This window comes from Pseudomonas sp. NPDC087639 (assembly GCF_044743385.1).
GTDB lineage: Bacteria > Pseudomonadota > Gammaproteobacteria > Pseudomonadales > Pseudomonadaceae > Aquipseudomonas.
Genome location: NZ_JBIUWI010000042.1, coordinates 1 through 50,418 on the forward strand (window position 1 = coordinate 1; position 50,418 = coordinate 50,418).

50 protein-coding genes, 1 pseudogene and 1 riboswitch are annotated in these 50,418 nt (G+C 59.5%); of the genes and pseudogenes, 16 read left to right on the forward strand and 35 right to left on the reverse strand.

Annotation, left to right across the window (positions count from 1 at the left end):
• The 3 genes from rdgC to sugE all read left to right on the forward strand — a co-directional run.
• A partial coding sequence (gene rdgC, locus ACIOVB_RS17725) for a recombination-associated protein RdgC (RefSeq protein WP_401269864.1) occupies positions 1 to 873 on the forward strand: 873 nt, incomplete at its 5' end.
• Positions 874 to 1,044: 171 nt separating this feature from the next.
• Positions 1,045 to 2,010, forward strand: a complete 966-nt coding sequence (locus ACIOVB_RS17730; RefSeq protein ID WP_187677479.1) for a bile acid:sodium symporter family protein — start codon at positions 1,045 to 1,047, stop codon at positions 2,008 to 2,010.
• Between the two features lie 120 nt (positions 2,011 to 2,130).
• Positions 2,131 to 2,445 (forward strand): quaternary ammonium compound efflux SMR transporter SugE, encoded by a 315-nt coding sequence (sugE, locus tag ACIOVB_RS17735; RefSeq protein WP_008077894.1) that lies wholly within the window; start codon positions 2,131 to 2,133, stop codon positions 2,443 to 2,445.
• Positions 2,446 to 2,542: 97 nt separating this feature from the next.
• On the opposite strand, the gene ACIOVB_RS17740 is transcribed toward sugE, so the two are convergent.
• The 4 genes from ACIOVB_RS17740 to ACIOVB_RS17755 all read right to left on the reverse strand — a co-directional run bounded on the left by ACIOVB_RS17740 (position 2,543) and on the right by ACIOVB_RS17755 (position 7,323).
• Complete coding sequence (locus ACIOVB_RS17740; protein WP_401269866.1) at positions 2,543 to 4,417, reverse strand: MFS transporter; 1,875 nt, start codon at positions 4,415 to 4,417, stop codon at positions 2,543 to 2,545.
• Positions 4,418 to 4,513: 96 nt separating this feature from the next.
• The gene (locus ACIOVB_RS17745; protein ID WP_187677477.1) at positions 4,514 to 5,665 is read right to left on the reverse strand and encodes a TDT family transporter; all 1,152 of its coding nucleotides are present in this window, start codon (positions 5,663 to 5,665) and stop codon (positions 4,514 to 4,516) included.
• Between the two features lie 105 nt (positions 5,666 to 5,770).
• Complete coding sequence (locus ACIOVB_RS17750; RefSeq protein ID WP_401269868.1) at positions 5,771 to 6,082, reverse strand: cupin domain-containing protein; 312 nt, start codon at positions 6,080 to 6,082, stop codon at positions 5,771 to 5,773.
• Positions 6,083 to 6,135: 53 nt separating this feature from the next.
• Positions 6,136 to 7,323: an MFS transporter gene (locus tag ACIOVB_RS17755; protein ID WP_401269870.1), complete on the reverse strand. Its 1,188-nt coding sequence runs from the start codon at positions 7,321 to 7,323 to the stop codon at positions 6,136 to 6,138.
• A gap of 90 nt (positions 7,324 to 7,413) precedes the next feature.
• Here ACIOVB_RS17755 and ACIOVB_RS17760 point away from each other — a divergent pair, with 90 nt between their 5' ends.
• A complete protein-coding gene (locus tag ACIOVB_RS17760; RefSeq protein ID WP_401269872.1) occupies positions 7,414 to 7,956 on the forward strand; it encodes a TetR/AcrR family transcriptional regulator in 543 nt (180 codons plus the stop codon).
• 222 nt (positions 7,957 to 8,178) lie between these two features.
• Entirely contained in the window at positions 8,179 to 11,649 is a 3,471-nt protein-coding gene (locus ACIOVB_RS17765) for a NahK/ErcS family hybrid sensor histidine kinase/response regulator (RefSeq protein ID WP_401269875.1), read from the forward strand.
• Between the two features lie 34 nt (positions 11,650 to 11,683).
• Here the strand turns inward: ACIOVB_RS17765 and rmuC are convergent, their stop codons facing one another.
• Positions 11,684 to 13,048 (reverse strand): DNA recombination protein RmuC, encoded by a 1,365-nt coding sequence (gene rmuC / locus ACIOVB_RS17770; protein ID WP_187677502.1) that lies wholly within the window; start codon positions 13,046 to 13,048, stop codon positions 11,684 to 11,686.
• Positions 13,049 to 13,223: 175 nt separating this feature from the next.
• Positions 13,224 to 13,547 carry a sel1 repeat family protein gene (locus tag ACIOVB_RS17775; protein WP_401269877.1) on the reverse strand — a complete coding sequence of 108 codons (324 nt, stop codon included), beginning with the start codon at positions 13,545 to 13,547 and terminating at the stop codon, positions 13,224 to 13,226.
• A gap of 964 nt (positions 13,548 to 14,511) precedes the next feature.
• On the opposite strand from ACIOVB_RS17775, the gene ACIOVB_RS17780 reads away from it, so the two are divergent.
• From ACIOVB_RS17780 to ACIOVB_RS17790, 3 genes are all read left to right on the forward strand, one after another.
• Positions 14,512 to 14,736, forward strand: coding sequence for a hypothetical protein (locus ACIOVB_RS17780; protein WP_003223079.1), 225 nt, complete (start codon positions 14,512 to 14,514; stop codon positions 14,734 to 14,736).
• Positions 14,737 to 15,011: 275 nt separating this feature from the next.
• On the forward strand, positions 15,012 to 15,494 hold the full coding sequence (locus tag ACIOVB_RS17785; RefSeq protein WP_401269879.1) for a hypothetical protein: 483 nt from the start codon (positions 15,012 to 15,014) through the stop codon (positions 15,492 to 15,494).
• Between the two features lie 146 nt (positions 15,495 to 15,640).
• Positions 15,641 to 16,912, forward strand: a complete 1,272-nt coding sequence (locus ACIOVB_RS17790) for an OmpP1/FadL family transporter (RefSeq protein ID WP_187677470.1) — start codon at positions 15,641 to 15,643, stop codon at positions 16,910 to 16,912.
• An 81-nt stretch (positions 16,913 to 16,993) separates the two neighbouring features.
• On the opposite strand, the gene ACIOVB_RS17795 is transcribed toward ACIOVB_RS17790, so the two are convergent.
• The 14 genes from ACIOVB_RS17795 to cobO form a co-directional block, all read right to left on the reverse strand.
• On the reverse strand, positions 16,994 to 17,554 hold the full coding sequence (locus ACIOVB_RS17795) for a glutathione peroxidase (protein ID WP_187677469.1): 561 nt from the start codon (positions 17,552 to 17,554) through the stop codon (positions 16,994 to 16,996).
• Positions 17,555 to 17,608: 54 nt separating this feature from the next.
• Positions 17,609 to 17,731, reverse strand: coding sequence for a hypothetical protein (locus ACIOVB_RS17800; protein ID WP_401269881.1), 123 nt, complete (start codon positions 17,729 to 17,731; stop codon positions 17,609 to 17,611).
• A complete protein-coding gene (locus tag ACIOVB_RS17805) occupies positions 17,728 to 18,930 on the reverse strand; it encodes an MFS transporter (protein WP_401269883.1) in 1,203 nt (400 codons plus the stop codon). The genes ACIOVB_RS17800 and ACIOVB_RS17805 overlap by 4 nt, the downstream gene beginning before the upstream one ends.
• A gap of 52 nt (positions 18,931 to 18,982) precedes the next feature.
• On the reverse strand, positions 18,983 to 19,387 hold the full coding sequence (locus ACIOVB_RS17810) for a MarR family winged helix-turn-helix transcriptional regulator (protein ID WP_187677467.1): 405 nt from the start codon (positions 19,385 to 19,387) through the stop codon (positions 18,983 to 18,985).
• Between the two features lie 118 nt (positions 19,388 to 19,505).
• Positions 19,506 to 20,237: an adenosylcobinamide-GDP ribazoletransferase gene (locus ACIOVB_RS17815; protein ID WP_401269886.1), complete on the reverse strand. Its 732-nt coding sequence runs from the start codon at positions 20,235 to 20,237 to the stop codon at positions 19,506 to 19,508.
• Between the two features lies 1 nt (position 20,238).
• Positions 20,239 to 20,814 carry an alpha-ribazole phosphatase family protein gene (cobC, locus tag ACIOVB_RS17820; protein ID WP_187677465.1) on the reverse strand — a complete coding sequence of 192 codons (576 nt, stop codon included), beginning with the start codon at positions 20,812 to 20,814 and terminating at the stop codon, positions 20,239 to 20,241.
• Positions 20,811 to 21,866 carry a nicotinate-nucleotide--dimethylbenzimidazole phosphoribosyltransferase gene (gene cobT / locus ACIOVB_RS17825; RefSeq protein WP_401269889.1) on the reverse strand — a complete coding sequence of 352 codons (1,056 nt, stop codon included), beginning with the start codon at positions 21,864 to 21,866 and terminating at the stop codon, positions 20,811 to 20,813. The genes cobC and cobT overlap by 4 nt, the downstream gene beginning before the upstream one ends.
• Positions 21,863 to 22,384 carry a bifunctional adenosylcobinamide kinase/adenosylcobinamide-phosphate guanylyltransferase gene (cobU, locus tag ACIOVB_RS17830; protein ID WP_401269891.1) on the reverse strand — a complete coding sequence of 174 codons (522 nt, stop codon included), beginning with the start codon at positions 22,382 to 22,384 and terminating at the stop codon, positions 21,863 to 21,865. The genes cobT and cobU overlap by 4 nt, the downstream gene beginning before the upstream one ends.
• Positions 22,385 to 22,534: 150 nt before the next feature.
• Positions 22,535 to 23,986 carry a cobyric acid synthase gene (locus ACIOVB_RS17835; RefSeq protein ID WP_401269893.1) on the reverse strand — a complete coding sequence of 484 codons (1,452 nt, stop codon included), beginning with the start codon at positions 23,984 to 23,986 and terminating at the stop codon, positions 22,535 to 22,537.
• The gene (cobD, locus tag ACIOVB_RS17840) at positions 23,983 to 24,975 is read right to left on the reverse strand and encodes a threonine-phosphate decarboxylase CobD (RefSeq protein ID WP_401269894.1); all 993 of its coding nucleotides are present in this window, start codon (positions 24,973 to 24,975) and stop codon (positions 23,983 to 23,985) included. The genes ACIOVB_RS17835 and cobD overlap by 4 nt, the downstream gene beginning before the upstream one ends.
• Entirely contained in the window at positions 24,968 to 25,876 is a 909-nt protein-coding gene (cbiB, locus tag ACIOVB_RS17845) for an adenosylcobinamide-phosphate synthase CbiB (protein WP_401269896.1), read from the reverse strand. Before cbiB ends, cobD begins: the two co-directional genes overlap by 8 nt.
• Positions 25,873 to 26,523: a 5,6-dimethylbenzimidazole synthase gene (bluB, locus tag ACIOVB_RS17850; RefSeq protein WP_401269898.1), complete on the reverse strand. Its 651-nt coding sequence runs from the start codon at positions 26,521 to 26,523 to the stop codon at positions 25,873 to 25,875. Before bluB ends, cbiB begins: the two co-directional genes overlap by 4 nt.
• Complete coding sequence (locus ACIOVB_RS17855; protein ID WP_401269901.1) at positions 26,520 to 27,920, reverse strand: cobyrinate a,c-diamide synthase; 1,401 nt, start codon at positions 27,918 to 27,920, stop codon at positions 26,520 to 26,522. Before ACIOVB_RS17855 ends, bluB begins: the two co-directional genes overlap by 4 nt.
• Complete coding sequence (gene cobO, locus ACIOVB_RS17860) at positions 27,917 to 28,528, reverse strand: cob(I)yrinic acid a,c-diamide adenosyltransferase (RefSeq protein WP_401269904.1); 612 nt, start codon at positions 28,526 to 28,528, stop codon at positions 27,917 to 27,919. Before cobO ends, ACIOVB_RS17855 begins: the two co-directional genes overlap by 4 nt.
• Before the next feature lie 80 nt (positions 28,529 to 28,608).
• Positions 28,609 to 28,835: riboswitch (cobalamin riboswitch) on the reverse strand.
• A gap of 153 nt (positions 28,836 to 28,988) precedes the next feature.
• Between cobO and ACIOVB_RS17865 the strand changes: the two genes are divergently transcribed.
• A complete protein-coding gene (locus ACIOVB_RS17865; protein WP_401269907.1) occupies positions 28,989 to 29,573 on the forward strand; it encodes a hypothetical protein in 585 nt (194 codons plus the stop codon).
• A gap of 68 nt (positions 29,574 to 29,641) precedes the next feature.
• Positions 29,642 to 30,955 carry a PQQ-dependent sugar dehydrogenase gene (locus ACIOVB_RS17870; protein ID WP_401269910.1) on the forward strand — a complete coding sequence of 438 codons (1,314 nt, stop codon included), beginning with the start codon at positions 29,642 to 29,644 and terminating at the stop codon, positions 30,953 to 30,955.
• A gap of 132 nt (positions 30,956 to 31,087) precedes the next feature.
• Here the strand turns inward: ACIOVB_RS17870 and ACIOVB_RS17875 are convergent, their stop codons facing one another.
• From ACIOVB_RS17875 to ACIOVB_RS17895, 5 genes are all read right to left on the reverse strand, one after another.
• Complete coding sequence (locus ACIOVB_RS17875) at positions 31,088 to 31,624, reverse strand: C40 family peptidase (RefSeq protein ID WP_401269912.1); 537 nt, start codon at positions 31,622 to 31,624, stop codon at positions 31,088 to 31,090.
• A gap of 221 nt (positions 31,625 to 31,845) precedes the next feature.
• A complete protein-coding gene (locus ACIOVB_RS17880; protein ID WP_187677453.1) occupies positions 31,846 to 32,460 on the reverse strand; it encodes a C40 family peptidase in 615 nt (204 codons plus the stop codon).
• Positions 32,461 to 32,674: 214 nt separating this feature from the next.
• Positions 32,675 to 33,379 (reverse strand): DnaA regulatory inactivator Hda, encoded by a 705-nt coding sequence (gene hda / locus ACIOVB_RS17885; RefSeq protein WP_007919828.1) that lies wholly within the window; start codon positions 33,377 to 33,379, stop codon positions 32,675 to 32,677.
• 219 nt (positions 33,380 to 33,598) lie between these two features.
• Positions 33,599 to 34,672: an AI-2E family transporter gene (locus ACIOVB_RS17890; RefSeq protein WP_187677451.1), complete on the reverse strand. Its 1,074-nt coding sequence runs from the start codon at positions 34,670 to 34,672 to the stop codon at positions 33,599 to 33,601.
• Positions 34,673 to 34,706: 34 nt separating this feature from the next.
• On the reverse strand, positions 34,707 to 35,765 hold the full coding sequence (locus ACIOVB_RS17895; protein WP_401269916.1) for a DUF2066 domain-containing protein: 1,059 nt from the start codon (positions 35,763 to 35,765) through the stop codon (positions 34,707 to 34,709).
• Between the two features lie 369 nt (positions 35,766 to 36,134).
• On the opposite strand from ACIOVB_RS17895, the gene purM reads away from it, so the two are divergent.
• From purM to ACIOVB_RS17910, 3 genes are read left to right on the forward strand one after another with little or no spacing between them, the layout of a single operon-like run.
• On the forward strand, positions 36,135 to 37,193 hold the full coding sequence (purM, locus tag ACIOVB_RS17900; RefSeq protein ID WP_401269917.1) for a phosphoribosylformylglycinamidine cyclo-ligase: 1,059 nt from the start codon (positions 36,135 to 36,137) through the stop codon (positions 37,191 to 37,193).
• Complete coding sequence (gene purN / locus ACIOVB_RS17905) at positions 37,193 to 37,843, forward strand: phosphoribosylglycinamide formyltransferase (protein WP_401269919.1); 651 nt, start codon at positions 37,193 to 37,195, stop codon at positions 37,841 to 37,843. Before purM ends, purN begins: the two co-directional genes overlap by 1 nt.
• Positions 37,844 to 37,851: 8 nt before the next feature.
• A complete protein-coding gene (locus ACIOVB_RS17910; protein WP_166220242.1) occupies positions 37,852 to 38,565 on the forward strand; it encodes a DUF3108 domain-containing protein in 714 nt (237 codons plus the stop codon).
• A 276-nt stretch (positions 38,566 to 38,841) separates the two neighbouring features.
• Here ACIOVB_RS17910 and ACIOVB_RS17915 read toward each other — a convergent pair whose 3' ends face one another.
• Together ACIOVB_RS17915 and ACIOVB_RS17920 are read right to left on the reverse strand one after the other, a co-directional pair.
• Positions 38,842 to 40,467 (reverse strand): methyl-accepting chemotaxis protein, encoded by a 1,626-nt coding sequence (locus tag ACIOVB_RS17915; RefSeq protein ID WP_401269922.1) that lies wholly within the window; start codon positions 40,465 to 40,467, stop codon positions 38,842 to 38,844.
• 130 nt (positions 40,468 to 40,597) lie between these two features.
• The gene (locus ACIOVB_RS17920; protein WP_401269924.1) at positions 40,598 to 41,653 is read right to left on the reverse strand and encodes an amidohydrolase family protein; all 1,056 of its coding nucleotides are present in this window, start codon (positions 41,651 to 41,653) and stop codon (positions 40,598 to 40,600) included.
• A 128-nt stretch (positions 41,654 to 41,781) separates the two neighbouring features.
• Here ACIOVB_RS17920 and ACIOVB_RS17925 point away from each other — a divergent pair, with 128 nt between their 5' ends.
• Both ACIOVB_RS17925 and ACIOVB_RS17930 read left to right on the forward strand, forming a co-directional pair.
• The gene (locus ACIOVB_RS17925; protein WP_401269927.1) at positions 41,782 to 42,198 is read left to right on the forward strand and encodes an OsmC family protein; all 417 of its coding nucleotides are present in this window, start codon (positions 41,782 to 41,784) and stop codon (positions 42,196 to 42,198) included.
• A gap of 61 nt (positions 42,199 to 42,259) precedes the next feature.
• Positions 42,260 to 43,126 carry a pirin family protein gene (locus tag ACIOVB_RS17930; RefSeq protein ID WP_401269930.1) on the forward strand — a complete coding sequence of 289 codons (867 nt, stop codon included), beginning with the start codon at positions 42,260 to 42,262 and terminating at the stop codon, positions 43,124 to 43,126.
• 60 nt (positions 43,127 to 43,186) lie between these two features.
• On the opposite strand, the gene ACIOVB_RS17935 is transcribed toward ACIOVB_RS17930, so the two are convergent.
• From ACIOVB_RS17935 to ACIOVB_RS17950, 4 genes are all read right to left on the reverse strand, one after another.
• Positions 43,187 to 43,915 carry a dienelactone hydrolase family protein gene (locus ACIOVB_RS17935; RefSeq protein ID WP_187677443.1) on the reverse strand — a complete coding sequence of 243 codons (729 nt, stop codon included), beginning with the start codon at positions 43,913 to 43,915 and terminating at the stop codon, positions 43,187 to 43,189.
• Positions 43,916 to 43,983: 68 nt separating this feature from the next.
• A complete protein-coding gene (gene htpG / locus ACIOVB_RS17940) occupies positions 43,984 to 45,888 on the reverse strand; it encodes a molecular chaperone HtpG (RefSeq protein ID WP_401269933.1) in 1,905 nt (634 codons plus the stop codon).
• 81 nt (positions 45,889 to 45,969) lie between these two features.
• Positions 45,970 to 46,422 (reverse strand): PaaI family thioesterase, encoded by a 453-nt coding sequence (locus ACIOVB_RS17945; protein ID WP_187677441.1) that lies wholly within the window; start codon positions 46,420 to 46,422, stop codon positions 45,970 to 45,972.
• Positions 46,419 to 46,895, reverse strand: coding sequence for a PaaI family thioesterase (locus ACIOVB_RS17950; protein WP_401269936.1), 477 nt, complete (start codon positions 46,893 to 46,895; stop codon positions 46,419 to 46,421). Before ACIOVB_RS17950 ends, ACIOVB_RS17945 begins: the two co-directional genes overlap by 4 nt.
• Positions 46,896 to 47,053: 158 nt before the next feature.
• On the opposite strand from ACIOVB_RS17950, the gene ACIOVB_RS17955 reads away from it, so the two are divergent.
• A complete protein-coding gene (locus tag ACIOVB_RS17955; protein WP_007962865.1) occupies positions 47,054 to 47,290 on the forward strand; it encodes a hypothetical protein in 237 nt (78 codons plus the stop codon).
• 77 nt (positions 47,291 to 47,367) lie between these two features.
• Here ACIOVB_RS17955 and ACIOVB_RS17960 read toward each other — a convergent pair whose 3' ends face one another.
• The 4 genes and pseudogenes from ACIOVB_RS17960 to ACIOVB_RS17975 form a co-directional block, all read right to left on the reverse strand.
• Entirely contained in the window at positions 47,368 to 47,769 is a 402-nt protein-coding gene (locus ACIOVB_RS17960; RefSeq protein ID WP_187677439.1) for an MAPEG family protein, read from the reverse strand.
• Complete coding sequence (locus ACIOVB_RS17965; protein WP_401269938.1) at positions 47,769 to 48,506, reverse strand: DUF599 domain-containing protein; 738 nt, start codon at positions 48,504 to 48,506, stop codon at positions 47,769 to 47,771. The genes ACIOVB_RS17960 and ACIOVB_RS17965 overlap by 1 nt, the downstream gene beginning before the upstream one ends.
• Before the next feature lie 159 nt (positions 48,507 to 48,665).
• Positions 48,666 to 49,979: a branched-chain amino acid transport system II carrier protein gene (brnQ, locus tag ACIOVB_RS17970; RefSeq protein WP_401269941.1), complete on the reverse strand. Its 1,314-nt coding sequence runs from the start codon at positions 49,977 to 49,979 to the stop codon at positions 48,666 to 48,668.
• 319 nt (positions 49,980 to 50,298) lie between these two features.
• Positions 50,299 to 50,418 (reverse strand): annotated as a pseudogene (locus ACIOVB_RS17975) (succinate--CoA ligase subunit alpha); the annotation flags it as partial.

The window sequence follows — 50,418 nt, forward strand, 5'->3', positions numbered from 1 at the left end:
GTCGATTCCGAGGCGCTGGAAACTGCACTGGCCACCAAACTGGCGCGTCCATGTGCAAGCCAGGAGTTGACCACCTACGGCTTCGTCGCGCCGTTCGGCAAAGGCGAAGATGCTCCACTGGTGCACATCAGCGGTGATTTCCTGCTGATTTCTGCGCGTAAAGAAGAACGCATTCTGCCGGGCAGCGTCGTGCGCGACGCGGTCAAGGAAAAGGTCGAAGAAATCGAAGCCGAGCAGATGCGCAAGGTCTATAAGAAAGAACGCGACCAGATCAAGGATGAAATCATCCAGGCGTTCCTGCCGCGCGCCTTTATCCGCCGCTCGTCGACCTTCGCTGCCATCGCGCCGAAGCAAGGGCTGATTCTGGTCAACTCGGCCAGCCCGAAACGCGCCGAAGACCTGCTGTCGACCTTGCGTGAAGTGATCGGCACCCTGCCCGTTCGCCCACTGACTGTGAAGATGGCGCCAACGGCGGTGATGACGGATTGGGTTACCACGCAGAAAGCCGCTGACGACTTCTACGTGCTGGACGAGTGCGAACTGCGCGACACCCACGAAGACGGCGGCATCGTCCGTTGCAAGCGTCAGGACCTGACCAGCGAAGAAATCCAGCTGCACCTGAGTACCGGCAAAGTGGTCACTCAACTGTCGTTGGCCTGGCAGGACAAATTGTCGTTCATGCTCGACGACAAGATGACCGTCAAGCGCCTGAAGTTCGAAGATCTGTTGCAGGATCAAGCGGAACAGGACGGCGGCGACGAAGCCCTGGGCCAACTGGATGCCAGCTTCACCCTGATGATGCTGACCTTCGGCGACTTCCTGCCGGCGCTGGTTGAAGCGTTGGGTGGTGAAGAGACTCCGCAAGGGATCTAAAGCCTCTCGCAAGCACCTTCTTCCATAGAGGGTGCCTGAAAAAAGATCGCAGCCTTCGGCAGCGCCTTCATTTGGAATGCATTTTCCTGTAGGCGCTGCCGAAGGCTGCGATCTTTTTGCAAGCACCGTATGCTTAGCTTCCTAACGCTTTCACATAACAAGGAACAAGCCATGCGCGCACTGGCTGCACTCAGCCGCTTCGTCGGCAATACCTTCGCTTACTGGGTTCTGATTTTCGCCGTCGTGGCCTTCCTGCAACCTTCGTGGTTCCTCGGCTTGAAAAGCGCGATCGTGCCGCTGCTCGGACTGGTGATGTTCGGCATGGGTCTGACGCTCAAACTCGACGACTTCGCCGCTGTCGCCCGCCATCCATGGCGTGTGGCGCTGGGCGTGGTTGCGCACTTCGTGATCATGCCCGGCGTGGCGTGGTTGCTTTGCCAGGTGTTTCACCTGCCCCCGGAAATCGCCGTCGGCGTGATTCTGGTCGGTTGCTGCCCAAGCGGCACCTCTTCCAACGTGATGACGTGGCTGGCTCGCGGTGATCTGGCACTGTCGGTGGCCATCGCCGCCGTCACCACCCTCCTCGCCCCGCTACTGACCCCGGCGCTGATCTGGCTGCTGGCTTCGGCGTGGCTGCCGGTATCGTTCATGGAGCTGTTCTGGTCGATCCTGCAAGTGGTGCTGCTGCCGATCATCCTAGGCGTGGTCGCGCAACGGTTGCTCGGTGACAAGGTGCGTCACGCGGTGGATGTATTGCCGCTGGTGTCGGTGGTCAGCATCGTGATCATCGTCACTGCGGTGGTCGCCGCCAGTCAGGCAAAAATCGCCGAATCCGGTTTGCTGATCATGGCCGTGGTGATGCTGCACAACAGCTTCGGCTACTTGCTGGGCTACTTCACCGGACGTCTATTCAAATTGCCGCTGGCTCAGCGCAAATCGCTGGCGCTGGAAGTCGGCATGCAGAATTCGGGGTTGGGTGCCGCACTGGCCAGCGCACACTTCTCGCCACTGGCAGCGGTGCCAAGCGCGTTATTCAGCGTCTGGCACAACATTTCCGGAGCGTTGCTCTCCACTTATTTCCGGCGGATGAGCGAGAAAGAAGATGAACAGGCGCTGGCTCAACGAGCTACGGACTGATCGGGAAACTTGATCCCCGGGTTAATGCGCGGCACTCTATTGCGCAACGCGGGGACGACCTCGCGGCTCGATCGAGTTTTTTAATCTGGGGACGACCCCGTCAATCGATGGAGGTCTCTCATGTCCTGGATCATTCTGTTTTTCGCCGGCCTGTTCGAAGTTGGCTGGGCTGTCGGCCTGAAATACACCGATGGCTTCAGCCGTCCACTTCCCACTGCACTGACCGTTGCGGCCATGGCCATCAGCCTTGGCCTGCTCGGCCTTGCGATGAAGGAATTGCCGCTGGGCACGGCCTACGCGATCTGGACCGGCGTGGGTGCCGTGGGTACGGTGATTGCCGGGATTATTCTGTTTGGTGAGTCAATGGCGTTGATTCGGCTGGCCAGTGTGGCGTTGATCATCACCGGGTTGATCGGGCTCAAGGTCAGCGCTTAGGCCTCTACAGCTATCGCGAGCAGGCTCACTCCTACAGGGGAACGCATTCCAACTGTGGGAGCGAGCTTGCTCGCGAAGAGGCCAGATCAGGCGACAACTATCTAACAGTGCCCCGCAACTCCCCCACCAACCCCTGCAACTTCAATGGCTCTGCCGCCTCCACCGTCACCGGCGTTCCCGCCACCAACGTCACCCGCGACCACAACCGGCGGAACACGCCCTTGTTCGGATCGCGACTGAAGAAACTCCCCCACAACCCCTGCAATGCCAGCGGAATCACCGGCACCGGCGTTTCCTCGAGAATCCGCGTCAACCCACCCTTGAACTCGTTGATCTCGCCATCGGCCGTCAACTTGCCCTCCGGAAAAATGCACACCAGCTCACCGTCCTTCAGATATTGGGCGATCCGGGTGAAGGCCTTTTCGTAGATCTGGATGTCTTCGTTGCGTCCGGCAATCGGAATAGTCCCCGCCGTGCGGAAGATAAAGTTCAGTACCGGCAAGTTGTAGATCTTGTAGTACATGACAAAGCGAATCGGCCGACGCACCGCGCCGCCAATCAACAGCGCATCAACAAACGACACGTGGTTACACACCAGCAACGCCGCGCCTTCATCCGGGATCGCTTCAAGGTTGCGATGCTCGACGCGGTACATGGAATGGCTGAGCAGCCAGATCATGAAACGCATGCTGAACTCGGGGACGATCTTGAAGATGTAGGCGTTGACGCCGATGTTCAGCAGCGACACCACGAGGAACAGTTGCGGGATCGACAGCTTGGCCAGGCTTAACAGCACGATTGAAACGATGGCGGACACCACCATAAACAGCGCGTTGAGAATGTTGTTGGCCGCGATCACCCGCGCCCGCTCGTTCTCGGCGGTGCGCGACTGGATCAATGCATACAGCGGCACAATGTAGAAACCGCCGAAAATACCGAGGCCGAGGATGTCGACCAGTACCGCCCAGGTGTGGCCAAAGCCAAGCACTTCGGTCCAGCTATGGCCGGTGACACTGTCGGGAATTCCACCGGAATGCCACCACAGCAGCAGGCCGAACACCGTCAGGCCGAACGAGCCGAACGGCACCAGACCGATCTCGACTTTGCGCCCGGAGAGCTTCTCGCAGAGCATCGAACCCAGCGCGATCCCCACCGAGAACACCGTTAGAATCAGGGTGACCACGGTTTCGTCGCCGTGCATCCACTCCTTGGCGTAGGCCGGGATCTGCGTCAGATAAATCGCCCCGACAAACCAGAACCACGAGTTGCCGACAATCGAACGCGACACCGCAGGCGTCTGGCCCAAACCTAGTTTCAATGTGGCCCAGGACTGACTGAAAATATTCCAGTTCAGGCGCATTTCGGGCGATGACGCCGCTGCGCGGGGAATGCTGCGGCTGGCCAGATAACCCAGCACGGCAATGCCGACGATGGCGATCGACACCAGCGGCGCGTAGTGGGTCGAGGACATGATGATCCCGGCGCCGATGGTCCCGGCGAGAATCGCCAGGAATGTGCCCATTTCCACCAGACCGTTGCCGCCGACCAACTCTTCCTCACGCAACGCCTGCGGCAAGATCGAATACTTCACCGGCCCGAACAGCGCCGAGTGGGTGCCCATGGCGAACAGCGCCACCAGCATCAGCGACAGATGATCGAACAGGAAGCCGACCGATCCTACCGCCATGATCGCGATTTCCGCGAGTTTGATCAGACGGATCAGCGCGTCCTTGGCGAACTTCTCGCCGAACTGCCCGGCCAGCGCCGAGAACAGAAAGAACGGCAGGATAAACAGCAACGCACACAAGTTGACCCAGATGGAGCGGTCACCCTCGATGGTCAGCCGATAGAGAATGGCAAGGATCAGCGACTGCTTAAACACATTGTCGTTGAACGCACCGAGCGACTGCGTGATGAAAAACGGCAAAAAACGCCGGGTGCGCAGCAGGTTGAACTGTGAGGGGTGACTCATCTTCCGTGTTTCCCTGATGTTGGGTAGTGAGGCCTGGGTTCTTGTATTGGAATCTCGAACCGCGATCCAGGCCACACCTTACCTAAACTTTTCAGGTTATTTCTTCAAACCTGCAATGCAGGGCGAGACAAACAGCTCGCCACGCCACGCACCTTGCACCGTCCGTTTGCCCACAATCAGCCACATCACCGCCAGCAACGCCACCAGCACACAGCCGACCACACTGAAAAAGCCGAGGTTCAAGGTGCTGGCAAGTTTCAGCGTTGCCAGCGAATAAACGCCCAACGGGAAGGTAAAGCCCCACCAACCCAGGTTGAACGGAATGCCGTCTCGCAGATAGCGCACGGTAATCAGCAGCGCCATCAGCATCCACCACAGACCGAAGCCCCACAGCGTGATCCCGGCCACCAAACCAAGGCCCGCAGCGATTTCACCAATGCCCGGCAAACCGTTGGCGGCGAAGATGGCCGGCGCATCAGCGCCAAGCAGGAGCATGCCCAGCGCACCGGTGCCGATCGGGCCCAGGGCCAGCCAGCTCGATGCGGCCATGTTTTCGTGGGGCAGTTTGTGCAGGGCCATGCGCAGCAACAGGATCGTCAGAATGCTGAACGCGACCGGTAGGGAAAATGCCCAGAGCACGTAGCTTGTGGTCAGCACCACCAGTTGCGAGTGGGCATCGCTCAGGTGCGGTGCGAGCAATCCACCGCTGGCCGCAGCCACCTCTGCGGCTACCACGGGCAACAGCCAAACGGCCGTCATCTGGTCGATGCTGTGTTCCTGACGGGTAAACATCATGTAGGGGATCAACACGCCACAGGCCAGCGACATCGCCACGTCAATCCACCACAGCACTTCGGCGAGATGGATGACGCCATTGCCCCAGCGCGGCAGGCCGAACAGCAGAAAGCCGTTAATGATTGTCGCCAGGCCCATGGGAATGGTGCCGAAGAACATCGACACAGTGGAGTGGCCAAAAATCCGCCGCGCTTCATCGAAGAACAGTATCCAGCGGGCGGCATAGGCAGCGGTAAACAACGTGAACAACAGAATGTTGAACAGCCATAGCCCTTCGGCCACGGCGTGTAAACCCGGAATCGCGACCGGTAAATTCGCCAACGCCAGAGCCAGCACGCCGGTGCCCATGGTGGCGGCAAACCAGTTCGGGGTGAATTGGCGGATCACTTCGCGCGGATGCTGAAGTTGGCTGAACGGCTTGATGCCGGGTTTAACGCTGTTAGGGCAAGTCATCATGAACTCCTGTCCTCTGTTGAGGTTGAGTCCATGGTAGATCTGAATCGAATATCTATATAACGGGTAATTTCTCTAACTGTTATCTGTTTTATAGATAAGCAGTCAGACGCTGCCTTCGCTCTCGATCACCAGAATCCGCGCCGCGCCCTGCGGATGGGCGACGTGTTCGGTGCCGACCGAGGCGTGGAAGATGTCTCCGACTCCGAGCAACGTCTGCTTTTCCTCACCGTTTTCGCGATAGCGCATCTGTACTTGCCCATCGAGCACCACGAACACTTCTTCGCCGTCATTGATGTGCCATTTATACGGTTGATCGGTCCAGTGCAGACGTGTGGTGATGCCGTTCATGTTGGCGATATCGAGTGCGCCCCAGGCTCGGTCGGCGGTGAAGGCCTTGCTGCGAATAATCTTCATGAGTGGATCCGAGAACAGAATGACTGGGGCAAGGCTAACCGAAAGCGCTGCGGTTATGGAGCGCCGCACACCTTGGCCGGTTGCGGACGCAGACTGAGCAACAAAGCACCGACGGCCAGTACGATGAGTACCCCGCCATACACATCGGTCATGGCAAGCAGTCCGAGGCTATGGGTGAAATGTCCAGCCAGCAGAGCCGGTAAGCAAAACGCCAGATAGCTCAACACGTAATACGCCGACATCAACCCGGCCCGTTCATGGGGCAATGCCAGCGGCACCAGGCTGCGTACCGCGCCGAGGAAGCCTGAACCAAAACCACAACCGGCGACCAGCGTACCGAGGAAAAACAGCGACAGACTGGCGCTGTGCACACCCAGCAGAATCAGCACCAGACCGCTCGGCAGCAAGCTTGCACCTATCTGCAAAGCCCGAGTGGCGGCACCATTACGCAAGGTGAAAATCATCAGCGCACCGGTCACTGTCAACGCCGCCACGGTCGCGCCACCGATCAGGTTGGAGGTGGAACCGGTGGCGGTGCGCACCAGCGATGGCGCCAGCGATGCGTAAAAACCGCCGAGCGCCCAGGTCGCGGTGTTCAGCGGCAGCACTCGCCACAACGTGGCACGGGCCTGAACCGGTACATGCAAAGTCGGCCGCAACGAGGCCCACGCCCCGACTTGCGGCGTAATGCTTTCCGGCAGGCGCCAGACGTACAACGCCTGCCCCACAAACAGCGCGAGCAGCAGCCAGTAAGTCAGTTGCAACGGCGCCGGGGCAAATTCGGCCAGCAAACCACAGCCCATTGCCCCCAATGCCATCCCGAGCAACGGGGCAACGCTATTAATCAATGGCCCGTGCTGGCGGTCAGTATCGAGCAGCGTCGCACTTAACACCGCAGTGGCCATGCCGGTGGCAAAACCTTGCAGTACCCGCGCTCCGATCAACCAACTGACGCTGTCGGCATAGATAAACAGCAACATCGCCAGCGCATTGAGCAGCACCGCGGTGAAGATCACCGGTTTGCGTCCCAAATGATCCGAGAGCGAACCGACGGTCAGTAGAGCCGCCAGCAGGCTCAACGCGTAGACACCGAAAATCAGGGTCAGCACCGCTGCCGAGAAGTGCAGTTGATCCTGATACAGGTGATACAACGGCGTCGGCGCGGTGGAAGCGGCGAGAAAACTGAGTAAGGTGATCGCCAGAAACCACAGGTTCGAGCGATGGGAAACGGGACTATTCATGTGCAACTCCGCAAAAGCTAATTTTTTGCTTTTGCGGAGTGTGCTACCGCCCAACGCTTAAAGCAAATTCTTTGTGTTAAGGTCTGCCGCATGGCTATTAAAGAAGGTTTACGCCCGGGCGGTCGCAGTGCCCGAGTGCAAGAGTCGATTCACTCGGCAGTCCGCGCGCTTCTGCAAGAACAGGAGCGTTCAACTGTGACCGTGCCGCAAATCGCGGCGCGCGCCGGGGTGACGCCGTCGACGATTTATCGGCGCTGGGGTGATCTGGCGGCGTTGCTGGCCGACGTCGCCCTCGCCCGCATGCGTCCCGACAGCGAGCCGGCGCAAACCGGTAGCCTGCGTAGCGATGTCCGCGCGTGGGCCGAGCAATACCTCGACGAGATGAGTTCGGAGCCGGGCCGCAACATGATGCGCGACGTGCAGGCGAGCGCGACGCCGGGGTATTGCGTGACGATTATCGGGGCGCAGTTGCAGACCATCATCGAACGGCACCCCGCTGAAACGGCGCCGAGTGTTGATCGGTTGATCAATCTGGTGGTGGCGCCGGTGGTGTTCCGGATTCTGTTTTCGGCTACGGCGCTGGAGATAGAGGAGCTGCACCGGTTGATCGATATTGCGTTGAAACAGGACTGACGCCTTCGCGAGCAAGCTCGCTCCCACAGGGGAATGCATTCCAAATGTGGGAGTGAGCTTGCTCGCGAAAAGGCCCGCCCAATCACCATCAAAACCACCCGATTCCCTGCCTGCGACACCCCGCCACGCCACGACCTTGGTCGACACTGACTAACCGCCGCACTCATGCGAGACTGTCCGCCCGGGCAGGAGTGCCGGGGAGTCTTCTGTCGGGAGTGTTGCATGCCGTTGTCCACCGGGCTGATCGCCGTCGTCGCCCTGGCCTATATGGCCATCATGTTCGCCATCGCCTTCTACGGCGACCGTCGCAGTGCGCCGCTGCCGCCGCGAGTGCGTGCCTGGGTGTACAGCCTGTCGCTGGCGGTTTATTGCACCAGTTGGACATTCTTCGGCGCGGTTGGTCAGGCCGCCGAACAGTTGTGGTCATTCCTGCCGATTTACCTCGGGCCGATTTTGCTGTTAGTCGGCGCGCCGTGGGTTCTGCAAAAAATGGTGATGATCAGTAAACAGGAGAACATCACCTCCATCGCCGACTTCATCGCCGCACGCTACGGCAAATCGCAATCGCTGGCGGTAGTCGTGGCGCTGATCTGCCTGGTCGGTGTCCTCCCCTATATCGCCCTGCAACTCAAAGGCATCGTCCTTGGTGTAAACCTGTTGATCGGCGCCGGTGCCGACGCGATGGGCACCCGCGCCCAGGACACCGCGCTGATCGTGTCGCTGGTGCTGGCGCTGTTCACCATCGTCTTCGGCACACGCAACCTCGACGCCACGGAACACCACCGTGGCATGGTGCTGGCGATTGCCTTTGAGTCTTTGGTCAAGCTGTTCGCGTTTCTCGCCGTCGGCGCCTTCGTCACTTATGGCCTGTATGACGGCTTCGACGATTTGTTCAATCAGGCGATGCTCGCCCCGCGCCTTGAGGAATACTGGAAGGAAACGATTAATTGGCCGTCGATGGTGGTACAGACTGGCGTAGCGATGATGGCGATCATTTGTTTGCCACGACAGTTTCACGTCACGGTGGTCGAGAACATCGACCCGCAGGATCTGCGCCTGGCCAAATGGGTGTTTCCGGCTTACCTCGCCTTGGCCGCGCTGTTTGTAGTCCCTATCGCCCTCGCCGGTCAGATGCTGCTGCCGAGCGATGTGCTGCCGGACTCGTTCGTGATCAGCCTGCCACTGGCCCAGGCCCATCCGGCGCTGGCGATGCTGGCGTTTATCGGCGGCGCTTCGGCGGCGACCGGCATGGTCATCGTCGCCAGCGTGGCGCTGTCGACCATGGTCTCCAACGACATGCTGTTGCCATGGCTATTGCGGCGCAACAACGCCGAGCGCCCGTTCGAAGTGTTCCGCCAGTGGATGCTGTCGGTGCGCCGAGTCAGCATCGTAGTGATTCTGCTGCTGGCTTACGTCGCCTATCGCTTGCTCGGCTCCACCGCCAGCCTGGCGACCATCGGCCAGATCGCCTTCGCCGCGGTGACGCAACTGGCCCCGGCCATGCTCGGCGCACTGTACTGGAAACAAGCCAACCGTCGCGGTGTGTTTGCCGGTCTCGCTACGGGCACCTTCTTGTGGTTTTACACATTGATCCTGCCGATTGCCGCGCGCAGCCTCGGCTGGCCGCTGGACACGTTCCCCGGTCTGGCGTGGCTGCACAGCAACCCGTTGAATCTGCCAATCACGCCGTTGACCCAAGGCGTGGTGCTGTCGCTGGCGGGCAACTTCACGTTGTTCGCCTGGGTTTCGGTGCTGTCTCGCACACGTGTGTCGGAGCACTGGCAGGCCGGGCGTTTCATCGGCCAGGAAATCAGCGCCCGGCCGAGTGCGCGCTCGATGCTGGCGGTGCAGATTGATGATTTGCTGCAACTGGCGGCACGCTTTGTCGGTGAAGAACGCGCGCGGCAAAGCTTTATCCGTTTCGCTTACCGCCAAGGCAAAGGCTTCAACCCGAATCAGAACGCCGACGGTGAATGGATCGCCCACACCGAGCGATTGCTGGCGGGTGTCCTCGGCGCCTCTTCGACAAGAGCTGTAGTAAAAGCCGCCATCGAAGGTCGGGAAATGCAGTTGGAGGATGTCGTCCGAATTGCAGACGAAGCCTCGGAAGTGTTGCAGTTCAACCGCGCCCTGCTGCAAGGCGCCATCGAGAACATCACCCAGGGCATCAGCGTGGTCGACCAGTCGCTGAAACTGGTGGCGTGGAATCGGCGCTATCTGGAGCTGTTCAACTACCCGGACGGCCTGATCAGCGTCGGCCGGCCAATCGCCGACATCATTCGCTACAACGCCGAACGCGGTTTGTGCGGCCCCGGCGAAGCGGAAGTCCACGTCGCCCGACGCCTGCACTGGATGCGTCAGGGCCGCGCGCATACGTCTGAACGACTGTTCCCCAACGGCCGGGTGATCGAGCTGATCGGCAACCCGATGCCCGGCGGCGGTTTCGTCATGAGTTTTACCGACATCACCGCGTTCCGTGAAGCCGAGCAGGCGCTGACCGAGGCCAACGAGGGGCTGGAGCAACGGGTCAGTGAGCGGACTCAAGAGCTGTCGCAGCTCAACGTCGCCTTGACCGAAGCCAAGGGCACCGCCGAGGCAGCCAACCAGTCGAAAACCCGCTTTCTTGCGGCAGTCAGCCATGACTTGATGCAACCGTTGAACGCCGCGCGGCTGTTCTCTGCCGCCCTCTCCCATCAGGACGACGGTTTGAGCAGCCAGGCGCAGAAACTGGTTCACCACCTCGACAGCTCGTTGCGTTCGGCTGAAGACCTGATCAGTGATCTGCTGGACATTTCCCGCCTGGAAAACGGCAAGATCAACCCGGATCGCAAGGCGTTTGTGGTCAATGAGCTGTTCGACACCCTAGGTGCCGAGTTCAAGGCGCTGGCGCAGGAACAAGGTTTGAGCTTCCGTGTGCGTGGCAGCCATTTGCGCATCGACAGCGACATCAAGTTGCTGCGGCGGATTCTGCAAAACTTCCTGACCAACGCTTTTCGCTACGCCAAAGGTCCGGTGCTGCTGGGTGTGCGGCGACGTGGTGGGGAGTTGTGTCTGGAGGTATGGGATCGCGGGCCGGGTATTCCGGAAGACAAGCAGCAGGTGATTTTCGAAGAGTTCAAACGCCTCGACAGCCATCAGACCCGCGCCGAAAAAGGCCTGGGGCTGGGCTTGGCGATCGCTGATGGTTTGTGTCGCGTACTCGGCCATACATTGCGCGTGCGCTCGTGGCCGGGGCGCGGCAGCGTGTTCAGTGTCAGCGTGCCGCTGGCTCGTACGCAAACCGTGCCAGCGAGCGCCGCTATCGAATTGAATGGCAAGTTGCCAAGCGGCGCCCGGGTGCTGTGCATCGATAACGAAGACAGCATTCTGATCGGCATGAACAGTCTGTTGAGTCGCTGGGGCTGTCAGGTCTGGACAGCGCGCAATCGCGAGGAATGTGAGGCGCTGCTCAGTGACGGGGTGCGGCCGCAACTGGCGTTGGTCGACTATCACCTGGATCACGGCGATACCGGCACTGAACTGATGGCGTGGTTACGCACGCGTCTGGGCGAGCCGGTGCCGGGCGTGGTGATCAGCGCCGACGGGCGACCCGAGATGGTCGCGCAGGTGCATGCGGCGGGGCTGGATTATCTGGCCAAACCGGTGAAACCGGCGGCGTTGCGGGCGCTGTTGAGTCGGTATTTGCCGCTTTAAAAGCACAAGATCGCAGCCTGCAATCTTTTGATCTTTATTCCGGCAACTCAACCAGCCCATCGACATCCGTCATCGCCCGCTCCAGCAGATCCGCCGGCAAGCTCTTGCTCGCCCGTGCGCCCAGCAGTTTGAGCTGCTCACTGCGGCTGACCAGGTTGCCGCGCCCTTCTGTCAGTTTGTTGCGTGCTGAGCTGTAGGCTTTGTCCAGTTGTTGCAGGCGATTGCCGACCTCGTCCAGATCCTGAATGAACAGCACGAACTTGTCGTAGAGCCAACCGGCGCGCTCGGCGATTTCCCGGGCGTTCTGACTCTGGCGCTCCTGCTTCCACAGGCTGTCGATGACGCGCAGAGTCGCCAGCAACGTGGTCGGGCTGACAATGACGATGTTGCGATCGAACGCCTCCTGAAACAACGAAGGCTCGGCCTGCAATGCCGCCGAAAACGCCGCTTCGATCGGTACGAACAGCAAGACGAAATCGAGACTGTGCAGGCCTTCCAGGCGCTTGTAATCCTTGCCGGCGAGGCCTTTGACGTGATTGCGCAGGGACAGCACGTGCTGTTTGATCGCGATCTGCCCAAGCGTATCGTCGTCGGCGGCAACGTACTGTTGATACGCCGTGAGGCTGACCTTGGAGTCGACCACCACTTGTTTGTCGCCCGGCAGATAAATGATCACATCCGGCTGGAAGCGCTCGCCATCCGGGCCTTTGAGGTTGACCTGGGTCTGGTACTCGCGGCCCTTCTCGAGACCTGCGTGTTCCAACACGCGCTCAAGGATCAGCTCGCCCCAGTTGCCCTGGGTTTTCTGGCCTTTCAGTGCACGGGTCAGGTTGGTCGCTTCGTCACTCAGGCGCAGGTTGAGCGCCTGCAAGCGCTCCAGTTCCTTGGCCAGCGAGAAGCGCTCTCGGGCTTCGGCCTGATAGCTTTCCTCCACGCGCTTTTCGAAAGACTGAATGCGTTCTTTCAACGGATCGAGCAACTGGCCAAGGCGCTGCTGACTGGTCTCGGCGAAACGCTGTTCGCGCTCGTCGAAGATCTTGCCTGCCAGCTCGGCGAACTGCGCACGCAGCTCATCGCGCGAACCTTGCAGGTCGTCGAGGCGTTGCTGATGGCTTTCCTGTTGTTCACGCAGCTCGGCGTTCAGCGAAGCCGCCTGAGCGTCGAGGCGACGCAGTTCCGCCTCTTTGTTGGCGCGTTCGAGGTTCCAGGCGTGAGAGGCATCACGGGCGTCGTCGCGCTCGATTTGCAGCAACTCGACTTCGCGGCGCAGGGCCGCCAGATCAGCTTGCTTGGCCGCGTTGGCCTGGCCGAGATCGGCAACTTCGTCACGGCTGGCATCGAGTTGAGCGTTGAGCCCGTCCTGCGCCAGTTGCGCCATGGCCAGCCGCTCTTCAAGCAACGCCACCTCGGCTTGTCGGTCGCTCGCCCGGCGTTGCAGTTGCCAGGCCAACGCCAGCAGCGGCAGCCCCGCCCCTGCGAGACCGAGCAGCACGCTGGTCAAGTCCATAGCCATAGCCACTCCTGCCGATCCGATAAAGTCTGAAGGTTAACCAAGGTGTCAGAACTTGGACAGCTCAGTCTTCGATGAGGCCAAGTTCCTGTTGCGCACGGTGATCGCCGGCGCGGGCGGCCTGGCGTAACAGATCCTGACCGATGCGGCGATCCCGGGCATTGCCACACTCGCGGCACATCAACAGGCCGAGACGGCTTTGCGCAGCGACCACGCCTTCGCGCGCCGGTTGCTTGAGCAAGCGGCCGGCCAGGTGTTTGGCGTTATGGCTGTCGCTCAGGCGCGGGCTGTCGAGCAGCCACTCGGCAACGCGCACGGAAAATCGCTTAGGGGAGGTAACACGGGGAGGTTCTGGGGTAACAGAGTCTGATACTGAGCGAAACTTCATAAAGCACTGTGGGACAGATCGGAAGGCGCGCCACTCTACTCTCTTTTTCTTACAGGTAAAGTCGAAAAATAACCCGGCACGCCCGTCCTAGAGCAAGCGCTCGGGACAATCCACAGAAGCTGTGGATAACTCAGTGGACAACCGCCCTCCAACCGTCGCAAAGCCTTGTGGAATGGGGCTCGCAGTCAAACTGACGATTTTTTCACCAACAAAAAAAAGCGATGTTTTTCATTGACTTAAACTTTCGTTACAGGCAGCCACCGGAGTCAGGATTGATGTGACAGCGCCGTTACAGCGCGCGCAACTAATGTGCACAAGTACCTGTTACCCGGTTATATCGATGCGCTTTTTCGGGTCGTTTTGGCAGTAATCCTGGGGATAAGCCGCTCTGTCGCGTGGTTTTACAAAAAATCCCTCACCGACCAACGGTCGAGATGTGAGCCAGTTCGGGGCAGTCCAGCGTCTCGCAAGGCAGATCTGTCCCCCGCCTGCAATATTTTTCACCGCAGAGTTTGCTTTACCCATTTCGATCCGTTAGTATCCGCAGCGTTAGTACCAAGCTGAAAGTCAATTCCGGTCGAACACATCCCCACGGTCAATCTTCTTCACGGAAGCCTTCACCGAAAAAAGCGGGAACGACCCCTCGATGGTTTCCAGGTAAATCTTGCGACGACACCGCCTTTGAATGAATGCAAAGGGTGTTGCGAAGGCTACTTACTCTGACCGAACCAACCTGCAAATTGATCAGGATCTTCACCCCGGGCCCAGAACCTTTGCCCTTGATGTGTTGCCTGCCCTCCTAAGTACCTACCTGCCAGCCCAAGCGCGCCAAATTATCAGCGCTTCAAACTGGCTGCTTTGTTCCAGTCGGGTTCTTTGTTCGACCAATGGTGGTCGACATTACTGGAACGTTTTAACGTTGCACGGTTCTTATCCGTGTCATTTGTAGGAACACCTAATAACTATGTCTACTCAAATCCATACTCAGGATGCCATTCGCACCCTAACCAATGCTTTTGCTCCAATGAACTGCCTGATCATGGCCGCTCGCAAAGGCTGCTTCAGCTTCACCGTAGTCAATGAACACGGGATCGCCCGCCACAGCGAGCGTCTGTACCCCGATCAATACTCCAGCGCCGAACCGCTGCAGGCCGTGATCGACCGTACCCGTCAGGCATTGATTGCCTGAGAGCCGCAAAGGCTGCAAAAGCAAAAGCCTCGCTTAAAACGCGGGGCTTTTTATTGCCTGATGTTTCACTTTTTACTCTTGGCGCATAAGCACCATCGGATATAAGGGTTATAACTCGCAGCCGGAAATATTTTAAAAACAGGCCTTTACGTCGCGAATATGACACTACACTTCAACTCAAGCGGCGTGATCCGCTTCCGGCGAGCCTGAGTCGATCCACCGCTGCCAAGGCCCCCTTCAGGTTTCGCCGCCCAATAACAAGATCCGAGGGATTTATGGGTATCGCTGCCAGCGAACTGTGTCGCTATGTGATCCGTCCTACGCTGATTTATCTGGGACGCCACTGCGCAACCGCCGAATCCCTTTTGCTGGGCATTGCCGCCAGCCAGTCCGCCCTCGGATCAGCCCTCCATGACCGCCGTGGCCACGGCCTCTACCGCATCGCCGAGCATCGTCATCAGGCACTCTGGGATGATTACCTCGCGCTCGATCCGGAGCGTGCCAGCCTGGTTCGCGGGCTCGCCAGTCAACATGCCTTTCTAAGCGGCCCGCACCTGGAACTGACCGTCAATCTACGTTACGCCACAGCCATCGCCTGGCTATTGGTAGAAGAACAAAACCCCACCCTCCCCGAACCGAACGATCTGCTCGGCATGGCGCGCATCTGGCGTCAGACCTTCCAGCCTCAGGGTCGTCTGCGTGACTTCACGTACGCCTGGCAAACTTGTGTTTCACCGCTGAATCAGGTCGCTTGCTGACCGAGCAGTTTCACAAGATCGCTCAACCGGTCGTGATTTTGGTCTGATTGTCCTACAAAACCGCTCTAACTCAAGGCATACAGACTATAGCGCTGAGGCGAAAATGTTGGTAATTTTCGCCCCGGTGATCACCAGGAGTTCTAATAATGAAAAAAGTCATGCTCAAAACCACCCTTAGCCTTGCCGTTACCCTTGCCTCCACTCAAATTTTCGCGGCCGGCTTTGCCCTCAACGAACAAAGCATCAGTGGGATGGGGACTGGTTTTGCCGGGCGATCTTCTTCTGCAGACGACGCAAGTACTGTTTATGGCAACCCCGCCGGCATGTCGCGCATCAAGCGCGAACAAGTTACCGGCGGTGTAGCCGTTGTCGATGCTCATACCGATATCAGCAATGCCAGCTCCAGCCCCAACGGCGGCAGCAACAAAGGCGACATGGTGCCCTTCACAGCTGTACCTATGGGCTTCTACGTCAAACCGATTGATGATCATTGGGCATTCGGCCTCGGCGTTTATGTGCCGTTCGGCCTGATCACTGATTATGAAAACGGCTTTGCCGGCCGTTACTTCGGCAGCAAGTCCGAAGTACAAGTCATCACCTTCCAGCCAACCGTCAGCTACGCCTTCAACGACAAGGTGTCTATCGGTTTCGGCCCGACCATCAACCGCATCGACGGTTCGTTGGAATCCAACCTGTCGATCACTCAGGCAGCGCCAGACGGCAAGGTCAAGATCAAGGGTGACGACACCGCACTGGGCTACAACGTTGGCTTGCTGGTACAAGCCACCGACTCTACCCGCGTGGGTCTGACGTACCACTCGAAAGTCGACTACAAGCTCGAAGGCAACACCAAGGTCAACTACGGTGTACTGGCCTTGGCCGGTCTGAACCCGAGCCAGAAGTACGATGCTTCGTTGAAGATCACCACACCTGAGTCCGTCGACCTCTCGGTCACCCAGGCGATCAACGACCGCTGGAACGTTTATGCCGGTACTACCTTCACCCGCTGGAGCCAACTGGAGAAGATCACCGTCAAGAACTCCGGCGTACAGCCGGCGCTGGCCGGCCAGTTCGGCGAGATCAACGAAGACCAGAACTGGCATGACAGCTGGGCCTATGCAATCGGTACTTCGTATCAGTTGAACAAGGAATGGGTACTGCGTACCGGTCTGACCTTCGACCAGTCGCCAACCAACAACGTCGACCGTTCGCCACGCATCCCTACCGGCGACCGGACCATCTTCAGCATCGGCGCTGGCTGGAGCCCGACCGAAGACCTGACCATCGACGTCGCTTACTCGTACCTGAAGGAAGAGTCGGTCAACATTCGCAACGAAAACGATCGTGGCCAGACTTACAACTCCAAGTATGAAAACTCGGCAAACGGTTTCGGTGTCGGCGCTACTTACCGCTTCTGATGCTGTTGGGCGAGGCTGATCCCTCGCCCACTAAAAAGCCCCGCTCTCTTTGCAGAGGCGGGGCTTTTTCATGGGTGCCGATCAGGGTTTCAGTGGTTTTGAAGCGATAGCCTTCTCAATCGCCGCAATAAATTCCGGATCATCGGGCTTGGTCAGGCTGGAGAAATTGGCGATCACTTTACCCTGACGATCGACCACGTACTTATAGAAATTCCACTTCGGCGCACTACTCTGCGCAGCGAGCACCTGGAACAGATGCGTGGCGTCATCACCGCGTACTTTTTGCGGCTCGGTCATGGCGAACGTCACGCCGTAGTTGGCGTAGCAGACCTTGGCGGTCTCGGCGCTGTCCTTGGACTCTTGTTTGAAGTCGTTCGACGGTACGCCGAGCATTTCCAGCCCCTGCGCCTTATAGCGCTGATTGAGCGCCTCAAGGCCTTCGAACTGTGGCGCAAAACCACAGAAGCTGGCGGTATTGATCACCACCAGCGGTTTATCGGCATAGCGTTGACACAGATCGATGGATTCCTTGGCGCGCAATTTGGGCAGCGAGCCTTGCAACAATTCCGGACAGTCAGCGGCCTGAGCCAGGCCAGTCAACGCCATCAGCAACGCGGGAACAGCACACCAGCGCATCAGCATGTCGGGCATCCTTGAGAAGTCTTCAAACCATGAAGTTACTCGCCGGGCTTCTTTCTAGCAAATACTCATGCCCAACTGCATCAAGGCCAGACCACCCTGATGCCAGCCCCACCACACCAGCGCCAGCAGGGCGGTGCCGAGTGCAATAAAGGCAATGCGTGGCCAGAGTCGGCTCATACGGCGCTCGCTTGCAGGCGCTCGACCGGACGCTCGCGCACCGGCCAATTCAACGCAGCCGCCAGCAGGCTCAGAAGCACCGCCACTTGCCAGATCAAGTCATAACTCCCGGTACGGTCATACACCACTCCGCCCAGCCAGCCGCCGAGGAACGAACCGAGCTGATGGAACAGGAACACGATGCCACCGAGCATGGACAGGTTTCGCACGCCAAACAAGGTCGCCACCGTACCGTTGGTCAACGGCACCGTCGACAGCCACAAGAACCCCATGGCCATGCCGAACAGATAGGCCGTTGTCGTCGTCACCGGCAGCCACAGGAACAACACGATCACCACTGCCCGCAACAAATACAGCGCCGTCAGCAAGCGCGGCTTGGACATGCGCCCACCCAGCCATCCGGCCGTGTAGGTGCCGAAGATGTTGAACAGGCCGATCAGCGCCAGCACCGTGGTGCCGACTGTGGCCGGCAGGTGTTGATCGACCAGATACGCCGGCAGATGCACACCGATAAAAACGACCTGAAATCCACAGACAAAAAAGCCCAACGCCAACAGCCAGAACCCGGAATGCGAACAGGCTTCGCGCAGGGCCTCGGATAATGTTTGCTCATGGCCGAGCACCGGCAGCGGTTTGTCCTTGAGCATGCTCACCAGCGGCACGATCATCGCCACCAACAGGCCCAACACCAGCAGCGCCGCGGACCATCCGAGCCAGCCAATCAGCCCCAACGTACCCGGCAACATCGCGAACTGGCCGAAAGAACCCGCAGCGCTGGCAATGCCCATGCCCATGCTGCGTTTCTCCGGTGGCACGGCGCGACCGACCACGCCGAGGATCACCGAGAACGAGGTGCCGGACAAACCGATACCGATCAGCAAACCGGCGCTCAGCGAGAGAGTCACCGCCGAGTCGGACAAGCCCATGCACACCAGGCCCAAGGCGTAGAGCACACCGCCGACCAATACCACTTTCGCCGCACCGAAACGGTCGGCCAGCGCACCAGTGAACGGCTGGGCCAGGCCCCAGATCAGGTTCTGCAAGGCGATGGCGAAGGCGAACACTTCACGCCCCCAGCCGAACTGCGCGCTCATCGGCGACAGAAACAGACCGAAACCGTGCCGCACGCCCAATGACAACGCCAGGATCAGCGCACTCCCCAGCAACACCCAACCGCACGTACGCCACATCGATGTCATTGTTATTCTCCAGTCGCGGGTATATACCCGCTTGAATCCGAAAAAACCGGCGCTATGCCAGTTCGTCCAGCAGTCTGAGCAAGGTCTCACGCTTCTCGGCACCCAAGCGGTCGATCAACCGCTGCTGCGCCGCTTCCCACGCCGGCAAAGCTGCCGCCAGGCGCTGCACACCGGTATCGGTGAGCTTGACGATGCGGTTGCGCATGTCTTCGCCCTCAGCCAGCGCCACCAGCCCTTCGCCTTCGAGCACGCGCAGATTGCGCCCGAGGGTGCTGCGATCCAGGCCCATGGCTTCGGCCAGTTCAGAAATGCTCGGTTGATCCAGACGTTGCAGATTGCACAGCAAAGAATACTGGGCAACGTTGATCCCGAAGCCATCGAGAGCGCCGTCGTAATGCCTGCTGACGCCACGAGCGGCGCGACGCAGGTTGGTGCATAAACACTGAGAAGGAAGCATGGTGCGTGTATATACCCGCGACTGTGTTAAATCAAGTTACACATGAGTTTATCCATAACATTTGTAGCGCCCGAAAAATCGCTATCGCGAGCAGGCCGGCATGACTGATAGAAATCTTTCAAACCAAAACCAATCCAACCAACACCGCCATCTCCAGCAATTCCAGCAAAGCCCCCGCCGTATCCCCGGTCGTCCCGCCCAACCGCCGCACCATCACGTGCCGCAACCAGACAAACACACCGACAGCGACCAGCAGCGCAACAATTGCCTTGAGCCCGGCGATGATCACACAAGCCAAGGCGCTGATCCCCAGCACCCACCACCCCGCCCTGCGCGGCAGATGATCGGCCAATGCCTGCCCCAACCCACCCGCACGCACATACGGCGTGGTCAGAAATAACCCCAGCAGCGCCGCCCGCCCGAGCAACGGCACGATGATCAGCGCCACCGCCTGCTGCTGGTCAATCAACGCCAACAATGCGGCGAACTTGAGCAACAACACCAACACCAGCGTCACCACCGCAATCGGCCCACTGCGCGGATCTTTCATGATCGTCAGCGTGCGCTCACGATCACCAAACCCGCCGAGCCAGGCATCGGCGCTGTCGGCCAGACCATCAAGGTGCAACGCGCCGCTGAGCAACACCCACACCGTCAACAGCAACGCTGCGTGTAGCAGCAATGGCGCACCGGCCAACACCAAGTTCAGCGCCCACAGAATCACGCCGAACAGCAGCCCCACCAACGGATAGAACAGCAGTGATCGCCCAAGCTGTTCCGGCTCCGGCATTCCGGGCAATCGAATCGGCAAACTGCTGAGAAATTGCAGGGCGATCCACAGCGGCAACATGTCAGTGACCTTCCTTGAGCGAACCATCAACGGCGACCGTGAGTGAAAACAACGCGCCGTGACCCACCTCGACATTGAGCAATTGCTCACGCGGCAAACCCCGAGCCTGCGCCAGCAACAGGCGCATCACACCGCCATGACTGATCAACAGCACCCGTTCACCCGCATACGCCGCGTTTAGCCGCGCAACCGCTGCCAACACTCGCGCAGAAAAGTCGCTGACCGGCTCACCCTGCGGTGGCGTGAACGAATACGGATCAGCCCAGAACAGCCCCAACGCCTCGGCATCCGTGTCCATCAACGCGGCGGCGCTCTGCCCTTCCCAAGCGCCGAAGTGCAGCTCTTGCAGATCTTTGTCCAGTTGCACCGGCAGATTCAGTTGCTCGCCAAGCTCAGCGGCGAACCGCGCGCAACGCTGCAACGGCGAACTGACCAGTCGATCCCAAGGCCCGCCCGCAATCACGGCTTCGCGCATCTGCGCCCAGCCCTTTTCAGTGAGCGCATCGTCGAGACTGCCGCGCAAACCACCGCCCAGTTCAGTCTCGCCGTGGCGTAGCAGATCCAGATGCAAGGTCATGCCGGACGATCCGCCACAGCGGCTTCGGCGAACGTTGCCATCTGCCCGTGCAGATCACAGGCCAGACGCAACAACGGCACCGCCAACGCCGCACCGCTGCCCTCACCCAGGCGCAGGCCGAGTTCCAGCAACGGTTCGGCGTTCAGCGCCTCCAGCACATGACGGTGGCCCGGCTCGGCACCGCGATGGCCGAACAGCAGCCACTCGCGGCAAGCCGGATTCAAGCGCACCGCCACCAACGCGGCGACTGTGCAGATAAAGCCGTCGACCAGCACCGCAATACCTTCCTGCGCACACGCCAGATAGGCGCCGACCAACGCAGCAACCTCGAAACCGCCGAGGTTGAACAAAGTCTGCAAGGCATCGCCACGCTGAGCTGTGTGCAAGGCTAATGCGCGCTCGATCACTTGCGCCTTATGGCTGACGCCCTCGGCATTCAACCCGGTGCCGGGGCCGGTCAGGTGCGCGACAGGGCAGTCGAGCAAGGCACAGGCCAGCGCACTGGCCGCAGTGGTATTACCGATGCCCATTTCTCCGCCGATGAACAACTGCGCGCCTGCGGCTTTGGCTCGCAACACACTGTCGCGACCGGCCTGCAATGCAAGTTCACCTTGGGCCTGCGTCATTGCCGAACCCTGCGCAAAGTTCGCAGTGCCCGGGCCGATGTTCAGGTGGCGCACGCCCGGCAGGTTCAGCGACGGCGTCACCGTGCCCAGATCCACCACTTCCAGCTGTGCATTGAGCTGTCGCGCCAACACGCTGATCGCCGCGCCGCCGCTGACGAAGTTGAGCAGCATTTGCCCGGTGACTTCCTGCGGATACGCCGATACGCCTTCGGCGACCACGCCATGATCACCGGCAAAAATCGCAATCCAGACCTGCTCAAGCGTCGGTTTCACCTGCCCTTGCAGACCGGCCAGTTGCACCGCCACCGACTCAAGCCGCCCCAGCGAACCGGCCGGCTTGGTCAGTTGCTGTTGCCGCGCTGCCGCTTGCTCGACGATATCGGCATGCACCGGTTTGCAGGGGTTCAGCCACCAGGTTTGGGTCATAACGCAGATCCTTTCAGAGTCAGGGGCAGGCCGGCGACGGTCAGGACAACACGCTGACAGCGCTCAGCCAAAGCTTGATGCAGCCAACCGGCTTCATCGACGTAGCGGCGAGTCAATTCGCCCAGCGGCACGACACCCATTCCGGTCTCGTTGCTGACAAAAATGATTTCGCCCGGCAGTGTCGCCAGGCAGTCGAGCAAGGCGTCGCGTTCGGCGGCGAGACGCTCGGCGTCATCGAGCATCAGCAGGTTGGTCAGCCACAGGGTCAGGCAATCGACCAGCAAGCATTGCGTGACGCTGGCGTTTTCGCGCAGGACACGGGCCAGTTCGAGCGGTTCTTCGATGAGTGCCCATTCGGCAGGACGACGGGCGCGGTGATGGGCGACGCGGTCGTTCATCTCGCCGTCCAGCGGTTGGCTGGTGGCGATGTAGGTCACGGCCAGCGCACTGTCAGTGGCGAGTTTTTCGGCCAGACGACTTTTGCCGGAGCGGGCGCCGCCGAGGATCAGTTGGAGCATGGGGACATCCTGAAAGTTATGTGGTGAGGCAACTGGCGCTATCGCGAGCAGGCTCACTCCTACAAAGGATCTCGAGCAGCCTTGAATTTTGTGTAAGGCCCAAAACCCTGTGGGAGTGAGCCTGCTCGCGATGAGGCCAGCACAGGCAACTCAAATCCCACAGAGCTGACGCAACAGATCAGTATCGAGATGCTTCTCCACCAGATCCGCCAGGCGCTCGATATCACGCTCGCGCAACCCGTGGTAATCCACCTCCTGCACATCGCTCAACCCGGCCCAGCGCAGCAACGCCGCACTGGCCGCCGGCGACTCGAACAGGCCATGCAGATAGGTGCCGAACACTTGCCCGTCAACACTCTGCGCACCGTCGCAACGACCATCATCGAGCTGCACCGCTGCATTCTCCAGCGCCGGCCCGGTGGTTACACCGGCATGAATCTCATAGCCACTGACCTCGGCATCTTCCAGTGTCAGACGCCCGCGCACATTGCGCAGTTGCTTCTCGGCTTCCAGCGTAGTTTCGAACGCGAGCAAACCGAGCCCGGCGCTGGAACCCGGCGCGCCTTCCAGACCGAGCGGATCGTGCACCTGCTCGCCGAGCATTTGCAGACCGCCGCAAATCCCCAGCACTTTGCCGCCGTAACGCAAATGGCGACTGATCGCTGTTTCCCAGCCATTGGCGCGCAGATAGGCCAGATCACTGCGCACGCTTTTCGAGCCCGGCAGGATGATCAGGTCAGCCGGCGGAATCGCTTGCCCCGGGCCGACAAACTGCAGATCCACTTGTGGGTGCAGACGCAGCGGATCGAAATCGGTGTGGTTGCTGATGCGCGGCAGCACCGGCACCACCACTTTCAACACCTGCTCGGCCTTGTCGGTCTGGCGCTGATCGATGCCGTCCTCGGCCTCAAGATGCAGATCCATCACATAAGGGAGCACGCCGACCACCGGTTTGCCGGTGCGCTGTTCCAGCCAGTCGAGGCCCGGCTGCAGCAAGGCAATGTCGCCGCGAAAACGGTTGATGATGAAGCCTTTGACCCGTGCCTGTTCGCTCGGCGAGAGCAGTTCCAGCGTGCCCACCAGATGAGCGAAAACGCCGCCACGATTGATGTCGGCGATCAGCAGCACCGGGCAATCGACTGCTTCGGCAAAGCCCATGTTGGCGATATCGCCGGCACGCAGATTGATCTCCGCCGGCGAGCCGGCGCCCTCGACCATCACCAGCGGATACGCGGCGCTGAGTCGCTCGTGGGAGGCCAGCACCGCTTTCATCGCGATGGCTTTGTAGTCGTGATAGGCAACGGCGTTCATGCTGGTGACGGCGCGGCCATGGATGATCACTTGCGCGCCGGTATCGCTATTGGGTTTTAGCAGCACCGGGTTCATGTCGGTGTGCGGCTCAAGGTTCGCGGCTTGCGCCTGCACCGCTTGCGCGCGGCCGATCTCGCCACCGTCGGCGGTCACCGCGCTGTTGAGCGCCATGTTCTGCGGCTTGAATGGCACCACGGCCACGCCCTGCCGGGTCGCCCAGCGGCACAGCGCCGTCACCAGTGTGCTTTTACCGGCGTCGGACGTGGTGCCTTGCACCATCAGCGTTGTCATTGGATTTCCTTGGCGAACGCTTGCAGCGCTTGTTCGAGACGGGATTCTTCAGCGGCGTTGGCGGGCAAGCCGAAACGCACACTGCTGTTGTGGGGGAAGATGCGCAGGAGAATCCCCCGTCGGGCCATGAATTCGTGCAGCGCTTGCGCGTGCTCGGTGATCAGCCACTGAAACAGCGCGCAACCACCCTGCGGTTTGAAACCGTAGCGTTCCAGCAACAGCGCCAGCCGTTCGCTGGCCTCATCGCTGCGAATCCGCTGGCGTGTGTGGCCTTCGGTGTCTTGCAGACAGGCTTGGCCCAGCACCCGCGTCGGCCCGCTGACGGCCCACGGCCCGACCTGTTCGGCGAGCAGCTTGAGCAACTTGCGCTCGGCCAGTACAAAACCCAGTCGCACCCCGGCCAGACCGAAGAACTTGCCGAACGAGCGCAACACAATCAGACCGATCTGATGGGTGTGCGCAGCCAGACTCAGCTGCGGAGTGTTGTCCATGAACGCTTCATCAACCACCAGCCAACCGCCGCGCGGGGCCAGTCGTGCATGCCAGTCGAGCAGGCGCGCCGGGGTCAAGCTCAGGCCGGTCGGGTTGTTCGGATTGACCACCACCAGCACGTCGAGGCTGTCGAGAAAAAACTCGACTTCCTGCTCCAGAACTTCGCGCACGATGTAGCCGCTGCGGCGCCAGGCTTCGGCGTGCTCGGCATAACACGGCGACAGCACACCGACCTTGCCGGCCCGACGCAAACGCGGCAGCAACTGGATCGCCATCTGCGAACCGGCCACCGGCAGCACTTGCGATGCGCCGTAGTAATCGCACGCCGCCTGCTCCAGACCGTCATCGGTTTCCGGCAAGCGTGCCCAGGCGCGCAGCGGGATTTCCGGGATCGCAAACGGCCACGGCGCCAGACCGCTGGACAGATCGAGCCAGTCGGCCTCGGCGATACCGTAATCGAGTGCAGCCTTGCGCAGCCGGCCACCGTGCTCAAGCATAGAATTCAGCCCCCACGCAGAGAATCAGCAGCCACAACCATACGCCGCGCTGAACCAATTGCCAGCCACGATCAATAGAGTCGGCATCGGCCTGAACGCCTTCGCCCAGTTGCGGACGCTCATGCAATACGCCGTGGTAAATCGCCGGGCCACCCAGTTCCACACCGAGCGCACCGGCACCGGCCGCCATCACCGGGCCGGCATTGGGGCTGTCCCATTTCGGCGCCTGCGTGCGCCAGCACTTCAAGGCCAGTCGGGTTTTGCCCAGCACTGCGTAGGTCAAAGCCACAAGGCGTGCGGGAATATAGTTGAGGACGTCGTCGATCTTTGCCGCGCACCAGCCGAAACGCTCGAAGCGTTCGTTGCGATAGCCCCACATCGCGTCGAGGGTGTTGCTCAAACGGTAGAGGACGACGCCCGGCGCGCCCGCCACGGCAAACCAGAACAACGCGGCGAACACCGCGTCGCTGCCGTTTTCCAGCACCGATTCGGTGGCGGCACGAGCGACGGCGGTGCTGTCGAGTTCGCTGGTCTGGCGACTGACCAGATAGCCGACACGCTTACGCGCCTCGTCCAGATCATCAGCGCGCAACGCCTTGGCCACTGGCTCGACGTGCTCGCCGAGGCTGCGCATGCCGAGGGCGCAATACAGCGCGAGAATCTCGACGATCCAGCCCACGTACGGCGCCCAGGAAAACGCGGTGGCGAGCAACGTCAGCGGCAGCACCGCGATCACCCACGCGGTGACGCCATGACTGCGCCAGCCACGGCCACCGGCGTTGAAACGTTGCTCGATGCGCCCGGCAAAATTGCCGAACGCCACCAGCGGATGCCAGCGTTTCGGTTCACCCAGCAGCGCATCCAGCGCCACTGCGGCGACACTCAACAACGCCACACTCATTGACTCACTCCCCAATAATTTTCATACAGCAACTCATTGAGCGGACGCGCCTGCGCCCACCCTTCGAGTACCAGCATCGGCGCCGGATAGAATTCCTTGACCGGGCCAAGACAAAGAACGGCCAACGGCTTGGCCCCCGCCGGTAGCTTCAACAGATCAGCCAGCGCTTGCGGCTCGAACAGCGAGACCCAGCCCATGCCCAGTCCTTCGGCGCGCGATGCCAGCCAAAGATTCTGGATCGCACAGGACAGCGACGCCATGTCCATTTCCGGCAGCGTGCGGCGACCGAAGATGTGTTTTTCTCGATCGTCCATCAGCGCGGCGACCAGCACTTCCGCGCAATCATTGATGCCTTCGACCTTGAGTGTCATGAACTCATCGCTGCGCTCGCCGAGGGCTTCGGCGGTGCGGATGCGCTCTTCTTCCACCAGATTCTGGATCTGCCCGCGCAGGGTGCGGTCGCTGATGCGGATGAATCGCCAAGGCTGCATCAGGCCGACGCTTGGCGCCTGGTGCGCGGCTTCGAGCAAGCGGCTCAGCAGTTCGGGCGCGACGGTGCCACCGGTGAAGTGGCGCATGTCGCGGCGTTCGGCGATGGCTTTGTAGACCGCTGCGCGTTCGGCTTCGGAAAATGCGTTGTCTGTCATGGCCCTTTCGCGAGCAGGCTCGCTCCTACAGGGGATCGCATTTCTTCAGTCACCACCGTTTCAACTGTGGGAGCGAGCCTGCTCGCGAAGGCGACTTCGGAGTCAGCCGCAAACAGCGCAGCGATAGCCACAGGATTCGACGGGAAATAAAAGTGCACATACGAAGCCGTCATCCGCCCTTCCCGATAAACCGCCTCTGCCCCGCGCCCGCCATTCGGGCTCAGGCCCCGGGCTATCGGTGTCAATTCAGTGGTCGTCAGGGAATGGTGATAAGTGTGGCCGCGCAGCGAACCTTCTGGCAGATCCACCGCTTGCAGCGCCAGAGCGGCCAGACGCTTTTGCATCACCGCATCACCCGCCAGAAGTCCGACCAGCTCAGCACGAGTGCCTTCAACGTCGGTCAACGAATCGAGCAGATACAGCATGCCGCCACACTCGGCGAGCAACGGCTTGCCCGCCGCATGGTGTGCACGGATCGCGTCGAGCATCGCGGTGTTCTGCGCCAGCGCCACATGATGCAATTCCGGGTAACCGCCGGGCAGGTAAAGGCTGTCCGCCTCAGGTAATTGCGTGTCGCGAATCGGCGAGAAGAAACTCAACTCAGCGCCCATCGCTCGCAGCAGATCGAGGCTCGCACCATAGGTGAAGGCAAAGGCTTCATCGCGGGCGATGGCAATTCGTACACCTTTCAATAACGGCTCTGCAGTGATGACCTCAGGCGCGGCAAATTCCACGGCCGGTGGCAGCGCTACCTCGCAACTGCTGGCAAGCGCTTCGGCAGCAGCGTCCAGGCGCATATCGAGGTCATTGAGTTCACTGGCCTGAACCAGGCCGAGGTGACGGCTCGGCAATTCGATGCCAGTCTCGCGGGACAACGCGCCGTACCAGCGCAAACCTTCGGTAAGACTGCCTTCCAACAACTGCGCATGCCGCAATGTGCCGACACGGTTAGCCAAAACTCCAGCGAACGGCAAGTCCGGCTGATACTTCGCCAAGCCCAGCGCCAACGCACCAAAGGTCTGCGCCATGGCCGTACCGTCGATCACGCCGAGCACCGGCACGCCGAAATGCCGCGCCAGATCCGCGCTCGACGGCGTGCCGTCGAACAGGCCCATCACGCCTTCAATCAGAATCAGATCAGCTTCAGCGGCGGCTTCCCACAACAGGCGACGGCTCTCCTGCTCGCCAACCATCCACATGTCCAGTTGATACACCGGCGCACCGCTGGCGCGCTCGAGAATCATCGGATCGAGAAAGTCCGGCCCGCACTTGAACACGCGCACCTTGCGCCCCTGATTGCGATGCAAACGGGCCAGCGCGGCGGTGACGGTGGTCTTGCCCTGACCGGAGGCCGGCGCGGCGATCAGTACCGCCGGGCAGTGACGTGGTTGATTCAAAGTTCGACGCCTTTTTGCGCTTTGATGCCAGCCTGAAAAGCGTGTTTGAGCATGCCCATTTCGGTGACGGTGTCGCCCATCTCGATCATTTCCGGCTTGGCGCCGCGACCGGTGACGATCACATGCTGCATCGGCGGACGCGCCTGCAAGTCGCTGAGCACCTGATCAAGATCGAGGTAGCCGTGCTTGAGGGCAATGTTCAATTCATCCAGCACCACCAGACCGATCGACGGAGCGCGCAGCAGTTCACGGGACACTTCCCACGCGGCTTCGGCGGCGGCGATGTCGCGCTGACGATCCTGGGTTTCCCAAGTGAAGCCCTCGCCCATGACGTGGAAACGCACTTGCTCGGGGAAGCGGCGAAAGAACAACTCTTCGCCCGTGCTGTGGCGTCCCTTGATGAACTGCACCACGCCGCACTGCATGCCGTGGCCCATGGCGCGGGCGAGCATGCCGAACGCCGAACTGCTTTTGCCTTTGCCGTTGCCGGTCAGGACCAGCACCAGGCCGCACTCGTCAGGCGAGTTGGCGATGCGTTCATCGATCACGGCTTTTTTGCGCTGCATACGCGCCAGATGGCGTTCGTCACGCTCGGGGGAATCAGTCATGGGGGAGCTCTCCGTTGAGGCTGGATAACGGCGGGCAGGCACAAGAATAGACGGCAAAAAGCCTGGCATCGCCCACCGTGATGCCGCTGGATGGATCAGGCCGGTCTCCGGGCTCATGAGCGGCGTTCGCCGGACTGCGCGCCTTCCCGCTGTTGAGCAGTGGCACAAGACGCAGTTTTCACTCATTTACCGTTGCGGGGGCAGCGCCGGGATCGTGGTCGTACTTGCTCTGAAGACAACCCTCACCGGCTTCCCTGTTTCACTCTGTCGACGCAAGCCACAGAGCACCTGAAACAAGCCGCGAAGGTTAGAGGGTTGGGGGTGGAGCGTCAATTAAAGAGGGGGCCAACGGGCGAATAACTGCCGCCGATCAATTATCTGACGCCAATCTTGTGCCACAGTCTCAAGAGTGATATCAAAGAGCCACAATCTCACATCACACAAGAATAAGGTGAGCCACATGCAAGGCATGATCATCAGCAACCCGCGCCTGGAATTTCTGCGTCCGGTGCTGGAACGCTGGTTTGACTGTATCGACCGTTACAACGCCGTGCGCGGCGACAGCGACACGCCCTACTGGCATGACGAAAAAGCCAATCTAGGGCTGCTCTCGGCGGCAGCCTGGATGGCCGAACTGGTTACGCTTGAACAGACGGCCACGCGCAAGCAGAACGAAGAAGGCGAACGCAATGCCCGCGCCGATCTGTTCCTCGCTGGCAGCGAAGACCGCGCTTACATTCAGGCCACGCAACGCTGGCCTCGGGTCAACAACCTCAACCTGACCCAAGCCCTGCTGGAAATCACCAGCGACGCCAAACGCATCAGCTTCGCCAGCGACCTCAAGCTCGGCTGCCTGTTTGTTGCGCCGCAAAAAGCCCAGCACAGCGCCAGCCCCGAAGAACTGCAGGACATGGTCGACGACCTACAGAAGGAACACACCTGCGCCGTCGCCTGGTATTTCCCCTATGCCTACCGCAAGTTGCGCAGTGAAGCCGGCAACTATCACCCGGGCATCGCCGTGCTGTTCAAAGAGGCCCGCGGTTGAGCAGTTGAACCATCGGGCTTGCGCGCTTCTCTATGATTAGGTCAATGCATTCATAGGGAAGATCAGTAATGCGCAAGTCCCAGCTCGCTCTCGTCATCGCTCTCGCCGGAGGGCTCGCCGCCTGTGGTGAATCCTCCAGCCTGCAAGTCACCGACGGCACCGGCCCGTCACCGAAACTGCCTGAGCCGAATAAAACCCTGATCCCGACGGTGAATATCGCCCCGGCGATCGGCTGGCCCGAGGGCGCAAAACCGACTGCCGCGTCAGGCACACAAGTGGCTGCGTTTGCCGAAGGCCTCGATCATCCGCGCTGGCTCTACGTGCTGCCCAATGGCGACGTGTTGGTGGCAGAAACCAACGCCCCGCCAAAACCCGACGACAGCAAAGGCATCCGTGGCTGGGTGATGAAGCAAGTCATGGGCAAGGCCGGAGCCGGCGTACCAAGCCCGAATCGCATTACGTTGCTGCGTGACGCCGACCACGACGGCGTAGCTGAAACCCGCACGGTGTTTCTGCAAAACCTCAACTCGCCGTTCGGCATGACCCTGGTTGGCAATGATCTGTATGTCGCCGACACCGATCGTTTGCTGCGCTTCAACTACGAAGCCGGTGCGACCGAGATCAAGACACAGCCGATCAAGGTGACGGATCTGCCCGGTGGCACGCTGAATCACCACTGGACGAAAAACGTTATCGCCAGCAAGGACGGCAGCAAGCTGTACGTCACCGTCGGCTCGAACAGCAACGTCGGCGAAAACGGCATGGATCAGGAAGAAGGTCGCGCGGCGATCTGGGAAGTGGACCGGGCGACCGGCAATCACCGGATCTTTGCCTCAGGCATCCGCAACCCTAACGGCCTGGCGTGGGAGCCCACCAGTGGCGCGCTGTGGACAGCCGTCAACGAACGTGACGAGATCGGCAGCGATCTGGTGCCGGACTACATTACCTCGGTCAAGGATGGCGGCTTCTATGGTTGGCCATTCAGCTATTACGGCCAGCACGTCGATGTGCGGGTGGAGCCGCAGAATCCTGACCTGGTCGCCAAAGCCATCGCTCCGGACTACGCCGTCGGCCCCCACACCGCTTCGTTGGGCCTGACGTTCGCCGGGGGCAACACCCTGCCGGCGCAGTTCAAGGAAGGCGCGTTCATCGGCCAGCATGGTTCGTGGAACCGTAAACCGCACAGCGGCTATAAAGTGATTTTCGTGCCGTTTGCGGCAGGCAAGCCAACGGGCCAACCGGTGGATGTGCTGACCGGTTTCCTCGACAAGGACGAGAACGCACTGGGTCGCCCGGTAGGCGTGGTGATCGACCAGCAAGGTGGCTTGCTGGTGGCGGATGATGTGGGGAACAAGGTTTGGCGCGTTTCTTCTACCAAATAATTTGACCTGCCCCAAAACAACTGTAGGAGTGAGCCTGCTCGCGATAGCGGTGTTTCAGTCAACGATGATGTCGACTGACACGATGCTTTCGCGAGCAGGCTCACCCCTACATTGGGTGATGTGCTGCTTGAATTACGGGTTACGCGCCAGATGCTCAGGCTGCAACACACGCTTGGCACTCAAATACGCCTTCTGCCAATAGGCCTTCGAAAGGCTATCGAGCTTCACCGTGCCGCCAGTTGCCGGCGCATGCACGAAGCGCCCTTCCCCGACGTAAATCCCCGCATGACTGACCTGCGAACCACCATTGGTGGCGAAGAAGATCAGATCACCGGTCTGCAATCCTTCCTTACCGACATTCGGCGCCTGCATGACGATCAGCTCGCGCGTGGAGCGCGGCAGAGAAATACCGGCAGCATCACGGTAGACGAAGCCGATCAGCCCACTGCAATCAAATCCCGAGTCCGGTGTATTGCCGCCCCAGCGATAAGGCGTGCCGACCAGGCCGAGCGCACGGAACAGCACGTCTTCAGCAGCAGGAGAAAAGGCTTGGGAAGGCCCAAACACCACCGGCGCGCGAACCACTGGCGCAGGCGGCGGCGTACGACTGGCGCAGGCGCTGAGTAGCGCTGCGAAGAACATCAATGCGAGGCGGGCCGACATGGTCATAAGCAGAACATCCTGATCTGGCTGCGGCTTTCTCTGCCGAATGGACAGAAAACAAAACCGCCTGCGTGGCACGCAGGCGGTTTGCCATCAATATAGATTCAGGATTCTAGCGGCTACGCGACAAACTTCAAGTAAGACTTTAACTTCACCTTGTAAAGTATAGGTCTACTCCGTTACCGGAAGCCGTTTTTGTCGCCGCGAATGCAGCGACAAAGGGAAGATTACTTGCGAGCAGTCACTACAGTAGGAGCGTTCGCCAAAGCACGTTTGGCTTCGATGAAGGTCTTGCTCCAGTAACTGTCACCCAGGCTGTCTATGCGAACACCGCCGCTGCGACGGCTGCTGGAGTGAATGAACTGATTGTCACCCAGGTAGATCCCGGCGTGACTGACACGACCGCGACGACCGTTGGTGGCGAAGAACAGCAGATCGCCAGGCTCGAGATTGCTACGCGATACCAGCGGAGCATCCACGTTGATCATTTCGCGGGTGGAGCGCGGCAGGTTCATGCCGGCTTCTTCGCGGAACAGATAGCCGATGAAACCGCTGCAATCGAAACCGGCTTCGGAGGTACCGCCGAAACGGTAACGGGTACCGATCAGGGACATGCCGCGTTCGAGGATGCTGTCGGCCAAAACCGGAAGCTCGTAAGGCTTCTTGTTGAAGTCCGACAGTTCTTTTTCGGTGTCCAGCTCTTCCTGGTAAATAACGGAAGACTGGGCAGTGGCAGAATTTTTAACCTGTTGAGGCTGCTCTTGGACTGGAGAATGAGCAGCACAACCGTACAACAGGGTGACGAGTGCGAGAGGCACGAGGGGTGCGAAGCGCTTTAGCATGGGCACGACCGTGGCTGATAGTTGTAAAGAAGCCGAGACTATGCCCGCTATCAACCTCATTTGCAAATTCAATCGATCTTTTTGTGACTTCTCGGTTTCTCGTTTACATCTAAGCGCTTAAGCCCATTTGAATCGAAGCGCGGCCTGCACAACGTGCAGGAAAGCGGATTTTCTGGCGCCTGAAATATGCCGAAACCCGCTGAAAGCCTTGGATTTACCAGCCTAGCGTTTCTTTGAGGAAGGGAATTGTCAGCTTACGCTGAGCCTGCAAAGAGGCCTGATCGAGCTGTTCGAGCAAGTCGAACAATGCGCTCATGCTGCGAGTGCCACGGGTCAAAATAAAATGCCCGACTTCATCGGTCAGGTGCAGACCACGACGCGATGCACGCAATTGCAGGGCACGCAGTTTGTCTTCATCGGAGAGTGGGCGCATCTGGAATATCAGCGCCAGGGTCAGGCGTGATTTCAAGTCAGCCAGTTTGACCGGCAGTTCACGCGGCGAAGTGGATGCCGCGATCAGCAGACGCCGACCGCTGTCACGCAGGCGGTTGAACAGATGAAACATCGCCTCTTCCCAGTCAGCCTTGCCGGCAATCACCTGCAAGTCATCCAGGCAAACCAGCTCGTACTGCTCGAGGTTGTCGAGAATCTCGACGCCGCGATCCATCAACTCCGCCAGTGGCAGGTAAACTGCCGGCTCACCCATCTGCTCGAAACGCAGACACGCTGCCTGCAACAGATGCGTGCGCCCTACGCCATGTTTGCCCCACAGGTAGATCAGGCTTTCTGTCCAGCCGGCGTCGGCTTCGCATAGGCGCTCGACATAGCCGAGTGCAGCGGCATTGGCGCCTGGGTAGTAGTTGATGAAGGTGGCGTCGTCACGCAGACGCACACCTAGGGGCAGCTGAATCGGTTTCATGCTGACTGAACAGTTCTCAAGGAACCGTTAGTGGCCTCTGTGTAAAGTTTGCGAAGTTTATACCCGTGAAGCTGAGCGCACAATGCGACAGAGTCCAAGCAAAATCAAAGGTTTGCGTTAACACACTGGTTTTATGGCAGATTCTCTGACGCTGCCGTGCCAGTGGTGCCCGCAAAACACGGGCCAACCCGGCGCAATGCCGGGCCGTCCATGATGAAGTTACAACTCCGGTTCGTCGACACCACTATAGATGTCGGAATCCTTGTACAAATCGTGCACGTGGCGCACCAGCACCATAATCACCGCCGCCACCGGCAGCGCCAGCAGTACACCGGTGAAACCGAACAGCTCACCGCCAGCCAGAATCGCAAAGATCACCGCCACTGGATGCAGGCCGATCCGGTCACCCACCAACAACGGCGTCAGCACCATGCCTTCCAACGCCTGACCGACCATGAACACTGCGACGATCCCGATCATCGGGTACAGATCGCCACCGAACTGGAACAACCCGGCGATCAGCGCCGCGCCGATGCCGATCACAAAGCCCATGTACGGCACAATCGCCGCCAGACCCGCGATCAGGCCGATCAACAAGCCCAGCTCCAGGCCGACGATCATCAGCCCCGCCGCGTAAATCACGCCCAGCGCCAGCATCACCAACAACTGGCCGCGAACGAACGCCCCCAACACTTCGTGGCACTCACCGGCCAGCGCCACCACACGTTCCTCGCGATCACGCGGCAACAGGCTGCGGATCTTGGCCATCATTACGTCCCAATCGCGCAGCAAGTAGAAACTCACCACCGGGATCAGCACCAGATTGGCCAGCCAGCCGATCAGCGCCAGACTCGAGGCCGTCGCCTGACTCAGTACCACGCCGACGATGTCGGTGGTCTGGCCCATGTGTTCGCTGATCGCCGCTTTGACCTTGTCGAACTTCCAGAACCCGTCAGACAAGCCCAGTTTCGACTGCGCCCACGGCACAGCGGTGTGTTGCAACCAGTCGAGCATTTGCGGGGCCAGTTCGTACAAACGCAGCAACTGCTTGGCGAGCATCGGCACCAGCACCAGCATCAGCGCCGTGACGATCAGGGTGAACAAGGCAAACACCGCGATCACGCCCCAAGTGCGCGACAAACCGAGCTTCTCCAACCGATCCACCAGCGGATCGAACAGATACGCCAACAGCAGCGCCACCAGAAACGGCGTGAGGATCGGATGCAGCAACCACACAAACGCGCAAAGCAGGACAACCCCACCGAGCCAGAACCAACGCCGCGTATCGGCCATGTATCACTCCTACTGCTTCTATATAAAGAAAGACTTACCAGCGAAACCGCAACGACGGTGCAGCAGGTGTCGGGGCCGGAGCCGCTACAGGCGCTGCACCCGCCACCGCAGGCTGCGGCACGGCCACCGGGACCGGCGCTTCAGCGGGCAACTCCTGCAACTTCGCCAGCGACAACTGCGCGCGCATCTGATCGGCGCTGCCATTGACTCGATACACGATGCGATCGCCATCGACACTCTGCAGACGCACGCCAAACGGTTCGAGTAACCGCAACAGTGCGGCGTAATGCTCAAGATTCATGCCCTGCACTTCCAGGGTCTGCTGACCCGAAGCACCCGGCTTGGCAACAAAACGTGGCGCCAGGCGCTCGGCCACCGCCAGCATCACGGCGTCAGCCACGGCAGCCTGATCGGCCCCTTGCACACTGCCCGCCTCTTTTTGATCACCCAGCCACAAGCGCCATTTAGCCTGCCACTGCCCGCCCTCTTCGCGGGTATGCACGGCCAGCAAGGCGTCAGCGTTATAGCGCTCGGACGCACCGCGCAACGGCGCCGGATCAGCACCTTCCAGCGCAGGTGCTGTGGCAACAAGCTGTTCACTCAGATCCGCCAGCGGCAAACGCAGCGGCAGTCCGCGATGTTGAGCGGCAGTACGCAATGGCGCGGCGGCGGCCTGGCCATCACCGACCAGACTGGAACCTTCGGTGGAATCGTTCAGCCACCAGCTCAGAATCGACGGCCGACTGGCGCCCCACAAAGACAACCCGGCGCGGCGCAATGCCTGTTCGGTGCTGCTCGGGTCGAAGTCGACTTTCAGCACCTCTGGCGGCCCGGCATCAAAACCGAACTGACTGATGATCTGCTGCGGGTCCTTGCGAACTGCCGCCAGCCCCGGATTTTGCGGCGCCTTGGGATCGCCGGTCAGGCGCAGCACCAAAGTATCCAGCGCGGCCTGAGTGGCGCGATCGCGCTCTTCCGGGCCTTGGCTGCTGACCGGCTGACGCACTTGATAAAGGCCTTTGAGGTTTTCGGCATGACTCGCCAGGCTGACCACAGACAAACAACCCACAAACAACAATTTACAAAAACGCATGGAGAATTCCCGTCGACAGGAGCGGCTGGAACAGGCCGCGTGAACCGGTTGAGCAAGGCTGTGACCATCGGCCGTTGCAAAACATTCACACGGCGGCGGTAAGTTTTTGCACAGTCATAACGATAGACGGTTAATTGCGACACCTTATACAGGCACCCACATGCCTCAATTGCAAAAAAATTCTGCTGATATGCCCCTGCCCGTCGGCGTGAGGATGGCCGCTGCCCCTCAAGCCTGATAAAATCGCGCGCCTTCGCAGACCGGCAACAGCCGGGCACCTCGAAACTCGCGTGAGGCAATCGCCCCATCGACTTCGGCGCCCCGCTGGACTCGGTCGTTACCCCTGAATCCCCCCTAAAGGCCTGGATCATGAGCAAGCAACCCTCCCTGAGCTACAAGGACGCCGGTGTAGACATCGACGCCGGTGAAGCATTGGTCGAACGCATCAAGAGCGTCGCCAAGCGCACTGCGCGTCCGGAAGTCATGGGCGGCCTGGGCGGTTTCGGCGCCCTCTGCGAAATCCCGGCCGGCTACAAGCAACCTGTGCTGGTTTCCGGTACTGACGGCGTCGGCACCAAGCTGCGCCTGGCCCTGAACCTGAACAAGCACGACAGCATCGGCATCGACCTGGTCGCCATGTGCGTCAACGACCTCGTAGTGTGCGGCGCCGAGCCACTGTTCTTCCTCGACTACTACGCCACCGGCAAGCTCAACGTCGACACCGCTGCCCAGGTTGTAACCGGCATCGGCGCTGGCTGCGAACTGTCCGGTTGCTCGCTGGTAGGCGGCGAAACCGCTGAAATGCCAGGCATGTACGAAGGCGAAGACTACGACCTGGCCGGTTTTTGCGTCGGCGTCGTGGAAAAATCGGAAATCATCGACGGCTCGAAAGTCGCCACCGGTGACGCCCTGATCGCCCTGCCGTCGTCCGGCCCGCACTCGAACGGCTACTCGCTGATCCGCAAGATCATCGAAGTCTCCGGCGCCGACATCGAAAACACCCAGCTCGACGGCAAACCGCTGAGCGACCTGCTGATGGCCCCAACCCGCATCTACGTGAAGCCGCTGCTCAAGTTGATCAAAGACACCGGTGCCGTCAAAGCCATGGCCCACATCACCGGTGGCGGCCTGCTCGACAACATCCCGCGCGTTCTGCCAAAAGGCGCTCAGGCCGTTGTTGATGTGGCCAGCTGGACTCGACCTGCCGTCTTCGACTGGCTGCAAGAGAAAGGCAACGTTGACGAGACCGAAATGCACCGCGTGCTGAACTGCGGCGTCGGCATGGTCATCTGCGTCGCTCAGGAGCACGTTGAAGTGACTCTGAACACCCTGCGTGACGCCGGCGAACAGCCTTGGGTCATCGGTCAGATCGCTGTCGCTGCCGAAGGCGCTGCTCAGGTTGAACTGCAGAACCTTAAGGCTCATTAATGTCCGCAACCTGTGATGTCGTGGTGCTGTTGTCCGGCACCGGCAGTAACTTGCAGGCTCTGATCGACAGCACGCGGACCGGCAACAGCCCGGTCCGCATCGCTGCGGTGATTTCCAACCGCGCCGACGCCTACGGCCTGCAACGCGCCAGTGACGCGGGTATCGCCACCCGCTCACTGGATCACAAGGCATTTGAAGGTCGCGAGGCCTTCGATGCAGCCCTGATCGAACTGATCGACGAATTCAATCCCAAGCTCGTGGTGCTGGCCGGATTCATGCGCATTCTCAGCGCTGACTTCGTTCGCCACTATCAGGGTCGCCTGCTCAACATCCATCCGTCGCTGCTACCCAAATACAAAGGGTTACACACTCATCAGCGCGCGCTGGAGGCCGGCGACAAGGAGCACGGCTGCTCTGTACACTTCGTCACCGAGGAACTCGATGGCGGGCCACTGGTCGTACAGGCAGTATTACCGGTAGAGTTGCACGACACGCCGCAGACTCTTGCGCAGCGAGTGCATGTTCAGGAACACCTGATCTACCCGCTGGCCGTACGCTGGTTTGCCGAAGGGCGACTGGCACTCGGTGAGCAAGGTGCTTCACTGGACGGCCAGTTACTCGCGGCCAGCGGCCACTTGATTCGAAACTAGGAGATATTATGCGTCGCGCCCTGCTCTTCGCTTGCGCACTGCTCGCCCTGCCTTTCGCACAGGCGGCAGACCTTCAACCGTTCTCCGCCAGCTACACCGCCGACTGGAAGCAGCTGCCCATGAGCGGCACCGCCGAACGCAGCCTGACCAAGGAAGCCAACGGTGTCTGGAAACTCAGCTTCAAGGCCTCGATGATGATTGCCAGCCTGAGTGAAGAAAGCACCCTGACTTTGGACAAGGACACCTTGCTGCCACAGTCCTACCACTTTGAACGTGGCGGTCTGGGCAAGGCCAAGAAGGCTGATCTGGATTTCGACTGGAACAGCAAAATGGTCACCGGCACCGACCGTGGCGACGCGGTGAAGATCCCGCTGAACCGTGGCATGGTCGACAAATCCACTTATCAGTTGGCACTGCAACATGACGTCGCCGCTGGCAAGAAAACCATGAGCTACCAAGTGGTCGATGACGGCGAAGTCGATACCTACGACTTCCGCGTACTGGGCTCGGAAAAAGTCGAGACCAAGGCCGGCAAGATCGATGCAATCAAGGTCGAGCGCGTACGCGACCCGACGCAAAGCAAGCGCATCACCGTCCTGTGGTTCGCCAAGGATTGGGATTACCTGCTGGTTCGCCTGCAACAGGTTGAAACCGACGGCAAGGAGTACAACATCATGCTCCAGGACGGCACGGTCAACGGCAAGGCTGTCAAAGGCAGCTGATTCACCGCTATAGCAAAGAGCCCCGCAAAATGCGGGGCTTTTTTTCGTCTGCTGGACTGGAGATTTGTGCCTGGCTCGCCCCTCACCCCAGCCCTCTCCCGAGGGAGAGGGAGCCAACCGAGATGTCTGGCGCTATGCATCGACCTGAAAGATCGAGTCGATTGTGGATTCACCAAAGAATGTTCAGGTCGACGTAACTCGCCAATCTCCCACGGTCAGTCCCCTCTCCCTCCGGGAGAGGGTTAGGGTGAGGGCAACCTCAGGATCAGCACACACTCAGACCGAGAACTTAGCCACCATGTTGTTCAGATCCACTGCCAACCGCGACAACTCCTGGCTCGCCGCACTGGTCTGATTGGCGCCCGCCGACGTCTGCATCGCCAAATCACGAATATTCATCAAATTGCGATCCACCTCCCGCGCCACCGCTGCCTGCTCTTCCGAGGCGCTGGCAATCACCAGATTGCGCTCATTGATCAAGGTGAACGCCGAGGCGATTTCCTCCAGCGCAGTCCCGGCTGCCTTTGCCAATTCGAGCGTCGAACGCGCCCGTACATTGCTTCGCTGCATCGAACTGACCGCCGAATCGGTGCCCTGCTGAATGCCGCCAATCATTTGCTCGATTTCTTGCGTCGACTGCTGGGTACGATGCGCCAATGCCCGCACCTCATCCGCCACCACTGCAAACCCACGCCCGGCATCACCGGCCCGGGCCGCTTCAATCGCCGCATTCAGCGCCAGCAGGTTGGTTTGCTCGGCAATCGAACGAATCACGTCCAGAACTTTACTGATGCCATGAACCTTCTGTGCAAGGTCTTCGACTTGCGTTGCATTGGCCGTAACGTCCTCGGCGAGGGATTCGATTGAAGTCACGGTCTGCCGCACCTGCTCACGACCATGCTGAGCAATGCGGTCGGACTCGCGCGAAGCCTCGGATGTCGCCACAGCGTTGCTGGCCACCTCCTCCACCGCTGCAGTCATTTGATTGACCGCCGTGGCTGCCTGCTCGATCTCCAGACTCTGCTGATGCAACCCTCGCGTGGCGTCTTCCGTGACACAGCTCAGTTCTTCCGAGGCCGAAGCCAATTGACTCGACGACTCCGAGATCTTCCGAATGGTGTCGCGCAAATTGTGCTGCATGCTCTTGAGCGCCTGCAGCAGCCGCGCCGGCTCATCCTTGCCGGAAATGCTGATGTCGCCGGTCAAGTCACCGCCGGCCACCACTTGCGCCACGCCCAATGATTGCGCCAACGGCAGTACGATACTTCGGGTCAGCAACAGCGCCAGGCCGATGGTGACAATCGCCGTTATGCCGATCATGACCCCGACCCACACACGCGAATTGGTGAAGACCAGCCGCGCAGCCTCGGTGGCGAGATTGGCATTGTGCTTGTTCAGTTCGACCAGTTCACGCAGGGTGACCGCAATCTCGTCGGCCAAGGGGCTCATCTCGCCATTGAGGATGGCCGCCGCCTCCTCCACCCGGTTCTGAGCAGACAACTGCATGACCTGCGCCTGAAGCTCAAGATATTTGTGCTCGGCGACCTTGAAGCGATCAAACAGTCGGCGCTCCTCGGGCAGCACGATCAACACGTCGTAACGCTGCTGAGCCTGACTGAGCGCACCCCGAAGTTCATTGAGCTTGGCGACATTCTGCTGCAGTGCCTGCGCATCGCGGTTGAGCAACAGGCGCATGGTCAGCGCACGCAGACGCAGCATGTCCTGACTCATTTCGCCGACCGCCATCACGCTGGGCAGCCAGTTGTTGTCGACCTCGTCGGACTGGGCACGCATGTTCGACATTTGCAGCAGGGCGAACGCCCCAAGGGCAAACACCATCAGGGCCAACAAGCCAAAACCGAGGCCCGCACGCGGGGCAATATTGAGACTACGGATACTCATTGCGCTGGTTCCTTCCAAAAGCGCTGCATCAACCCTGCAGCTGGTTGCTTTAGAAGGTATCGGCCCGGCTGAAATTTGCGTAAGACCAAAAGGTGATATCAAAAGGCCTTAATACTTCGAACACTCGGCATTAACGATTCAGCGTGGTTTTGCCGGACTTAAGCTCCGTTCGCGGCAAGATCGCCAGAAAGTTATCTTTTGCGACTTTGCACGCTACGTCTTCGGGTAAAGCGTCCAGAAACGGTTTGAAGCTGTGCATTTCCTTACCGAGCTTGTTGAACCGCCCTACAACATCGGAACCGATCATGAAGCGCTCAGGGTGACGTTTGACCAGCGCCAACCATTCCGGACGCGGCTGGCCCTGTTCGTCCAGCAGATACGGCGAGAGCATGCTCCACGACAAGTCGATGAACAGATTCGGATACGCCTCAAGCATGCGCGTGAGGGTCGGCAGGAGAAAATCCAGTTGTGTTTGATGCCGATGGATTTCCGCGCTAGTGCCAGCGTGAGCCCAGATGAACCGTGTGTGCGGGTGATTACGCAGCGGCTCTTCGATTTCCTTCAGGTACAACGGATTTTTCTCACGTTTGGAAGTGATGTTGGAATGCAGCATCACCGGCAGATCATTTTCCGCCGCCAGATGATAGATCTTCGTCATCGCCTCGTTGTTGGCGCGCGGCGTATCACCAGAGGTCAGCGCCGTAAGGTCGTCATGGCGGGTAAACACTTCGCCAATGCCCTGCCACAGCCCCGGATACAGATCGAGCATGCGCTGGATATGCGCGGCGGAGTTCTTGTCGTTGGGGTTGAAGCCAGAGAGAAACGGATGAAAGTACGGACGCTGCTCAGGCGTCAGTTTTTGCACCGCATCGGCGACGATCACATCCGTGGCGCTGTACCAATAGGCATCGGCATCATCGCCGGCGTAATAGCGCGGACGCTTGGGTTCGTCTTCGTGCCACTTTTTCGCCACGGGGATGCCGGAAATCATCACGTGCTCAATGGAGTTTTCTTTCATCGCCGTCAGCAGTTTCGGCATGCCGGCGGTTTCCTGGAAAAAATCCACGTAATGCAGGTGTGCATCGCTGTAGGTGTATTCGCGGGCACTGGCAGTACCCGCAAACAGCAGAAGACTGGCGAGACTCAAACGATACAGGGACACAAGTAATCTCCGACAAGTAGGCATAGCCTAGACCCCGCCCTGACAACAAGGGTTCATCCCGCAGGAAAGTGGAACGCGCGCCGGTGGGAATGCTCTATAACTGCAAGGTCTTTTTTGATCGAACGACTTTTCCTACTGCCAGTGAGGTTCCCATGACTGTTACCGTCAATACCGTCTCCGCTGAAGGTTTTCGTCACACCGTACAAATCGATGACCACGAATTTTTTGCCGACGTGCCGGTTGCTGCCGGTGGCGAAGGTTCGGCGCCAGAGCCGCACGACTACTTCGACGCCGCCCTCGGTGCGTGCAAGGCCTTGACCCTGAAGATGTACGCGAAGAAAAAAGACATCCCGCTGACCGGCGTGGGTGTCGAAGTGAAACGCGACAACAGCCAGGAGCAAAAAGGCAAATACGCCCTGCACGTCACGCTCACCCTCAAAGGCGTGCTCACTGATGCCCAGCGCGAAGAATTGCTGCGCGTGGCCGATCGTTGCCCGATCCACAAGCTGATGACCACCAGCGAAGTCAGCATCGAAACCCACGCCCCACAAGGCTTCGACAGCCAATAACCATCCTGATGCCAGCGGCGGGTTATGCTTCTGGCATCACCCGCTCAGCCTGGAATGCACCATGGACACGCAACCTCTGATCATCCGCCCGCGCGCCGAAGACGTCGAAGGCCAGCCGATTCTGCGACCGCTGCCGTCAGCCAAATGCCGCAGCGTCGGGCCTTTCGTGTTTTTTGATCACATGCTTGAGACGGTTTATCCGACGGGCAAAGGCATGAACATCCGACAGCATCCACACATCGGTCTGTCGACCCTCACCTATTTGTTCGAAGGCCAACTCCTGCACAAGGACAGCCTCGGCTCCGATCAAGTGGTCAGCGCCGGTGATGTCAGCTGGATGACCGCCGGCAGCGCGATTGCTCATGTTGAACGCACGCCCGCACCGCTGCGGGATCAGATCTTCACGATGCACGGCTTGCAGATCTGGTTGGCTTCGCCCAAGGATCACGAACAAGGCCCCGGCCATTACAGTCATCACCCGGCGGCGACCTTGCCGGTCAGCGATAACCTCGGCGTGCAGATTCGGATGATTGCCGGGTCAGGCTTTTGCCTGAAATCACCAGTGCCGGTGCTTTCTCCTACGCTGTATGCCGAAGTGAAGATGCAAACGGCGACCACACTGCTGATTCCCACCGAGCATGAGGAACGTGCGTTGTATGTATTAAGCGGCGATGCGCAGTTGAACGGCGAAGCAGTCGAGCCGCATGCGTTGGTGGTGTTGCCGGCCGGGGAAGAGATGAGCCTGTTTGCAGAGAGTGACGTTCACGCCGTGGTATTCGGCGGCGCCCCACTGGACGGGCCTCGGCGGATCAACTGGAATTTTGTCGCAAGCGATCCGGCGGCGATTGATGAGGCACGGCGCAAGTGGGCGGCCGGGGATTGGCCGACGGTGCCAGGGGAAAGTGAGCGGATCGAGTTGCCGCGTTAAAACATTAGAAACAAAAGATCGCAGCCTGCGGCAGGCTGCGATCTTTTGATCTGAGGGCAATCAGCCCTTGAACACTTCATCCAGCAAGTCATGCATCGACTTGAATGCCCGTGCAGCGGTCTTCGCGTCGTACATCATCTTGCCCGGCACATTGGCGTGCGGATCGGTAAACGAGTGCACGGCACCGCCGTAGCTCAGCAGTTGCCAATCCACGTTCGCCGCGTTCATCTCGTCTTCGAAAGCCGGCAACTGCTCCTTCGGCACCAATGGATCGGACGCGCCATGCAGCACCAGCACCGAGCCTTTGATGTTTTTGGCATCCGCCGGATTCGGCGAGTCCAACGTACCGTGGAACGAAACCGCCGCCTTCACCGGCGCGCCAGTACGGGCCAGATCCAGTGCACAGCAACCGCCGAAGCAGAAACCGAACACCGCCAGTTTCGAGAGATCGACCGCCGCTTCACCCTGCTTCTGCAACTGCTCGAACGCTGCCTGCATGCGCTTGCGCAACAGTGCACGATCATCCTTCAGAGGCATCATCGCCGCACCGGCCTGATCAGCGTTTTGCGGACGTACGGCCTGGCCGTAGACGTCGGCGATCAATACTACGTAGCCCTTGGCCGCCACTGATTTAGCGATTTCCTCAGCGCCAGCGCTGACGCCCATCCAGTTCGGTGCCATCAGCAAACCCGGGCGCGCGTCCTTGTGCTCGGCATTAAACGCCAAACGACCTTCATAAGGCTGACCGTCAATCTGATAGACCACGGAACGTACAGTAACTTGGCTCATTTCTGACTCCTGATTGGTTAAACACCAGAATGAAAAAACCCGCCGAAGCGGGTTTTTCTACAACGTGATCAAACCGACAGTTCAACCAGCAGCTTGTTCAGACGGCGCACGTACGCGGCCGGATCCTTCAAGCTGTCGCCGGCAGCCAGGGCTGCCTGATCGAAGAGGATGTGCGACAGGTCGCCGAAACGCTCTTCGCTCTGCTCGCCGTCGAGTTTCTCGATCAGCGGGTGAGCCGGGTTGAACTCGAAAATCGGCTTCGAATCCGGCACCTTCTGGCCGCTGGCTTCGAGGATCTGACGCATTTGCAGACCCAGATCCTGCTCGCCGATGGCCAGAATTGCTGGCGAGTCGGTCAGACGATGAGAAACCCGCACTTCAGCCACGGAATCACCCAGCGCCGTTTTCAGACGCTCAACCAGACCTTCTTTGGACTTGGCAACCTCTTCTGCGGCTTTCTTGTCCTCTTCCGAGTCCAGGTTGCCCAGATCGAGGTCACCGCGTGCCACGTCGACAAAGCTCTTGCCGTCGAATTCGCTCAGGTAGCTCATCAGCCACTCGTCGATACGGTCGGTCAGCAGCAGCACTTCGATGCCTTTCTTGCGGAAGACTTCCAGGTGCGGGCTGTTCTTGACCTGCGCGTAAGTTTCGCCGGTGAGGTAGTAGATCTTGTCCTGACCTTCCTTGGCGCGTGCCAGGTAATCGGCCAGACCGACGATCTGCTCGCCGTCGTCACCGTTGGTCGATGCAAAACGCAGCAGACCGGCAATTTTCTCTTTGTTGGCGAAGTCTTCTGCCGGGCCTTCTTTAATGACCTGACCGAAGTTTTTCCAGAAGCCTTTGTATTGCTCAGGCTCGTTCTTCGCCAGTTTTTCCAGCATATCGAGTACGCGCTTGGTCAGCGCCGACTTCATCGAATCGATGATCGGGTCTTTCTGCAGGATTTCCCGCGACACGTTCAGCGACAGGTCGTTGGAATCGACCACACCTTTGATGAAGCGCAGGTACAGCGGCAGGAACGACTCGGCCTGATCCATGACGAACACGCGCTGCACGTACAGCTTCAGGCCTTTCGGCGCTTCGCGCTGGTACAGATCGAACGGTGCGCGGGCCGGCACGTACAGCAGCGAGCTGTATTCGAGTTTGCCTTCGACCTTGTTGTGGCTCCAGGCCAGCGGGTTCTCGAAGTCATGAGCGATGTGCTTGTAGAATTCCTGGTATTCCTCGTCCTTCACGTCAGTGCGAGGACGGGTCCACAGGGCGCTGGCGCGGTTGACGGTTTCCCATTCAACGGCTGGTGTTTCTTCGCCTTCGGCTGCGGTGACTTCTTTCGGCAGCTCGATCGGCAGCGCGATGTGGTCGGAGTACTTCTTGATGATGTTACGCAGACGCCAGCCATCAGCGAACTCGTCTTCTGCCGCTTTCAGGTGCAGAACGATGCGAGTGCCGCGCTCAGGTTTTTCGATGGTAGCGACTTCGAATTCACCCTCGCCTTTCGACGACCAGTGCACACCTTCGCTGGCAGGAGTGCCGGCGCGACGGCTGTACACGTCAACCTGGTCGGCAACGATGAAGGCCGAGTAGAAACCTACGCCGAACTGGCCGATCAGGTGCGAATCCTTCTTCTGATCGCCGGACAGGTTTTTCATGAAATCGGCGGTGCCCGATTTGGCGATGGTCCCCAGGTGGGTGATCACATCGTCACGGTTCATGCCGATACCGTTGTCTTCGAGGGTGACGGTCTTGGCGTCTTTATCGAAGCTCACACGGATTTTCAGATCAGCGCCACCTTCGAGCAAATCCGGCTTGGCCAGGGCTTCGAAGCGCAGCTTGTCTACAGCGTCAGAGGCGTTCGAGATCAATTCGCGAAGGAAGATTTCCTTGTTGGAATACAGCGAATGGATCATGAGGTGCAGCAGCTGCTTTACCTCGGTCTGGAAGCCCAGGGTTTCCTTTTGAGTTTCCACACTCATGGTCATCAAACTCCAATCAGATGGCATTGGCCGCGACCTGAATGGTCTGCGGCGGGTTGTCATCTGAGTTTGGGGCAGTGTTCAGGATTTCAAGGGCTCATCGATTTTGAAGTGTGCTCGGGCGGTGGCAATCGGTTCGCTCTCTGTGCTTTGCCACGCGGTGACGGCGACGTTGGCCACTCGCCGCCCCTGACGACAGACCTGACACTTGGCCCACGTATCACGAAACTGCCCGGCACGCAGGTAGTCGAGAGAAAAGTCGATGATCTTCGGCACACCCGGCGCCCCGGTAAAAATCAGTAGATGCAGCGCTGCAGCCAGCTCCATGAACCCGGCAATCACCCCGCCATGGATCGCCGGCAATAAAGGGTTACCAATGTTGTCCTTGTTCGCCGGCAGCTTGAACAGCAGTTCATCACCGACCCGCGAGCACTCGATACCGATCAGACCGGCATAGGGGATCAACTTAAGCAACGGCGCGTAGTCGCCCTGCGCGTGGGCCAGTTGCAACTGATCCTTGAAGTCGCTGCTCATTGGCCTTCACTCTTGATGGCGCCGCCGAAACCCTTGGCGCCTTTAATGTTTTTGCCCATGCGCATGAACGTGCCAACAACATGAGCGATTGGCTGTTCGGGATCATCCTGATAGGCAAAACCGCGGGCGAAGATCACATCTGTCGTAACGCGATAGCACTGAGCGAAGCCGTAGACATTTTTGTGGGGTTCAGCGGCGTGCATGTAGTCGATGCGCAGATCAAGGGTCGGGCAGACTTCGAATACCGGCAGCACACACAACGTCGACATCCCGCAGGCCGTGTCCATCAACGAGGTGATTGCCCCGCCATGAATCACCCCGGTTTGCGGGTTGCCGACGATTTTCGGACTGTACGGCAGGATCACTGTAAGTCCTTCACTGGAGGCGCTGTGCACCTGCAAACCCAGTACCTGACAGTGACGCAATGCCGAAAGAAAACGCGTCGCGCGCTCAAAAACGGGGTTTTCGGCCATTTGATAATTACTCTCGTTAGTGCCTGTTTTGAGTAGTAACCGGAACAGCAAAAGTTCCGTTGCAAAAGAAACTTATATATCTGAAAGAAATGAGGAACTTAACCCTCGGCGCAGAGTTCTTAAGGCCAGTAGTTATTTTCCATAAGGAGAAACACCCCATGCGTAAGACTTTAGCTATTGCCTTGATGTTGACCGCTTCCCTCGGTCTCGCTGCCTGCGATAAAAAATCCGAGGACAAAGCTCAAGATGCCAACCAACATGCTGAACAGGCTCAGCAGGACATGAACAAAGCTCAGGATAAAGTGAACGACGCAGCGAAAGAAAACGCCGAAGCTGCCAAAGCTCAGGCTGAATCGAACCAGGCTGCACAAGAAGAAGCTGCCAAGAAGCAATAATTTGCTTTTCGGTGTAACAAAAGAAAACCCGCCAAGTGCGGGTTTTCTTTTGCCTGGGATTTATCGGTACTGTCGACTTAGAGCAACACGGTTCTAAAAGTCGGACTAATCATCAGCAACAACGAACACACTAAGCCGACCAGCCAGACCAAGCTGCGCAGCTTGGGTAGATCCGCCAGGTAAAACCACAAGTAGATGATCCGTGCGATCACGAAAATAATCGCCAAGGCATCAATCAACCACCCTTGGGTTTGCGTGGTGTGCGCCATCAGTACACCCACGGCAAACAGGATGAACGCTTCGATGCTGTTCTGGTGGGCCGCCAGCGCCCTTGCGCCATAACCGGTCAGTTGCGCCTGCTGCTGGCGCGGCAGGTGGTTGTTGTAACCGCCCTGCTCTTTCATGGCTTTGCCCACCGGCATGCGCGCGATATAGATCAACAGCGCACTGATAAACACACACCAGAACGGAATACTCATTAAACAGCCTCTTTGTTCGCCTCGGGGACGGGCGCCTCTGTAGGGGTATAGACCATCACATCGAGAACGTCGGAATGAAATTCGCGACGGTACAAGACCACGACTACACCGGCACTCATGATCATGAACAACCATGGACTGACAAACCACGCCAGCATGCTCATGCCGAAGTAGTAAGAGCGCAGGCCGAAGTTGAACTGGTTGGCCGCCATTGAAATCACCCGCGCCGCCCGCGACGCGAAGGCCTTGCGCTCCTGCTCGGACACTTGTCGCTCACCGATCATGGGTGCCGAGCCGACCAGAATCGCCGCAAAATTGTACTGGCGCATGCACCAACTGAATGTGAAGAACGCGTAGACGAACACCAGCGCGAGGCACAACAACTTGATCTCCGACATGCCTTGCGACGCCTGCTGCACCATCGGAATGTCCGCCAGCAACGACACCGCCCGTTCAGACGCACCCAGCACAGTGAGAATACCGGCGAGGATGATCAGTGTGCTGGAGGCGAAGAACGAGGCGTTGCGCTCCAGGTTGCCGATCACGCTGGCGTCGGCGATACGGTTGTCACGCAGCAACATACGGCGCATCCAGTCCTCGCGATACAGGTGCAGGACGCTGGCCAGGCACGCTGTATCACGGGCCTTCCAGGTGGCATAACGGGTGTAGCCGCCCCAGCAGATGACGAACCAGACGGCGGCGAGCAGGTGAATCAGGTTGGCTTGGATGAACGACATGCGGTTCCTTGTGATGTAGATGCGGAATCTAAGCAACCCTTCGACGTTAGCTCAGGAAAAAAGACACTGCCTGACGCCCATAAAAAATGCCCCGTATCGATTGATACGGGGCATTTCTGTTTAAGCGTTCAAGACCCGCTTGTGGCGAGTCAGGAAACGTCAGGCAATGGCTTCGCTGCGCTTGCCCAGCACGCGATCGCAGACTACCGCGACCACCAGAGTCATTACGCACGGCACCAGCCACGCCAGGCCTTGCTCGCTAAGCGGCAGATGAGACAGCTGCGAAGGCATCCAGTCAGCGAGACCGGCGCCTTTCAGCGCGTCGATGGTGCCGAACAGGAACGACACCAGCATCACCGGGCCAAGAATACGGCCGTGTTCATGCCAGAAGTCTTTGCAGAAGCTCAGGGCCACCAACACGATGCATGGCGGATAGATCGCGGTCAGCACCGGGATGGAGAACGCAATCAACTTGGTCAGGCCAAGGTTGGACACCAGCAGCGAGAACGCGGCCAGAATGATCACCAGCGTCTTGTAGGACAGTGGCAGCACACGGCTGAAGTACTCAGCACAGGCGCAGGTCAGACCGACCGCCGTCACCAGACACGCCAGCGAGATCAGCACCGCAAGGAAACCGCTGCCCAACGAACCGAAGGTGTGTTGCACGTAAGCGTGCAGTACCGCAGCGCCGTTGGTGGCACCGACCGCGACTTCGTGGCTGCCGGAACCTAGACGGAACAGGCTGACATACACCAGCGCCAGACCGACACCGGCAATCAGCCCGGCGATGATCGCGTAACGGGTGATCAGCGCTGGCGACTCGACGCCACGGGAGCGGATCGCGTTAACGATGACGATGCCAAACACCAGCGCGCCCAGGGTATCCATGGTCAGGTAACCATTGATGAAGCCTTGGGAGAACGGTGCTGCCACGTATTCCGGCGTACCGCTACCGATATCACCGGCAGGCAAGGCGAACGCGGCGATGCCGAGTACCGCCAGCGCGATGATTTTCAGCGGCGCGAGGAAACGCCCAACGGTGTCGAGCAAACGGCCCGGGTAGAGCGAGATGAAGAACACCAGCAGGAAGTACACCGAGCTGTAGAGGAACAGCGCCAGCGGACTTTCGCCGGTCAGCGGCGCCAGCCCCACTTCGAACGACACGGTCGCGGTACGCGGGGTGGCGAACAACGGGCCGACCGCCAGGTAGCACGCAGCAGCCAAAATGCCGCCGGCAATCTTGCCGATCGGGCTGCTCAGCGCATCCATCGCCCCGCCAACCTTGGCCAGCGCGACGACGGTGACCACCGGCAGACCGACCGCCGTGATAAGAAAGCCCAGCGCGGCCATCCAGACGTGAGGTCCGGCCTGCAAACCGACGATAGGCGGGAAGATGATGTTACCGGCCCCAACGAACAGGGCAAACGTCATAAAACCAAGTGCCAGGATGTCCTGACCTTTCAAAACTTTCATTAAGGAAATACCACACTACTGAATCGGAATTTAGAGGGGAATTGCCCTGTGGGATTAGGGAAATGCTGTCGATCCGTATGGGACTGACCCGTATAGCGCGTTGCATGCCTTGTGGGCGGCAGACGCAAAAATGGCTGCTAGCCTAACGAATTTGGCTCACAAACGCACTGTTAGAGGGCGAACTATCCGATACGCGACGTTTCCGTGTCGCGTTTTTGCATGTAATTGGGGGCAAGTCTATAAATCCTCGAATGCCGGAAACGACAAAGGCCACCCGAAGGTGGCCTTTGTTTGGTAAAGCGTCAGTTAAGCGCGAGGCTTACTTGACAGGCCAACCAGTCAGCTCGGCCAGGGCCTTGCCGATGTCTGCCAGCGAACGCACGGTTTTAACGCCTGCGTCTTGCAGCGCAGCGAATTTCTCGTCTGCAGTGCCTTTGCC

What these genes read in the sequence shown, in the direction of transcription:
- ACIOVB_RS17730 (WP_187677479.1), top strand. Translation starts at nt 1,045, where the DNA reads ATGCGCGCACTGGCTGCACTCAGCCGCTTCGTCGGCAATACCTTCGCT.
- sugE (WP_008077894.1), top strand. Translation starts at nt 2,131, where the DNA reads ATGTCCTGGATCATTCTGTTTTTCGCCGGCCTGTTCGAAGTTGGCTGG.
- ACIOVB_RS17740 (WP_401269866.1), bottom strand. Translation starts at nt 4,417, where the DNA reads ATGAGTCACCCCTCACAGTTCAACCTGCTGCGCACCCGGCGTTTTTTG.
- ACIOVB_RS17745 (WP_187677477.1), bottom strand. Translation starts at nt 5,665, where the DNA reads ATGACTTGCCCTAACAGCGTTAAACCCGGCATCAAGCCGTTCAGCCAA.
- ACIOVB_RS17750 (WP_401269868.1), bottom strand. Translation starts at nt 6,082, where the DNA reads ATGAAGATTATTCGCAGCAAGGCCTTCACCGCCGACCGAGCCTGGGGC.
- ACIOVB_RS17755 (WP_401269870.1), bottom strand. Translation starts at nt 7,323, where the DNA reads ATGAATAGTCCCGTTTCCCATCGCTCGAACCTGTGGTTTCTGGCGATC.
- ACIOVB_RS17760 (WP_401269872.1), top strand. Translation starts at nt 7,414, where the DNA reads ATGGCTATTAAAGAAGGTTTACGCCCGGGCGGTCGCAGTGCCCGAGTG.
- ACIOVB_RS17765 (WP_401269875.1), top strand. Translation starts at nt 8,179, where the DNA reads ATGCCGTTGTCCACCGGGCTGATCGCCGTCGTCGCCCTGGCCTATATG.
- ACIOVB_RS17775 (WP_401269877.1), bottom strand. Translation starts at nt 13,547, where the DNA reads ATGAAGTTTCGCTCAGTATCAGACTCTGTTACCCCAGAACCTCCCCGT.
- ACIOVB_RS17780 (WP_003223079.1), top strand. Translation starts at nt 14,512, where the DNA reads ATGTCTACTCAAATCCATACTCAGGATGCCATTCGCACCCTAACCAAT.
- ACIOVB_RS17785 (WP_401269879.1), top strand. Translation starts at nt 15,012, where the DNA reads ATGGGTATCGCTGCCAGCGAACTGTGTCGCTATGTGATCCGTCCTACG.
- ACIOVB_RS17790 (WP_187677470.1), top strand. Translation starts at nt 15,641, where the DNA reads ATGAAAAAAGTCATGCTCAAAACCACCCTTAGCCTTGCCGTTACCCTT.
- ACIOVB_RS17795 (WP_187677469.1), bottom strand. Translation starts at nt 17,554, where the DNA reads ATGCTGATGCGCTGGTGTGCTGTTCCCGCGTTGCTGATGGCGTTGACT.
- ACIOVB_RS17800 (WP_401269881.1), bottom strand. Translation starts at nt 17,731, where the DNA reads ATGAGCCGACTCTGGCCACGCATTGCCTTTATTGCACTCGGCACCGCC.
- ACIOVB_RS17805 (WP_401269883.1), bottom strand. Translation starts at nt 18,930, where the DNA reads ATGACATCGATGTGGCGTACGTGCGGTTGGGTGTTGCTGGGGAGTGCG.
- ACIOVB_RS17810 (WP_187677467.1), bottom strand. Translation starts at nt 19,387, where the DNA reads ATGCTTCCTTCTCAGTGTTTATGCACCAACCTGCGTCGCGCCGCTCGT.
- ACIOVB_RS17815 (WP_401269886.1), bottom strand. Translation starts at nt 20,237, where the DNA reads ATGTTGCCGCTGTGGATCGCCCTGCAATTTCTCAGCAGTTTGCCGATT.
- cobC (WP_187677465.1), bottom strand. Translation starts at nt 20,814, where the DNA reads ATGACCTTGCATCTGGATCTGCTACGCCACGGCGAGACTGAACTGGGC.
- cobT (WP_401269889.1), bottom strand. Translation starts at nt 21,866, where the DNA reads ATGACCCAAACCTGGTGGCTGAACCCCTGCAAACCGGTGCATGCCGAT.
- cobU (WP_401269891.1), bottom strand. Translation starts at nt 22,384, where the DNA reads ATGCTCCAACTGATCCTCGGCGGCGCCCGCTCCGGCAAAAGTCGTCTG.
- ACIOVB_RS17835 (WP_401269893.1), bottom strand. Translation starts at nt 23,986, where the DNA reads ATGACAACGCTGATGGTGCAAGGCACCACGTCCGACGCCGGTAAAAGC.
- cobD (WP_401269894.1), bottom strand. Translation starts at nt 24,975, where the DNA reads ATGCTTGAGCACGGTGGCCGGCTGCGCAAGGCTGCACTCGATTACGGT.
- cbiB (WP_401269896.1), bottom strand. Translation starts at nt 25,876, where the DNA reads ATGAGTGTGGCGTTGTTGAGTGTCGCCGCAGTGGCGCTGGATGCGCTG.
- bluB (WP_401269898.1), bottom strand. Translation starts at nt 26,523, where the DNA reads ATGACAGACAACGCATTTTCCGAAGCCGAACGCGCAGCGGTCTACAAA.
- cobO (WP_401269904.1), bottom strand. Translation starts at nt 28,528, where the DNA reads ATGACTGATTCCCCCGAGCGTGACGAACGCCATCTGGCGCGTATGCAG.
- ACIOVB_RS17865 (WP_401269907.1), top strand. Translation starts at nt 28,989, where the DNA reads ATGCAAGGCATGATCATCAGCAACCCGCGCCTGGAATTTCTGCGTCCG.
- ACIOVB_RS17870 (WP_401269910.1), top strand. Translation starts at nt 29,642, where the DNA reads ATGCGCAAGTCCCAGCTCGCTCTCGTCATCGCTCTCGCCGGAGGGCTC.
- ACIOVB_RS17875 (WP_401269912.1), bottom strand. Translation starts at nt 31,624, where the DNA reads ATGACCATGTCGGCCCGCCTCGCATTGATGTTCTTCGCAGCGCTACTC.
- ACIOVB_RS17880 (WP_187677453.1), bottom strand. Translation starts at nt 32,460, where the DNA reads ATGCTAAAGCGCTTCGCACCCCTCGTGCCTCTCGCACTCGTCACCCTG.
- hda (WP_007919828.1), bottom strand. Translation starts at nt 33,379, where the DNA reads ATGAAACCGATTCAGCTGCCCCTAGGTGTGCGTCTGCGTGACGACGCC.
- ACIOVB_RS17890 (WP_187677451.1), bottom strand. Translation starts at nt 34,672, where the DNA reads ATGGCCGATACGCGGCGTTGGTTCTGGCTCGGTGGGGTTGTCCTGCTT.
- ACIOVB_RS17895 (WP_401269916.1), bottom strand. Translation starts at nt 35,765, where the DNA reads ATGCGTTTTTGTAAATTGTTGTTTGTGGGTTGTTTGTCTGTGGTCAGC.
- purM (WP_401269917.1), top strand. Translation starts at nt 36,135, where the DNA reads ATGAGCAAGCAACCCTCCCTGAGCTACAAGGACGCCGGTGTAGACATC.
- purN (WP_401269919.1), top strand. Translation starts at nt 37,193, where the DNA reads ATGTCCGCAACCTGTGATGTCGTGGTGCTGTTGTCCGGCACCGGCAGT.
- ACIOVB_RS17910 (WP_166220242.1), top strand. Translation starts at nt 37,852, where the DNA reads ATGCGTCGCGCCCTGCTCTTCGCTTGCGCACTGCTCGCCCTGCCTTTC.
- ACIOVB_RS17915 (WP_401269922.1), bottom strand. Translation starts at nt 40,467, where the DNA reads ATGAGTATCCGTAGTCTCAATATTGCCCCGCGTGCGGGCCTCGGTTTT.
- ACIOVB_RS17920 (WP_401269924.1), bottom strand. Translation starts at nt 41,653, where the DNA reads ATGCCTACTTGTCGGAGATTACTTGTGTCCCTGTATCGTTTGAGTCTC.
- ACIOVB_RS17925 (WP_401269927.1), top strand. Translation starts at nt 41,782, where the DNA reads ATGACTGTTACCGTCAATACCGTCTCCGCTGAAGGTTTTCGTCACACC.
- ACIOVB_RS17930 (WP_401269930.1), top strand. Translation starts at nt 42,260, where the DNA reads ATGGACACGCAACCTCTGATCATCCGCCCGCGCGCCGAAGACGTCGAA.
- ACIOVB_RS17935 (WP_187677443.1), bottom strand. Translation starts at nt 43,915, where the DNA reads ATGAGCCAAGTTACTGTACGTTCCGTGGTCTATCAGATTGACGGTCAG.
- htpG (WP_401269933.1), bottom strand. Translation starts at nt 45,888, where the DNA reads ATGAGTGTGGAAACTCAAAAGGAAACCCTGGGCTTCCAGACCGAGGTA.
- ACIOVB_RS17945 (WP_187677441.1), bottom strand. Translation starts at nt 46,422, where the DNA reads ATGAGCAGCGACTTCAAGGATCAGTTGCAACTGGCCCACGCGCAGGGC.
- ACIOVB_RS17950 (WP_401269936.1), bottom strand. Translation starts at nt 46,895, where the DNA reads ATGGCCGAAAACCCCGTTTTTGAGCGCGCGACGCGTTTTCTTTCGGCA.
- ACIOVB_RS17955 (WP_007962865.1), top strand. Translation starts at nt 47,054, where the DNA reads ATGCGTAAGACTTTAGCTATTGCCTTGATGTTGACCGCTTCCCTCGGT.
- ACIOVB_RS17960 (WP_187677439.1), bottom strand. Translation starts at nt 47,769, where the DNA reads ATGAGTATTCCGTTCTGGTGTGTGTTTATCAGTGCGCTGTTGATCTAT.
- ACIOVB_RS17965 (WP_401269938.1), bottom strand. Translation starts at nt 48,506, where the DNA reads ATGTCGTTCATCCAAGCCAACCTGATTCACCTGCTCGCCGCCGTCTGG.
- brnQ (WP_401269941.1), bottom strand. Translation starts at nt 49,979, where the DNA reads ATGAAAGTTTTGAAAGGTCAGGACATCCTGGCACTTGGTTTTATGACG.